Genomic DNA, 42041 nt, shown 5'->3' with positions numbered 1-42041 from the left:
GTTCGCGACAGCCCGGTTTGTCCCGCACTGCCGCAGCTCAGGCAAGCCGCGGCGAAGGTCGCAAGCGAACCCTTTTTGCCACATGCTGCACCCGGCTTGAATGTCCGCTTCAGCTTCTTCCCCATAATCGGTCGCCTCGCGGCCTTGGATTGTCGCGAACTCGTCTGCAAACCTACTGCGCTGCTCGGCAACACGCTGCGATGGCAGACTTACCTAGCTCGGCGCGCGCACTAGTTTTCGGTGCCATGCGAATCCTTCTATCTCTAATTCTGTGCCTCGCGACGGCCGGCCTCGGTCTCGCGACGTTTCTGGCAATCTGGCCCACGAACATGTGGTGGGTGCGGATGACCGATTTCCCGCGCTTGCAATACGCGATCGCCATTAGCATCGTGCTGCTCGTTCTGGCCCTCGCCGGACGGCTGCCAGATCGCTTGCGCGCGGCGCTCGCCGGGCTGCTCCTCGCGGCGTTGGCCTTCAATGCCGTCAAACTCGCTCCCTACCTGCCTGATGCGACTGGCGACACGGCGGCCTGCGCACCCGAGCGGCGGTTTTCGGTGATGGTCGCGAACGTGAAGCTCGAGAACCATCATGCCGCGGAGCTTCTGGAGATCGTCCGCGAGCACGATCCGGACCTCCTGCTCGCGCTGGAGACGACGGAATGGTGGGACCGGCACCTTGCCGAACTCTCGGGCGAGATGCCCTATTCCGCCGCCCGCATCACCGGCAGCTTTTTCGGCATGCATCTGCTGTCGCGCCTGCCGCTGAGTGGCACGGAGGTGATGGTTCCCGTCGGACAGGATACGCCAGCGATTCTGTCGACCGTCACCCTGCCCGCGGGCGACGAGGTGCGCTTCCTCGGCATCCATCCCCGTCCGCCGCACCCCGGCCAGTCCTCGGTTGGCCGCGATGCCGTGCTGATGTGGTCGGGGCTCGAGGCTTCGACGGCCGGGCCTCCGCTCGTGCTGGCCGGCGATCTCAACGCGGTGCCGTGGGAGCGGACGGTCGAGCGACTCGGGCGCATCGGCGGCCTCGTCGACCCGCGGCGGATCTTCGGGTTTCTGCCCACATATGATGCCCACTCCTGGTGGATGGCTTGGCCGCTCGATCAGGTCCTGCATACGACGGGCGTCACAGTGACGGGCCTCGAGGTCCTGCGCGGCTTCGGCTCTGACCATTACCCGGTCGAAGTGATGCTCTGCCACCAGCCGACCGACGTGTCGTCCCCCGAGCTACGTCCAGGCGACCTCGACCGCGCCCGCGCAATTATCGCCGCCACCACGCGCGTCACTCCACCCGCTCAATGACCCCCGGATACACTCGATGCCATCCACCCATCCCCATATCCCGCGCCTGTCTTTCATCTTCGACTTCGACCTGACCTTGGCCTCGGACAGCTGGAACGCAATCTGCGCCGAGCTCGGCCTCGAACGGCAGGAATGGGACCCCGGCCAACCGTCCAGCCAGGCTATCGAACGCCCTGGCTAAGACCCCGATCCGCCGGGGCATACGGTCAAGATGCAGTCCTAAAGGTTCCGGATCATGCGGACCATTATGCGGTTCGATGCTGGTTCAGGCTTTGTAACGTGTAATGGAACAACGGCGGAAACTCGCCGTTCTTTCGATGAAAGCAAATTGAAAGGACGAGACATGATCCGCATGACCGTATCCGCGATCGCCCTTACGCTCGCAGCAACCACCGCAACGGCTCAGAGCGACAGCTCCGACGAGAGCGTCGGCACCGAAATGGAAGCGGACCAGTCGGGCGCTGACATGCAGAACATGGATAGCGCGAACCTCATCCGCACACGCGATATCACCGACGGAAATGTCTACACCGTTGACGCGGATGGTGAAGCGCCCTCGATGACCTGGGACGAGGGAACGACCTTCGACGCCGTCAACGAAGAGTGGGAACTCATCGGCGAGATCGAGGACATCGTGCTGACGCGGAACGGTGAGGTCACCGGGATCGTCGCAGAAGTCGGCGGCTTCCTCGATGTTGGCGACAAGCATGTCATGATCAACGTCGACGAGATGAAGCTCGTCCCGGTTGATGACCAGACTTACGGCTACGTGACGCAGCTCACCGAAGAGCAACTCGAAGACCGCGAAGGCGTCGATGAAGGCTTTTGGAACTGAAGCCTCACGCATGAGCCAAGCTCAATGGGCCGGGACAACCGGCCCATTTTTTTTGAATAGCGCAAAGCGCTGGCTTATAAGACTTTGATGGATCGGGCCGTGGCTCTTCGCTGATTCACAATGTCTGCATCCGTTAGCGCCAGATCGACCTTGGGGTCACTATTGCCGAGGTGCATCGCCCCTACCCCGCATTAGGGCAGATCGCGGCGATCGTGCTCTCCCGGCCAGGGGCCACGATCGCCACACGCGACCGCACCCCCTTCACGGCCCTCGGCGCGGAGGTTCTTGATCCCTGGGCGCTCGGCGGGCCGCGGCGCCGGTAGACGTCCGCTCGGTCGGGGGGCACAGGCGGTCCTCCCCCAGCGTCCGCCCTCTTCCCGTTCGCAGGTGGCTACCTCTTGCGAGACCGACGCCTGTCACACGGGCAATGGCTGGATCATCGCCCGCGGGCGGCCCGCCTCTTCCCAGAGGAAGGCCAGCGTGACCGGCAGGCGGAAACGCCGGGGCCCGGCTGCGCCCGGGTTCAGCCAGAGGGTGCCGCCCGTCTCCTCGATGCCGGGCTTGTGGGAATGGCCGGAGATGACCACGTCCCATCCCTCCTCTGCCGGATCGGCCTTCAAGACTTTTCGGTCGTGGATCATGTGGATCCGCAGGCCGGCCGCCGTGAGGTTCAGCGTTTCGGGCAGCGCCTCGGCCCAGGCGCCGCGATCGACGTTGCCGCGGATCGCCGTCACCGGAGCGATCCGCGCCAGCACGTCCAGGTGATCGGGATTGCCGATGTCGCCCGCATGCAGGATGCGGTCGATGCCCTCGAGCGCCTCCAGAGCCTCGGGGCGCAGCAGGCCGTGGGTGTCGGAAATGACGCCGATGCGCTCCCCAGAAGAGGACTGGCGGAATGGCTCCATGGGGTGCTCCTTGAGATGTCGGATGTCTGCAACAGCGAAGGTGGGACGTCCCCGCCCCGCACCGATTCTCGATTGCCTTCGCCCACGGGAAGAACGGCCCGAGGGCGTTCTACTTGCGCGAGCGGTGCCGAACGGGTGTGGAAAGGATTAACCACATCTTAACATATGCTTGCCCGAAAATATCTCGAGCCGCAGGAATCATCTTCCGTTGGGGCAACAATCGTTTATTGAGATCTGGCTCGCTGCCGCATTTCCGACACAGAATTCGAGGGTTTCCCCTCAGGAAATGCGGCGGGTTCGCATTCTCGGACGCCGCGGTTCTCCGCGCTCGGGCTAGGGTCTTGGTCGGCATACGTTTCGAGTGACATTTGCATCATGATTGCGCCCGGGTACTGCCCGGGCGTTTTTCGTCGCGACCTGGTCACGCATCCGGCCGGGGTTTCATCCCTAGCGCCCCAGGATGCTGAACTGAGAGCCGAGCACGCCGTTTCCCAGTGGAACCACGCCAGCGCGTTACGCGGGGCTCGACTCTCAGCCACCTTAGCGAGTTCAACCTTGAGGTTAAGTCGTACAAGCTTTTCCAAAGTCGAATGAAGCCTTTACCGATCAAGTTAGGCGAGAGAAATCGGCATTCCGAAGACGCGCGATGAAGAAAGTTGACAGGCCGTCTTCAGAGTGCTGCGATAGATAGATTAATTATGCAAAAGGTTTTACCGATATGCCTTGGATCAAAGGGCTCTGGACGCTTGCCTTTTCTATCTACCTTCCGGCGGCAGTCTCGGCCGAATGGCGGGTCGGACATAGTGAAATTTTCATCGACGAGCCATCCGCTTTCGGGATCTCCGATCTCGGTATCGGCGCCCTCGCCGTCATGTGCGATGAGGGGGCGCCGTATCTGTGGACGCAGGGCTGGCCCGCCGCGGCCGGCCCCGACCGCGAAGAACGCGTGTCCATTACGGTCGACGGACGCCCCTACCTCTTGACCGGCACGCATTATCCGCCCGACGGCTTGTGGACCGGTCACCCGTCTGCGGAACTGCTCGCGGCACTGCGCGGAGGAACGGTGGCTGTCGTGGCGCCACCGGGGCAGCCCGCATGGCAATTTTCACTGAGCGGATCCGCGCGCGCGATGAGTAGTGCCCTGTCCGAGTGCAGCGGTGCAGCAAGCGCGGCCCCGCCAGCGCAAGCCGAAAACTCTGGATTGCCGGCCCCGGTCGTAGATGTGGTAACTCAGGCTTGCGGTGGCGGTTTCACCCTTGCCGAGGACGCTATCCTGAGCGGGCGGATCGACAACGATACCGAAGAAGACGTGGTTCTGGATTGGGCCGATGTCAGTTGCAACGATCGCAGCCGAGGCCGCGGCGCCGGTTTCTGCGGCGCCGCGCTCTGCACAATCGAGGTGTTCCTGACAGAGACGTCGAGCCGGAAACAGATCCTCGGACTGAACCCCGTGCTAATTGATCGTGCTTTTGGCCAAGTGGCCCTTCGTACCAGCACCCAAGGGGTAACATGCGGGGGTGCCGCGCAAGGGTGCGACATCCTATGGAACTGGACAGGCACTGCGCTCGAGGCCGCACGATGAGGCTGCTCGCATCGGCCGCACTTTCGGTTGGCGTGGCGTCGGCCAGCACCGTCTATGCTCAGGAGGCCGATGAGCTTGTCCTCTACGGCGCGATGGTCGAGGCGCCAGAGGGAACCCCATTGGCGTCAGCGACAATCATCGGAGGCACGATGGGTGTCCGAAGCTTCGTCGTGCCTGCGGACACCGTGTCCGAACCCGGCGTCTGCATCCGAATGTGGTCCGATGGTCCTTGCAACCCGGTCTCGGCACAGCACGAAGCCGAGGCGCTCGCTCCCCTCGCGATCGTCGACACTCAGATCTCCGAAAGTGCCGCTGCCGAATGGTACCGAAGTCTCCGGCTGACACAGGAGCCCCTGATCGGAATATACGAACCGGACACCGATGGCGGTGTGTCGATAATGACTCAAAATCCGATCGGTGGGTTCGAGCGGCCGGACGCATTGCTCGAACCTTCTGGCAATGCGTCCGGCATGGTCGTGTTGCGGGGTGATGCGGTCGGACCCATGAGCGCCGGAGCACCTGTCGCGCATGCAGAAAAAGGGCTTGTCGGCGTTCTCTCGCGAGCGTCGGATGGCATGGCGACAATGCACAATATCGCCGACATCGTGACCTTGGCACGGAATTCCGGTGTCAATGTGCCCGACAACATGACACCCTCCGAGCAAAACCCGGGCGGCCTGCCGCCTCGTGTCGAAAGCGAGACCGGGCGGATCTACTATTTCGGCGACTACAGCTACATCGGAAATCTGAGCGGCTTTTATGGCCCGAGTGGCGGTATGGGCTTCGACGAGACATTCGTGACAGATGTCACATTTTCGGTCTGGGAGATCGATACGTCCACTGGAGCGCGGGCGCGCATCGCGGCTGGCGCCAAAGCGCTGCCGCTCATCCCGGCAGGCATGTCGCTGGAGGCCCCTTTCAGCGATACTCCCGGCGATACACTTGCATCCTGCGTGGTTCACGCAACGCCCAGGTCCGGTGATCGGGACATCGTCGTTCTGCAGTTTTGGCGCAACGCACCGGAGCGCTACAACGACCAGATTCACGACAAATCCTACGATGAGGCGGCCCCGCCTCTCACCGGTTGGGCCGAGGGAGAGACGCCGTGCGACCACGCGCTGTCCGGCATAGATGACGGACGTCTGGCCGCGCTGGCCGGCCGCGCGCCCACGCCGTCTGTCGCGGCCGAGGACGACGAACCAGAGTCCGATACCGAGGAAGCGGACTGGCGCCCGCTCGAGAACTGGGAGCCGACTGGACGGGGCGCGCAGAGACTTGCCCTAGGTAGCCGCACATTGATCGCGGGATGCACCGAAAGCCGCGAGCTTGTGGTCGCCCTGACCCCTGCCGGCGGTATCGGACGCCTATCGCTTGACGGCTCCGATCTCGGCGCAAGCGCCATCGAAGGGGATCATCTCTATGTCTTCGTTCCAGCCGATGCCACCGGCGTTTTGACTGCGGAGATCGAAGACGAGATGCTGCAGGTCTCGCTTGCCCCAATTCAAGGTGATTGTCGCTGACGTTCAGGCTGAGGCCAAAGGTCGCCAAGACCACCGCTTGGAGAGATATCTGGGTCGGCGCCGATTTCGCCCGGTGATCGCTTAGGGGGCGGTTCTCGTCCGCCCCAGGATCCCGTCGACCTCCGCAAGCACCCGGTCGAACTCGGCCATCGCGCGCTCCATCGATGCCTGCCCCTCCGCGCGCAGGTTGCGGGTGCTCATCTGCTCCGCAGGCCCGGGCCCTGCCGCGTCGGCGCCCTCCCCTGCCCCTTCGGCCGATGACCGCACTGGTCCGGTCCGGCGCGCCGAGGCCGCACGCCGCCGCGCGGCAGGAGCGAGGATCGCCGCGAGACCCGGGGTCGCCCAGATCCGCGCGGCGCGCCGCCGCGTCATCTCCACGATGAGCCCCTCCTCGACGAGCTGGGCCAGGAGATTGAGCGCACCGCGCTGCGTGATCCCGATCCGGTCAGCCAGAACCCGCGAAGTCATGAACGGCTCGATGCCGAAGGCGTGGCCGGCCTCGCCGAGACGCGACCGGCCATGGCGCCCGGCCGACACCTCGCTGAGGCGCGCGCGCCACCGCCGGATCGTGATCACCCGGCCGAGCTCCTGGGACAGGATGCGGTCGAGCGCCTCGAGAAGCTCCCGCACCATGCCCGGATTGCCCGGTGACCAGGCGCGAAAGATCGGGCGGGTGAGCGCAAGCGAGGGCGGACAGATCCAGTCCGCGGCAAAGCGGCCACCCAGCCCGCGCAGAAGGTCGGTCCCGGTGTCGCGCAGCGCGGCGCCCGCGCCCTGCCCCCGTGCCGCGTGCTCTGCGGCCATGAAGACCATCCGCTCCGCGACAGGGCTGCGCCGGTCGGTGCGCCAGGCGTAGTCGGCCGCCGCCCGCACCGCTTCGAGGATCGGGGCGCGTCCGCGACAGACGGAGAAGATGTCCGCCAGTTCGGATCCGGGGATCGCATCGCTATCCCCTTCCCCCCGCATCGCCAGCCGATCGATCCGATCGAGAACGTCCGCAGGCGCCGAAGCGACGTCGCCCGGCGCCCGAATGAAGCGCAGGATGGCGAGCGCGTCCTCGACCGCCCGCGCCTCCACCCCGTTACCGATCCCGGTCCCGGGATTCTCCGACACCCGGATCAGGAGATCCGGCTCGGACAGGCGCACGTCCTCGAGACCCACGGAGGCGACGGCTTCGGCGACGCCGATCTCGCTGCGCCACTGCGCCGCGATCTCAGGATCGACGCCGAGTGCCGCTTCGATGCGGGCAGCCGCCACCTCCGTCCCGAGCGCGAGATCGAAGGCGGTCCGTGCATGACGAGCGGTGTGCTGATTTTCGCTAGTTGCCAATCGGATACCTCTCGTTACGGAAGGAAAACCACATATTCGTTCTATTGTCCTGGTAAATTACGCCGGCCCGCGAATTCCCCTCCCCTGCCCTGCCGGCGGACCCTACCGCGAAAGGCACATGCCCGGACATCTTCCCAACCACAAAGCGCTGTAGAACAAGGCTCGGCGCCCCGCGCCCGCGTGCGGTCAACGAGCGGGACCAGAGCGCCGGCAGCTTGCAGGTGTTTTCAAACGACCGATTGTAACCGTCTTCCGCAATTGAAACATGAGCGGTGGGCGCCGTCAGCCTAGGCCTGTGACCGCCTCGTTCCCCGCACGTTCGTGTTTGGGATCGCATTACGCAGTAGTTTGCGAAAATTTAATTTGACAGGAGGACTAGACGGTAGCACGCTTCGCCCGGTACCGGTAACAGGATCTCGAACTGGTATGAGCGGACAGCTCGCGCGCCTAAGCCTTCCGCGCAATAACGAAAAATCGATTCATGCATTCTGGCATACAGGCAGCGAATGCGACGATATCTTCGCTTGCGATGCGCGCAGCGATCACCATGCCCAAGGGAGTGTTCCCGCATCCGCCGCGAAGTGGTACCGGCCGGACATTCCCGCGGCAGCCGAGCCTTCTGTCGATGCCCACTGAACAGGACCGCCCGCAATCCCGGACCCGGAGCGTCACGGTCCGCTCTCGGCACTTTCTTTCGCCCCCCCCTGCCCCGACACCGGAGAACCGCGTGACTCAGATTGGCTATGCACGCGTGTCGACCGACGAGCAGTCCACCGCGTCCCAGGCCGAGGAGTTGCGCGCCGCGGGCTGCACGACTGTCCATGAGGAGCATGGCTCGGGCGGGTCACGTTCCCGCCCTGCCCTCAACCGCCTCGTCCGGGTTATCGCGCCTGGTGACACGCTGGTCGTCGTCCGCCTCGACCGGCTCGCCCGCTCGCTGTCCCACCTTCTCGAGGTGATCGAGCAGCTCGACGAGCGCGGCGCGTTCTTTCGATCGCTGCGGGATCCGGTCGACACCTCCAGTCCGCAGGGAAAGTTCACACTGCAGGTTCTCGGCGCCGCTGCGGAACTCGAGCGCTCGCTGATCCGAGATCGCACGCGCGCCGGGCTGGTCGCAGCGCGTCGCGAGGGGCGTGTCGGGGGCAATCCGGGCCTTCGGACCAAGGATCCCGAGGCGCTGCGCAAGCTCAGGGCTGCCCGCGGCGAAGCGTTTTTCGAGCGGCTCGAAGGAAGCGCCCAGGATTGGGTCCCGGAAGTGCGCCGCCTGCGCCCGCAGATGCCCTGGGAGGATGTCGCCCGTATCATCAACGCCCGCCTGCCGACCGATGCCAAGCGCTGGACGAGCGAGCGGCTGAAACGTGCGGCCAAGACCTACGTCGCGGAGCATCTCCTCGAGGCGGAGGTCCTGGACCGTGCCCCGCCCCGCCCGCCCGACGACCGGCTGATGGTGCTCGTTGCGGCGATCGCCGGTGGCCAGCCGGACATCACACTCGCCGGTATCGCAGAGCGACTGGAACAGATGCGGGAGCGCACCCCGCGCGGCCGCTCGCGCTGGAGTCCCTCCTCGGTGAAGATGCTGCTCGACCGTGCGCGCCAGAACGGCCTTCTCCTAGACGGCTGACCTGCTGAGCAAGAACCGCCCTGCCCTGCAACCGTTCGCCCGCGCGGCGCATTTTGACGTCGCGCGCCAACATGGCGATACCGCGAAAAATGAAACGGGTATGGAGGTTTAAGTGGCGATTTCAGGCGCTCGTGGATCTGGCAGACAACGCGGCCGGACATCACCGACGTTGTGAGGCGCCCTGCCCCTCGGTGCGTCCCACAGCTCGGTGACGCCTGCGCCACTCTGCCCAATAGCCGAACCATGTTCAAGACGTTCGTCGCCGCGCGGCACCGGCTGTGATCGAGGCGCCCCTTCGCTCGCGATGAGATAAGTGGACCTCGCGCGGCCCGGATTTATTACCCCTGTAATATCGCGAGCTGCACAGTTTATTACAGGGGTAATAATGCCCCGGCTGGCGGCAGAGAGAAGCTCGCCCGTGCGCACGGCCGAGGATATTACAGGGGTAATAATCTGCTGCGATCCGGGCGTCGCCGCTTTTCTCGAAACAGGTCGTCCCGCTACGGCGAAGGCCTCATGGTCTCGAGAAGCGCGGCGCGACGGCCGACTATTATATCGACGATGCAGGTCCGATCCGCGTTATTACAGGGGTAATAAATCCGTCGTGGCCGGGCGGCGAAGGCTGGACGCGTTCCCCAGTTCCTGTGGAGCCTGAAGCACCATCAATGCCCGAGACAGGCGCCGTTTATTACGCCTGTAATAACGATTCGGCAATTGGCGGAGTGCTGTTCCGATGGATCTGCTCCAGAGCAGCTGACCCCGGATCGGGCAGTTCGCGTGACTTGCGTCATCGACCACCGTCACTCCTCATCTGCTACAGCTTCCAAGCCAACCGCCAATGCGCCGCCTCGGGGCGCGTCGCCTGTGCGTTCGGTGGGCACCGCCGCTATCGACAGTGGACCGGTCTGAACGGCGCGGATCTCGGCTTCTGCCGGATCTCGATCCCGCAATGGCACCGAGCCTGAGATCATGATGGGGGCTATGGCTCCAGAAGTTACGCCGCCGCATACCCGCCTTTGGCCGCGGTGCCGAGAGGTTGCACTCGGCCGCCAGCGATAGGCTTTCCGGACCGGTATCCGCTTAGCATCGCCTCAAGATAGGCGCGTGGCCGATCGATCTTCTGTATTTTCTCGGCAAGATAGTCGATGGCCAGAAGCGCACCGTCCCAGCCCAGCAGGCCCACGGCACGGGCCGTGATGTCCTGTCCAAGTCCCAAGAATGAAGAAAATTCCTGAATGAGCTGACCGAGACCATGAACACTGGGAGGCATGTCCGGATAGAGCGAGGTGATCGTAGCGCATCTGGTCCATGCGAGTGCAACCGCTTGTTGGGGCAATTCGCCTGGAGCTGAGGTTCTATTTATATCTTTTGGTTCAGACTCTATGCGGCGGACAATTTGTCCGTCATCGCGGGCGGTTTTGTCCGGTGCGGCTGCACGCAAGGCGCCGGTTGCGCTCGGCCAAAGCGGTGCAGCCGAGACCTCGCGCGGCGCGCGGTCTCGGCTCTCGGGCGACAGGGCAGGGGGGCTCGGCTCGCAGGGTGCCTGGTCGCTTGGGGCGCCGCCATCATCGGCCGCGTCACGTTCGATCTCGGTCAGCTCGCGATCGAGATTCTGGAGGTCGTGCAACGTCGTCGAGACCCTCCGAAGCAGGGCGCGTGCAACGTCTCTCAGTCGCTCCGTCCGCGCACGCAGGTCGGCGTGTAGCACCTCAGTCGACCGGACGAGCGACTGGATCCGTGCGCTGATGTCGTTACGCACCGCACGGAAGCGCCGAGCAGCCTCGACCATCGCGTCGCGCGTCTCGACGAGCTCGGTGTACCGGCCGATCAGGGGCGAGAGGTCGATCCCGTAGGCGGCGACAATCTGTCCGTCTCCGTCGCGCTCCGGAAAGCGCCGGCCGTTGGCGCTCAGCTTGCGCCTGACAAGCCCGATGCTCTCGAGCCGTGCCTCACCGCGACGGAAGCGGCGAGGCTCCATACCGTTGGCCCGGTCGATGATGTCACCGACCCGCATGAAGCTGAAGGCGGGCCTGGCCGGGTCGAGCGGGCCATGGGGCAGCACGCTGAGATGCGCCCGCAGAACGGTGATCTCGCGATCTGTAATACCGAGCCGCTTCCTGAGCTCGATGACCAGGTGCAGGAGATCCCAGCGGTCGACCGTCTGTGGTCGGGACGCTGGCTGTTGGCAAACCTCTCGGGTTTGCCGGCGCGGGGCTCCCGCGGGCATGAATGTCGTCATGGCAATTTCAGACGGCAAAAATCGACCGTTCACCGAAACCGGTGTTGCATGCGATTCGGAGAAAGGCTAAACAGGCTGCGTGACTAGACTGGCCTCTCCGGAACTCCGTTTTCGGGGGGCCTTTTCTTTTGCCCCGTGTCTGCTCCTCTTCACTGCGCCCCGTTCCGGGACTTGAATGGACTATTACAGGGGTAATAATCCGGCTAGCCGACCCTCCGGCGTCCACCCAATGCTTGTTTTATTCAATTATATCAATGGGTTAAGATCTTATCTTAGGGCCGATCGTTATTGGCGTCGTATTCCGCGACAAGCTGCTCGAGCCGCTCCTCCAGGTAATCGAGCAGTTCGGGCGTGGCCGACTTTCCGAGCTTGATCACCAGTTCGCGCTGCTTTCGGACGGTTGCAGCGCTGCCCGATCCCAGCTTGCGCGGGGCAGGGGAGGGCGGTTTCTCAGCCGCCTTGCGCGCCGGCTTGTCCTGCAGCGCGCGCAGGAGCACCTCGAAGCGCCTGGTGCTCTCGGGCATCCCGCGCTCGTCGTGATCCCCGGACGCGTTCTGGCGGCTCCAGGCCGCCTCTGCGTCGCCGCCGAACCGGTCCATGTTCGATTCGATCATGGCCGGGACGTCGGAAGAAGGTATCTCGCTCTCCTTCAGCGCGCGCTGAAGGTTTTGCCATTTGCCCCGGCCGATGCCGGGCGCGTCCCCGATGGCTGCGATCGCCTCGGGTCCGATGCTGCGATAGATGTTGAGCATGAAGTTCACCAGCGTCTGGGAGACGCCGAGGGACTTGGCCACGAGCTCCTGGGTGTACCCTTCCTCGAATGAAAGGTGCGCCAGCTGGGCCCGGCCGATGAACGAGGTGTCGAGCCGCGCGGAGTTCTCCGACCCCAGCGCCAACAGCAGCTCATCGTCGCTGAGCTGGGTGACGAAGCCCCGGATCGTGCTCCATCCGAGCGCCTTGGCGGCTGCCAGGCGCCGCCGGCCCACGACGACCTCGTAAGGCTTGTCATCCGAGGTCACCCGGACCTTGATCGGGACCTCCTGACCGGAGGTGCGGAACGACTCGACGAGATCCTCGATCCCCTCATTGACATCGATCCGGTCCATGATCGCCGAGGGCCGGATCTGGTCGATCGGGATATCCTGGACGGACGATTTCTGCAGCTCCTGCAGGCTGTGGCCCATGGACCGCAGCGGTCGGGAGGCGGGCACGTCGTCTCGGCTGCGGTTGCCCGGAGGCGGACCTGCGGCGGGGTGCGCGTCTCCGGTGACGAGGCTGTCGAAGAGTTTCTTTCGGGCCATCATGCAGCTCCCTTATCCGGGACCGGTCTTTCCCAGGCTTGCTGGACGAGGACCTCGAGCTCGTTGGCCGCCGCATTCATGCTCTGCAGCGCCCGTTCGAGGGTCTTCTTGTTCACCGAGGTGGGCGGGATCTCGTAGATCGTTTCCTGCGTGCTGGACGCATCGAGGATCACGGTCGACTTCACCACCGGGTTTTCCATGACATTGTCGCCGAACATCATCCGGAGAAAATGCGCCATCTGGCTTTGCGCGCCGTCGTGATGCTCGTAGCGCGACAGCAGGTACTTCATGAACGCCCAGTCCGGATTGATCCCGGCCTGCTCGATGGTGCGCATGAGGTTGCCGGCCAGCATCAGGAACTGGGCCATGGAGGCGACGTCGTACATGGCCGGGATGATCGTGGTCACCACGCCTGTCGAGGCGGTCAGGGCGGTTAGCGTCAGAAATCCGATCTGCGGCGGGCAGTCGATGAAGACGATGTCGTAATAGTCGTCCACCGTCAGCAGCGCTTGCGTGAGCCGGCTGTAGAAGGGGGCCCCGCTGACCCGAGCGCCCCGCTGCAGCGCCAGTGCGGTTTCAGTCTCGTATTCCGAGAGCATGATGCCGGCAGGGGCAAGGTCGAGATTGGGGAAATACGTATCGCGGATGATGCTGCTGAGCGGGGCAGGGTTCTCGTAATCGAGCACGTCGTAGATCGTGCCGCCCTCGGCGAACGCGATCTCCGGCCGGTATCCGAACATGGTCGTAAGGGAGGCTTGGGGGTCCATATCGACCGCCAGAACCTTATACCCCTTTAGCGCGAAGCGCTGTGCCATATGAATACTTGTGGTTGACTTGCCGCTGCCTCCCTTAAAATTAGCGAGCGCAATGACCTGCATCTGATCCTGGGGGGAGCGCCGGCCGGGGCGGAAGATGTCGGTATTCCGGCCCTCGATCGCGAGATAGTCGCGGATCTTGTGGATCTCTTCGGCGCTGTAGAGACGCCGCCCGCGGCTGTCGGTCTCCGCGTCGGGGATCTTGCCTTCGGAATGAAGCTTGCGCAGGTTCGACGTCGACGTCCCGATGAGGTCGGACGCCTCCGCGGCCGTAAACTTCCGCAACACCTTGGTGTTGTCGGGGGCGAAGCTGTCGAACATATGGCGGTTGAGCTCTTGGCTCAATCGCTCCGCCTGGTTCTGAATATAGTCGGAGAGGGACTCCTCGCGCCCCAAATCTACGTTCTGCTCGGTCATGCCCCTCGATCCTGCTGCCTCGAGTGCGCGCAATTTGCCTGTTCAGGTCGTTTGGCGCGCACTAGGTCTTTGGCACGCAGGATCGCGCGAGACAATAAAAATGTGATCTTTGGCGTGAAATAGACGTCTCAAAGGCACGTTGCGTGAATTAAGCTTTCCAGTTAAGGTGCTGTAACACATGAATAAAATGTTATCCACAGAGTGCGCGGGCGAGGCTGGCACACGCGGCGCGTGAGAGATTGGCCGTAACATATTGCGCCTGTTGATGGATCGGCCCTTGGCCGCAATTGCCTGAAATTGGAATCGTGTCGGAATGGCATCACCGTCCGGTGATGCCGATTCTCGACCATTCTGGCGGTCGGAGCAGGGCTTAGCAGTTTCGGGCCATCCGGTAGCCTGATGCGATGGCGTCGGCCTCGGTCTCGAACGCCACGATGTTCCGGTCGGCCATCTGATCGTATCCGGGGCAGCTCTCGAGGTGATAGATGCTCGAGGTCCGGTTGCCGCGAATGGGCGCGTCCGCGGCGCCCGTCAGCTCCCGTGCCTTGTCGTCCGAGTATGCGCCGGCAGAAACATGCGGGGGCCGTTCGATCCAGTCCGAACCTGGATCGAGCAGCATCCAGACCGGCGCGTGATCGGTGACGTAGGTGCGGGCCGTCTCGTGAGTGAGCCCGAGTTCCGACGGGAAATCGAGGATCCCGGAGGCGGCGACGGGCAGGGGTGTTCCGGCCGGCACCCAGATATTGTCATAGAGGTTGGCAAAGCGTCCATCGACCGGCGACAGCGTCGTGGCTCCGTCGGTGACAAGGGGCGAAGCGATCTCGCCCAGACCCTGCCACGCGGCATTGTCGGGGGCGAGGTTGAAATCGCCGGCGATATAGACCGGCGTCTCCGGGAAGCTCTCGTCCAGCCAGCGGCGGTAGCTGGCAAGTGCGGCCGCCTCGACCTCACGCTCGTCCTGGCTGTCGCCCCAGATCAGGTGCGCCGAGGCCAGAACGAACCGGTACGCATCCGCTGTCTCGAACCGCATCGAGAAGGGCTCGCGGGAGAAGGCATCCCGGTCGTCGATAAAGACTACGGCGCCGTCGAGCCAGGTGACCTCGTCCGTCTGCCAAAGGAAGGCGTAGCGTTCCCGGTAGGAGCCGCGGCCGATCTCGTCGGAGGCCATGCTCTGCCAGTCCTCGCCGGTCAGGTGCTCGAGTTCGGTCTCGAGCGCCTGGAGCCCGTCCATCGACATGACCTCCTGGAGCGCAACCAGATCGAAGGCGGAGGCGATGCGCGCGACAGCGGTGATGTCCTTGTCGTTATCCCACCCGAGGTGCTTGACGTTCCAGCTTCCGACCAGCGTGTCGGAAAATGCCGGGGTTACGGCCACGAGGCATGCGGCGAGGGCGAGGGGGATGGCGCTGACTTTCATGACGTTCCTGTTTTCAATTTTCGCAACACGGCGACCGCGCCGGAGCGGATCCGATCCGCCCGGATCGTCTCCACGAGGGGGACGGACCTGACACCGATGTTCGAGGGTCCATTTCAGGCGGCGATGTCGATGACAAGTTCTCGCAGGCGATTTGTCTCGTCACGTAGGGACAGCGCAAGGTAGCCCCAGGCCTGGGCCAGTTCCGCGGCCGTGACCAGGCGGGCCGTATTGTCCGAGTTCATCTGGTCCATCACTGCGATGAGCTGCGTCTGGACATGCTCGAAAAGAAGTCCAGCCCGGACCGCCTCGACCGCAGCCGCCCGTGTCTGCACATTCGCGGAATCCGCGAGGACCGGCACGATGGATTCGAGAAAGAGCCGATTGCTTTCGGCGATGGGGCTCAGCATGGTGTAAAGGTCGCGGATCCCGTCGAAGAGCATCCCAGCCGGAGCCGTGTCGGCCTTGACCCGAAGAAGAAACCCGGCCGGTGAGAATTGGGCGGTCTGGTCAGAGATACAGGTTTTTTACTTCTGTCAGCGCACCAGCCTTGTTGCTCTAGGTATGCGAGAACTAAACTGGCAAGTGCGTAGTACAGCGCGTTGAGCAATCCGTGACATGATGGCCCGCCCCGTGTAGCCGATCGAGTTCAGTCGGGCTCGGACCTCAGGTTTTCGCCCTTCGCGATGATCTCCATGCGGTCCTCGGGGAAGGGCCGCATCAGGGCAGCGGCCTCGTCCGGGGTGCCCTGCAGCCAGGTCTCCCAGTCGCTCTCGTCCAGTATGACCGGCATGCGGTCGGGATGGATCGGTTTGACCAGGCGGTTCGGCGTACTTGTGAGCATCGAGTAGGTCGCCTCCGGCGGATCCTCCTTGCCGTAGCCGATCTTCTCGGGTCGCCAGATGCCGGCAAAGCAGAAAGGCTTGCGCCCGTCCACGCCGAACCAGTGATAGACCGCCGGGCCGCGCCCCTTGGCCTCGCAGAAGCTCGTCGCGGGGATCAGGCAGCGGCGCTCCTCGAAGCTCTTGCGCCAGAAGCCGGAGCTGCGGACCTTGTCGTCCCGCGCGTTGTTGATCGCTTTGGGCTGGATCGGCTTGCAGGTCTTCCTGGAGGTCTGCGGCATCGCGAAGCCCCATCCCATCAGCGTGAGCTCGCGCTCGCCATCCTCGGCAAGACGTAGAACCGGGCCGGGGTATTTGGGGAAGATCGCCGGCCAGCCGCTCGCGTTGCCGAGGCGGTCGCGCTCGGCCGGCAGCGAGAAGAGCTGGCGCATCAGGTCCTGGGTGGAGGTGTTGGCGTAGAGGTTGCACAAGCATCCCACCGTAGCCGAGCGATCCGTCGATGGAAGTGCCTTCGGTCGAGACCGGACGGCTCGAACAAAAACGGCCGCATCGAGCGGATGCGGCCGAGCGGGCGGGACGTCGAGCGGAAGGCTCAGCGGGCCTGGATGTTCTGCAGCTGATCCAAGGGGGCAGAGTCGACGAAGCGTTTCACGCGCTCCGGATCCGGCTCGGCCGACTTGGTTGTCTGACCGTAGGCGCGCAGCACGAAGTAGGCACCCGCGGCACAGGCCGCGACCCCTGAAATGGAGAGGATTGCATCGATGCTCATCGTCGATCTCCTCCGCTAGCACTGAGCTAGCACAAAAGATGGGGTCACAACAGCGCTTTTACCAGCGCCGCCTTGCGGGTGAGGCTGTTCTCTACGCCTGCGCTCCGGTTGCGCAAGGCCGACGACAGCACCGTCATGCCGCAGCCGGCCGCTACTAGATCCCAGCGGACCCGCATCGGATCCTGGTCCCCCTCCGCGGTCACCCGGGAATACTCGGGCGGATTGACGAGCGTGTTCTGGATCTCCCGCGCCTCCTCCACGGCCCAATCCGGATGCGAGGCGACGACGAGGTTGCGCTCGGCCTCGATCTGCCCGGCCTGGGTTCGCGTCGAAGACGGCTCGAAGCCGGCGTAGCGCGTGCCGTCCAGAAGTCGCTCGAGCGCGCGCAGGCGACGTGGCGCGTCCTCGCCGTCACGCTGGCCATGAATTTCCTGAAAGCAGATGATGTCGGCACGCAGCCGCTCGAGCATGGGGCGAAGAATGGCGGCCCGGACCTCGAAAGGAGGATCCTCATCAGGGTCCACCGGGCTGTCGTCGAGGTTCTCGATGTTGAATGTCGCGATACGCATGAATGTCTCCCTCAAATGTCGGGCAGAATATCACGATACAGTTTCTGGCGGCACACATATGAGGCCGCTCGCTGTTGGCGGGTTTTGTCGCGCCCTGCAATGGGCCAGCCTCGCATCCGACATCCTGCGCAAGGTGGGAAGCGGCCGATCCCGAAGCCCCTTGAATAGGCACCTCAAGCAGAGTATATGCACGATGCATATGCTGGGAGTTACCATGATCTCGAACGATGCATCAGACGCACGCGAGGCGCGGCTCTTTCGGAACAACAGAAGCCAGGCGGTCAGGATACCGGCCGATTTCGAGTTGCCTGGCGATCGGGTTCTGATCCGTCGCGACGGCCACCGACTGATCCTCGAACCGGTGCCGGTAGGCGACATTCTCGATTTTCTGGCGGCGATGGACCCGCTTCCGGAGGACGACGCCTTCCCGGACGTGGATCAGGATCTGCCCGCGCTCAAGAACATCGATCTCTGATGTCGGGATACCTGCTCGACACGAATATCGTCTCTGCGATGCTTCGCGATCCAAGAGGACCCGTAACGCGGCGCATCGCCGAAGTCGGCGCTGGCGAGATCGGTGTATCGATCATCACGGCTGCCGAATTGCGCTTTGGGTGTGCGAAGAAAGAATCGGCGCGTCTCACCGCGGCCGTCGATGCGGTCCTGGGACGGATCCCGGTCCTCGGACTGAACGAGCCCTGGGACACGGATTATGCGCGCATCCGCCTCGCTCTCGAGAGGGCGGGGACACCCATTGGCCCGAATGATCTTCTCCTTGCGGCGCACGCGCTTTGTCTCGATTCCACGATGGTCACGGGCAATGAACAGGAATTCGCCAGGGTTCCGGGACTCCGCGTCGAAAATTGGCTTCAAAACGAGCGATGAGGCCGAATGGGGATCAGCCGCTGCGCAAGATTATCCACGTCGATATGGATGCTTTCTTTGCGAGCGTCGAGCAGCGGGACAATCCCGAGCTGCGCGGCAGGCCGGTTGCGGTCGGCCGCGGCAAGGCACGGGGCGTCGTGGCGGCGGCGAGCTACGAGGCGCGGCGCTTCGGGGTGAAGTCCGCGATGCCGTCGTTGCGCGCGGCCCGCGCCTGTCCGGACCTGGTCTTCGTTGCGCCCCGCTTCGAGGTCTACCGGGCGGTCTCGGCCCAGATCCACGCGATCTTCTCGGACTACACGGACCTGATCGAGCCGCTGTCGCTCGACGAGGCCTATCTCGACGTTTCCGAGGCTTGCGCGCAGGGCGCAACGGCCACGGGGATTGCCGAGGAGATCCGCGCGCGGATCCTCGAGACCACCCGGCTGACCGGCTCGGCCGGCGTCAGCTACAACAAGTTCCTCGCCAAGCTCGCCTCCGATCAGCAAAAGCCGAATGGGCTGACCGTGATCCGGCCCGGGCGCGCCGAGGCCTTCGTGGCCTCCCTGCCGGTCGGGCGGTTTCACGGCGTCGGGCCGGTCACCGAGGCGCGCATGAAAAGTCTCGGGATCGAGACGGGGGCGGACCTGCAGGCGCTCGATATGGATGCGCTTCGCCGGCATTTCGGCTCCTCGGCCGAGCATTATCACCTGATCTCGCGCGGCATCGACGAACGGCCGGTGCGGGCTCACCGCGAGCGCAAGTCGGTCGGCGCCGAGACCACCTTCGAGACGGATCGTTTCGACCTGGCGCTGGCGCAGGGCGATCTTGGTCCGATCGCGGAGAAGGTCGCGCGCCGCGCCGAGGAAAAGGGGGTTGCCGGCTATACGGTGACGCTGAAGATCAAGTTCGCCGATTTCGAACAGATCACCCGCCAGCGCACGCTCCCCGAGCCGGTGCGCGCGGCCGCAGACCTGGCGCGGATCGCGGGGCACCTGCTCGAGGAGCAGCATCCGTTCCGTGGGCCGGTCCGGCTGCTCGGGATCAGCCTATCCGGTCTCGAGGCGGAGACCGATAGCGCTCCGGCGCAGCCGTCGCTCTTCGACGCCGCGCCGTAACGGGCGTCACCGAGGTCGGCACGTCAGTACATGGACGTGCGATAGGCCTCCTCCAATGCGTCGTCGAGGTGGGCGCGTTCGGCCGGATCGGCGGGCGCTTCGCCCTTGGCATCCAGCATCATGGTCATGAGCGAGGGCATCGCGGTGCGGTCCTGGCGCGCCTCTGGGTCCCAGAGGCGTGAGCGGCGCAAGGCCTTGGCGCAGTGCAAGAACGCCTCTTCCACGGTGAGGACGATGGCGCAGCGCGGCAAGCGGCCCTGCATGGCAAGGGCGGTCAGGACATCGGGATCCGTGGTGATCCGCGCGCGCCCGTTCACGCGAAGCGTCTCGTCATATCCCGGAATGAGGAAGAGCAGCGCGACCACCGGGTTCGCGATGATATTCGCCAGGCTGTCGAGCCGGTTGTTGCCCGGCCGGTCGGGGATCAGGAGCGTCCTGTCGTCGAGCACATGCACGAAGCCGGCAGGATCGCCCCGCGGGCTGACATCAGCCATCCGGTTTTCTGCCTGCGTTCCGATACAAATAAAGGGCGCACGGGAGATGAAGTCCCGCGCGTGGCGGTCCAGATGGCCCAGCACCTTGGCGGCGGCAAGGTCGTGCGTCGGCGGGAATAGCGCGCGCAGCTTTGTCTCGTCCACAATATCGTACTCGGGTCTGGGCTGCATCGTCGTTTCCTCTTCATCCGATGCGAGCACGATAGTGGATCACGCCGCGAAATCCTACGTCGGCCGAGGCCGGTCACGAGGCTTCCGGCCGTGACTGTCTGTCAAAGGCCGATGCAGCCTCTCGCGCTTTCGGCCAACTTGCCAAGTGCGGCGGTAGATCCGGTTAGGCTGAACTCGGATATGATCTTTTCATCGGTGGCATGCATCCAGATCGAAACTTTGGGTGCCCGCCGGATATGATCGATCAGGACCTCTTTCTGGCGCTGCGTCCAGACCTGACCGTCTGGATAAGCGGAGTCGCTGGAGCATCCCCACTGCTCGCAGGTCAACGGAACCAGGAGCATGCCGCGTTCGCCTTCGAAGACCATCGTGTAGGCTTCGACGCCGCTGGCCTGGCGGGAGATATCGGGCGTGATCTGCAATGCGATCTCACCGCTATTTCCACACCCGACATCGAGCGTGTGGCCCTGGCTGTTGCGCACGTACGCGCTGCCAAGGTCGTCGGAAGCCTCGGAGGGCCGAAATGCCCAATCGGCCGCAGCCGGACCGGCGAGAAGCGCAAAAGCGCACGTGGACAGGACGCGCAGCATGAATCCAATTCCTAAGGGGCCCGAAGGCGTTGAAAGGCGGTCATTCAAATTGGATTCAGAGTGCCACAGAAGGGGGAATCCACAAGTCCTTCCTCTCCCGATGGTAGGCAGAACTTTGGAATGCCAGGGGGCCACCACAAATCCCGGTGCGCGCCGGGGGCTCTCAACTCTCGAGACTGAGACCGATAGCGCTCCGGAGCAGCCGTCGCTCTTCGACGCCGCCCCGTAGCCGAGCGCAGCTTGGCGGTGAAGACCAACCTGCAGACACCAATCTCGCAGCGAAGCGCCTGCATTGCCTCCCGGTACCGCAAGTTGCGCCGTTGCGCCCCGACCGTATATCTTGATGGTTGTTCGTCTCCGCGGGAGGTCACGAGGGTGCGCGAGAATAAAACCAGCGGCATGACCCACGTAAGGCGGGCGTTCGTGTTCGGGCCGGCTGCGGTCTGGCTCGCCGGCTTCGCGCTCTCCTGCATCCTGGTCCTGGCCGGCTGCGGTCTCCATGCAGCCGGTCCCCAGGAATGCATCGTTTTTGGTCGCGATATCGGGGAGGACATCTACCCGCTATGGGCGGTCGGCTTTTTCCTGCCCGCCGTTCTCGTCTGGGCAGCGATCGGTTCGCTGGCCTGGGAACTCGCCAACTTCCTCCTCAGACAACTGAGGTAGCCCGAGGCGAAGGCGCAAGGCGTGCGCCCCTCTTTAGATCGCCGGCACCACCTCGGGCACGTCATCGAATTCGGCGACAGGCGCGCGTTGCGCCGCCCGGATCGCCGCTGTCGCCAGGGCGACCTCGTCCGCCCCGACGAGGACGCCGGTACGGGGGCCCCGGCCGCCGTCGACAATGGCCAGGCCGTCATCGAGCGTATCGATGTGTTCGCCCTGGACGGTGATGTGAACGCCGATGGTCACGCAGCGAATGGCCATGTCCAATCCTCCAATGGTCATCCCGACAATACTGCGAAAAAAAAACGAGGAAAAGAAAAGAGGCGCGGTAACAGATTAGGGCGAGGGGGTCTCGTCCGTATCCGCAAGCGCATTGCCCATTCAGTTCGGCTCGATATGGAGGCCGACCTCCGCGGCGAGCGCCTCGATCTCGGCGGCGTGTCCGGGCTAGGGGGACCTGTTCGCGAAGCCGGTCCGCGAGCAGCGTGAGCCCGCCCCGGTCAGCCTGAAGAAGGCTGAGATACAACGCGGATCTCAAGTCGCATTCGGCCTGTAGGTCGACGAAGACGGCCGCCGCACCGACCTCCGCGCCGACCAGGCGCAGCCGATCCGTGCATCGCTCGGCCCGCAGCAAGGCACCGCTTTCCCAGATGCCCGAGGTCGCAGGTTCCACGATGATGATCGCGCAGCTGCCGCGGTTCCGCAGCACCGTCGCGGGGATGCCCATCTCCTCGGAAGGGGCCGGTTTCATCGTCGAGATCTCCGCGCGGTCGCCGGTCTGTCGTGGTCTCGCGGGATGATACACAGGAGTGCGAAAAATCGCTAGGACCTTGCGGGAGGCGCGTTTACGTCGGCAGAGGGCAACACCTTCCGTGGCCCCGCATCCGGCAGGTTTACGGACGCGAAGTCCTCCGAATACATTCCGGATAACACACGGAAAGGCGAAACCGGAATGAGCTTTGCATCCGCTTACAACATGGCGCGGGCCCGCGCTCTCTCGGAGAGCATCGGTGAGTGGAAGGTGTTGTGTGCGAACCTGGAAGCCACCAATGCGAACCTTGCGGCTGAAGTCGAGGAGAAGAAGTACAAGATCGACGTCTGGAGGGCGCACTACGCCGGCATAGAGGCGGAGCGGGACTATCTCCTGCGTCTAATAGATGAGAAGTGCGGCGGCGCTGACAAGAACCCGGCGCGGGCGCTCGCCGATGAGGAGTATCGAATACCGAACGGCCCGCGGAAGGGTGAGAAGCTTCAGAAGCGCGACGTCGTGTACCTCAAGCGCATCGCCGATCTGGGAAAGTCGAAGATGCCCCAGTTCAAGAACTGGTGGAAGCTCGTCTGCGACTGGAAAATTTTTGACTGAACGGGGTAACGGGGATGAGCTTCTCATCGGCATACAACATGGCAAAGGCGCGCAGCCTCGAGGAGAGCATCGGTGAGTGGAAGGTGCTGTGCGCGAACCTTGAGACCACTGTTGAGAACCAGAAGGTCACGATCCAAGGGCTGCACGATCAGGTCGACGCCTGGAACATGCATTACCTCGGCCTTGAAGCGGAGCGGGATTATCTCCTCGCACTTCTGGACGCGTCCAGCGGCGGCGCGGACAATAACCCGGCGCGTACGCTGACGAACGAGGAGTTCCGCGTGCCGAACGGGCCCCGTAAAGGCGAACGCCTCCAGAAGCGGGATGTCGTCTACCTGAAGAAGGTGGCCGAGCTCGCCAAGACCCGCTTCAAGCAATGGTCGAACTGGTGGGCACTCATCCGGGACTCGCGCATTTTCGACTGATCGGCGGGGCGTTCACTCCGCAGCGACCGCCGTGTCACGCTCTCAACTGAGATTGCCGTGGCACCGCGCCTCGGCGAGGGTGCGTCGCAGCAGCACCATGGTGAATTCGCGGACGCCCAGCCGATCGAGCCTTCGATGCCCGCGGGGCAGCCCCTGGCGGCGCAAGGCCGTCATCGTCCGGCGCCCGAACTCGCCCATCGGAAGGACCTGGAACTCCCCGCGGCAGGCGTTGCGGCAGAGGTAGTCCGCCCGCGGCACCGCGTAGAGCGGGCGTGCCCCGAGGTTCGAGACGTTGATCGCGACCCACGCCCCGTCCGGCAGTTTTGCATCGAGCCAGGCATGGAAGACCGGGTGCGGCATGTCGGCGTGGTCGAAACGGCCGGTCACGAGCCGGAAGGGCAGGGCAGTTTCCATCTGCAGCAGGCCCAGCATGATGTCGGTGCTTGCGAAGTAGCAATCCCCGCTCTCGGTCGTCCAACGCGGACCGCGGCCTGTCTGGAGAACGTGGCCGATCTCCTGAAGAAGGCGCGTGCCGGCCGCGCCCGCGCCGTTGAGCGCGATGATCGTCCCCTTGCCGCAGGACCTGAGCGCCCGGGCGTAGTCCCGGTCGAAGGCATGAAAGGGCGCGAGATCGATCATCGCCGTCATGCCGTGCTGAACTCGAAAAACGCCTCGTAGCTCTCGTTGTAGCCCGGAGCGTCGTAGCGCACCTGCCAGCCGGCGGCGCGGTAAATGCTCTCCACGTCGAGATAGTGCTTGGCGAAGATCTCCTGGCGGGAGATCTTCGAGCCCGCCGCCTCGACGCCTTCCTGGATCCGCGCGATTACCTCGTTCTGGGTGAACCGGGACCGCCCGTTGCGGGCCCGTTCGGCCAGCAGCCCGTTGAAAGCGGCGAGGACAACGTCCGGAACGGCGCCTGCGCCGGTTGCGACCTCGTCCGGCGTGATGGGAGCGATTGCCATGGTGAGGTCTCCTTCAGGCGAGGCCGGGGGCGTCGTCGGGACGCTCTTCCCGCGTATAGTCGGACATCTCGACGCCGATCTCGCCGCGCGGCGGGATGGTGACGACTACCGGGTATTCCTTGCCGGCATCGTGCTCGAACGCGAAGACGCGCAGGTCCCCGTTCATCAGTTCGACGGCGACCTTCCTCTCATCCTCGGTCACGATCAGGACCCGATCGGAGGCGACGGTGATCGTCAGGCCGATGTCCGTCGGCGCCACCTCGTCCGGCCCGGCGAACTGGCAGTCCGCGAGTGTGGTGCGGACCACTTCCGGTAGGGCCGGACGCATGCGCGCCATCCACACCGCGGCCCGCTCGACCGCCAGAAGCACATCCTGATCCTCCTCGGTGATGGTCGCGGCCGTGAGCCGGCGGAGCCCGTAGCCGTCGACGAGACCGACGACACCGTCGTGATCGATGGAGACCACGACGGATCCCTCGTAGGCATGGCCGTTCGCGAGAACGTCCAGCACCTCCGCACGGGGCGCACCATCGACGCCCTCGGCCGGCAGCCCGCCGGGAAGCGGCATGACGTGAAGGCCCTTGTGGTTCAGGCTGAAGACCTTCTGGCCCGTGCCGGTGGCGGGGAGGATATCGCGCGTGGCGATCCACAGCTGACCGGACGAGAAGGCGAGGTAGGCGCCGATGGCCTTTTTCATGTTGGGTTCCGTTTCAGAGGTCGGGGGTGTCGGGGAGGGGGATCGGTACGCCGTTTCGATCTTCGAAGCCCGGACGGTCCTCGGGCACCAGAACCTCGCGGCCCGCGGCATCCTCGATCATCCGCCAGCCGGGAACGTCCTGCAGGAAATGCGTGATGGAACTGGTCTCACCGACGGAGAGGCCCTCGGGCCGGCCGGTTTCGAGCCAGCGCAGCAGCTCCTTCCAGTCGGCCTGCGGATCGCCGCTCGACCAGCGCTTGAGCTCGCGCGTGGCATGGCCCACCACGACGCCGCGGTAGCTGCCTCGCTCGCCCTCGTCGTAGTCGATGCTGATATAGGCGCGGGTCGGGGTCACGTCGTGATCTCCGTGATGATGAGATTTGTCGAAATTCCATTTTCACACATGACTTGCCTTCGTCCCTCTACCAGCCGGGCCCGTCAACGGCCGGGAACAGGTCCACGTCCTCGCGGAGCACGTTCTGGATGATGGGGCGCTCGTGCCAGTGCGAGCCGCTCTCGAGGATGGTTTGCAGAAAGCCGCTGCGCACGAATTTGAACCGCGCCAGCACCTGGTCGGAATCCTCGATCTTAATGTAGATGCCCTCGGCGAGATCGGCGTCCGGCTTGCCCGCGCCGGCTTCGGCAAGCGCCGCCTCGGGGTCGACCCCGGCCCGCTCGGCCTGCGTCACGAGGCTGTCGCGCCAGGTCTCGCTGCGATAGAGCGAGGGTCCGACCATCGCGGCCATCTGCCTGCGGTCGCGCGGCCACTCGGTGCTGATCACCGGAACGGATACCACCGGCAGCCCCTCGAGCAGCGCGTGACGCCGCGGCGTCGAGAGCCAGATCTGGTCCTTCATGTCCCAGATGTCGAACTCGTGCAGAAAATGCGGGAGCCGGTCATAGAACTGGGTATGCCGGGCGAAGGTCCACTCGTGGTACGGCCGGTAGCGATCCTCGAAGCGCTCGAGCAGCGCCGCCTCGTGGTGGCACGCCCATTGTTTGAAGAGGTTGAACTGACCCTCACGGGCCCCGCCTCGCAACACGTGCCCGCGCGATTGCAGGTTCAGTTCGAGGTCCCGGTTGACGAACAGACCGGTATTGGCCCCATCGAGCTTCTCCTCGCTGACGAAGGTGGCGTCCGGATACATCTCCCGCAGCTTCGCGATCGACATCTGCCCGTCGGCGTTGTCTCCAGGCTGCAGCTTCGAGCCCTCGATATGAGGGGTCCGCGGGTACTTGATGATCCGGTCCTCGGTCATGTGCCGAGCGTCTCCGGACGGGGCCGCGGCAGGATCGCGATCGCCAGACACATGCTGATGGCCATGATCAGGTAGCTGATCGTGCCGCCAACGAACGTCATGGGAATGAGCGTCGGCAGCACACAAAGAGCCACCGACTGGAGAATGAGGGCGCCGTACAATGCGTCCCGCGACCCGAAGGTCCAGACAGGGGCGCCATCGCGCCCCGCGGCGGCGATCATCCGGGCCGTGATCGGGGCGTGGATCTGGAGCAACCGGACCGGGCCGGTGAAGGAGCCCGATTTCAAGTGCATCACGAACCGGGTGCCGTCGGGCACTTCGACGAGGCAAAGGCCGGGCTCGGTGACGTCGACGCGCTCGCCCTCCGCCAGCGACAGCGCCTCACGCATGTCCATGCCAGCCAACGGGCCGATCGGCGCAGGGCTGTCCTCGGACACGATGGCGGAGGTGAACTGGCCTGTGGCGGGAGGCTTGCGGTCGAACATGGAAGGTTCTCTATTGATGAAAGGTTTTCGCAAATATCCCTTCGAGATCCACAGGTGTCAAGAAAAACAAATTCGCAAACTTCACGGTCCCGGATGCGGGTCGGGCGCGGCGGCAGGAGCAGCCGCGAAGATCTCGTTCATCTCCTTCTGGGACATCTTGCGCGTAAGCTCTCCGCCCGGCATCCGCACGTCGTGGAAGGTCACCGGATAGCGGGTGAACGGGGTCCCGAGCGGCGAGCAGGACCAGACGACCGACGTGCGGGCCTCGAAGCGCGAGTCGTCGTCGAAGCTGACCCGGAGCCGGCCCTCCATCCCGGCCGGGTTCACGCTGCGGCCGATGATGTCGATTGTCTCGAAATTGCCTTTGGCGTCGACGATGCTGGCAAGCTTGGAGAGATTGCGATCGATGAAGTCCGAGCAGAGCGCATCGGCCTGGCTCCGGCCGCGATCCCGCAGGATGTCGCGAAAATCGGGACGCGGCTCATGGATCATCAGCTTCAGGTCGCGGTCGTAGCGGTCTTGGGTCAGGGCCTCGAGGGGCACGCGGAGGTCGGGGCGCGATTGTCCGCGCCCTTTGCGCCGCGAGTATTCGTACGGGCTGAAGTTCCTGAGCTGCCTCTGCCCCTCGGGCGGATTGCGGTTCTCCTCGACCGCGGCGAGAAACTGTTCGAGGACGCGCTCCTCGCGCGCCGAGATCATCTCGGCAAGGTGATCCCGCGCGGCCCGGGTGATCTCCTGCAGCGCCGCATTCACCTCGGCCATTGCGGTGCCGGACGCGGCCGGGGCGCTATAGATCTCGGAAGGCCGGGCTTCGGGCGTCCTGACCTGGCGCTTCACCGCGATCGTCTTGCAATGCGCCATGAGCTCCATGAGCGGCGCGATCTCCTCGAGAAAGCCGCGAATGACCCGTCCCGCTTCGGTCTCCCCCAGCTTCGCCGCCCGGGCGGTGAAGCTTCGCATCAGGTGCGGTGCCGGCGAGCCGGTGAACGCGTCCATCGCCTCGCGTTCGCGCGCGCTGCCCGGATAATCCCGGTTCCACAGGTAGGGACGCTGCGCCTCCCGGTCCCAGGCCTCCTCGATGGCACGGCTGAAGGGCAGCTTGGCATCGTTCAGGCGCGCATTGGCGATCTCACCGGCAGCACGCGCCGCCTCGAGCTCGGCCACGATGGCGGTGAACTGGGCCGCGCGCCTCTCGGTGAGGTGGCGCAGGACGCGGGGGTAGTCTTCGGCCGGCATGGCTGTCTCCTCGGGTTGCGGTCATTGTCCGAGGACAGGCCGAAAACCGGAAGACATTTCCCGAGACCGATCAGGGGCCTCCAGGGCTTTCGGCAGCGTCGTCGCGATCTGGTCGGGGGTCCATGACCCGGTCAAGCGCGCGGTCGATCCGGTAACGGATATCCTCAGGCCAGTCCGCCGGCGGCAGACGCCGGATGATTGTTGTCGCGCACCAGATGTCTTCACAATAGGTGCGCCTGCCGTCGAGGTCGTAAGCCGGGCCGACGCCGGTAAGGCTGTCGGTCTCGGTGTCGAAGCCGGTATCGGGCGCGAGGTGGTAGCCCTTCTCCGCGACCATGCCGTGCTCGCGAACGACAAGGATGAGGTCCCAGCCCTCCGGGCCCGCCGGGATCTTGCTCCCGAGATGCCGCTGCGCGCCCGCATCGTCGGCCCGGAGATAGAGCCGGCCGTGATCGGACCGGGTGATGCGTTCAAGGCCGTTCAGCCAGTCGAAAGCAGCAAGACCTTCGAGATGGCTGCGTGCGATCTTCCCGAGCCCGAGCGATGTGCTTGGCAGAGCCAGCTCATCGACCCTGCCGTTGCGCTCGCACCGCAGCCCCCGCGCGAGAGGATGCGCGTCGAGAGACGTCCGGATCCGGGACTCGTCCCTCATCTCGCCGAGCGACACCTCGAGGAGACATTCCACATCCGACTGGTAGCAGCCGGTCTCGCGCGACGGCGGATCGACGTCCCGCTGGACCACGTCCACAATCGCGCCCTCCGACGCGTAGACGACCATGAGCTGCCATTGACCGTCCTGCTTGCGAAGTTGAATCTCCACGGCGGTGTCGCTGGTCTGCCAGGCAGGATCATTCCACTGATACGCGTCCCCCCGGTCGTTGAGGCGCAGGGTCGGAATGTGCTTGTCGGTCATCGCCGATCTCCTCTTTCAACCATGGGCCCGGTCATGCCGGAACCGCCATGGGCTGCCGGCGACCTGCACGATGCGCCTCGACAAGCCCGCGGATCTCCTCGCCGGTCAGCGTGTCGCGCGCGAGGAGCGCCTCGGCAATCGCGGTAAAGGCGCTCCGCTCGCGCGACAACAGCTCCAGTGCCCGCGTCATGGCCGCAGCCGAGAGATCGCGGATTTCCTGCCGCACCGCGGACGGAAAATCTGCGTCGGGGCGGGCTTCGACCTTCAGAAAGCCGTAGCTGCCCATGCCCCATTCGGTGACCATGGCCTGCGCGATCTCGGTCAGAGCTTTGATGTCGGACGCGGCCCCATTCGTGATCATGTCCTCGCCGAACGCGGCGATTTCGCCAGCGCGCCCTGCCGCCAGGACGGTCATGCGATCGAGCAGCTGCGCGCGTGTGGACATGTGCCGGTCATCCACCGCCACCTGAAGGACATGCCCCAGCGAGCCGCCGCGGGGCAGGATGGTGGCGTGCTCGACCGGGTCGGTATGGGGCAGAACGCTTGCCGCGATGGCGTGACCGGCTTCATGCCAGGCGGTGACCTGGCGCTCGTGCTCGCCGAGCACAACAGCGCCCCCGGTCTCGCCGAACATCATCTTTTCGCGGGCCCGCGCGAAGTGCAGAGGGCCGACGCGCCCGACCTTGTCGCGCCCGGCAAGAATGCCCGCCTCGTTGCAGAGGGTTGCGAGCTCGGCACCGGACATGCCCGGCGTGCTGGCGGCGAGCTTGGCGAAATCGACATCGGGGCTCACCGGCAGTTTCGAGGCGTGGAGCTCGAGGATCTCCTGGCGCGCCTTGCGGTTCGGCATGCCGATGGTCAGGCGGCGATCGATGCGGCCCGGACGGATGATCGCCTTGTCGATCTTGTCCGGGCGGTTGGTGGCGCCGACGATGAAAATGCCGTCGCTGTGCGCGAGCCCGTCCATGCGAGTGAGCAGCGCGTTGATGAGATTGGCGCGCTCGTTGTCGGCGCCGATCGTGGCTCCGCCACGGGCACCGAGCGCGTCGATCTCGTCGATGAAGAGGATGCAGGGCGCGTGCCGCCGCGCCTTGTCGAATGCCCGATCGACCCGCTTCGGGCCGACGCCCACGAACATCTCGTTCAGGCGAGCGGCATTGAGCGTCAGGAAGCTCACCCCCGCCTCCTTGGCCATCGCACGGGCAAGCAGCGTCTTGCCTGTGCCCGGGGGGCCTTGCAACAGGACGCCTTTCGGCGGGCGCGCTCCGATCTCGCCGATTTTCCCGCCGGACTTGATCAGGCCGACGACTTCGCGGATCTGCTCGCGGGCCACGTCGAGGCCTGCCACGTCATCGAGCGTCTGCGTCAGTTCTTTGACCTTCACCAGATCGGCCGTTCCGTTCGACTTCCCGGAGATCCCTGACATTCTCAGTCCGAGCGAGACGACAAGATACGTGAACATCAGCAGGAGGACGACGTCCACCAGGGTAGAGGAGGACATGCCCTGCGGTAATTGGCCGAAAGAGACCTCGGCGGCGATCGCGGCGCTGTCCGCCCAGATCAGCTCGGAGGCGTTGTAGTTCAGCGTCGCACGGCTGTACAGATGTTCTGTGGAATCAGTTTTCGCATGTTCGAAGACGACCATGTCCGGATACACCATCGCCCGATCCGACGGGGCGGACTCGCGCATGAGCTCCTGCATCCGGGAGAAGGCGATCTCCTCTCCGGAGGTTCGCGCCTCGATGGCCCATTGCGTCAGGGCAGGCTCGGGCGCGTCGCGAAGCCTGTCCATGGCGAACGCCAGGGCGCCTGTGACGACCACGCCGCCGACCAGCAGCCGAGCGGGTTTCTTCCAATCTTTCATTGTGTGTCTCCGGAAGGGTGCAGGCCGTAGCGACCGCGCGGGGATATCAGAGCAGGCGCGGCTGGCGCGGCGCCTCGCGAGGGGGAAGCGGATTGCCGAGCGCAAGATCGCGGAGGATATGCCCGTGGCAGGACGCTGGCGCGCACCAGCAGATCAGGTCGAGCCCGCGGAGATCGCGGCGCGCGCGGGCAACGACATCGGGATTGTCGTGAAGCCAGCCGATATAGGCGGCGATCACCTCGTCGCGGGAGCCGTGCTTGCCGATCGAGAACGGGTTCCCCCAAGGGCCGGGCCGACCGATATAGACGGCCCCCGGCCGGGATTTGCCCACGACGCGCGCGTTCAGCACCTCGGGGCGACGCGGCGCGGCGATCATGATCGCGGGCTCCGGTCGTACTCGAAGAGCTTCTCGAAGACCGGGTCCGGACGGATGCCGGCCCGCAGCCGTGCGGTGAAATCCTCTTCATCGAGGTCCCCTCCGGCGGCGGCGACGATGAGATCCCGGACCTCGTCGGCACCAAGTTCGAGCGCCAGCCCCCTGTGGGCAAGCCCGGTCGAGAGCACGGCGTAGGCTGCGCGCTTGTTGCCGTCCACGAAGACATGCGCGCGGATGAGACTGTGGGCGAGAAGACAGATCTGGGCGATGTCATCCAGATCGCCGTAGAACCGCGCCGTTTCCGCCCGGCCCCACGCCCCCGCCAGCCCGTCGACGTCACGCAGGCCGGTCGCCCCGCCTTCGCGTTCCACGGTCCGGTCGTGCAGCGCAACGATCACATCGGGGGTCGGATAGAAGAGGGTCGACATCGGCGGGCCTTCCTGAGAGTTCGGACGCGGGAGTGCGACGCGCCGACCGGACCCGAAACGGGGTCCGAAGGACGCGGCGCGGGCCTCGCCGCCTGGATTGCCCGACCCTACCAAGCGCGCCCGGCGGGCTCAATAAAGATTTTCGCAAATCGCTACCTGAGCCGTGCCCGTGTCAGGATGGACCGGCCGGACTCTCATCCGCCAGGTCACGCAGGACCTCCTGCGCGGTCTGCAATCCGGCGAGCTTGCGGTCATCGATGTCGATGCGGTCGAGACCCGCCTGCGGCGCTTGCGTGTCGATGATCCGGTAGGGCTCGAAATTGGTGTTTTGCCGATGGCCGCCCCGAACGTATCCGCTCATGTTGGCGGTGAAGGCGATCGGGCCCTGGCGGCCCTCGACGATCCCGCGACGCGCCCAGTGGGTGTGGCCGCTGACCCAGGTGTCGATCCGGTGGCCGAGAATGTCGGCGCGCATGTCGGAGACGTAGGCCGGCGCGTAGTCGCCCTTGCCCGATTCCGAGGCGAGGACCTCCGGGATCGGCAGATGGTGGGTCATCACCAGGGTCCGGCCATCGAACGGTTTCGACAGCGCCTCGAGAAGCCATGCGCGGTCGCGCCGGTGATAGCCGAGCGTGTCCGCGGCGCATTGATGGCCGTCTCGCTCCGGACCGGCTTGCACGTGGCGGTAGTCGTTCATGACGAACTCGGCGCTCATCATCATGTCGTCGCGCCGTCCCAGAATCTCGAAGTCCGTCCAGAGCGTACAGCCGAGAATGCGGGTGTCGCCGATCACCATCTCGTCGCGGTCGAGAACATGGATGTCGTGGCCGGCGGCCCGCGCCTCCGCGAGATCCTCGGCGACCCGGGCCCTCGCTTCGGACTCGCTCGACCCGTAAGGCTCGTGGTTGCCGAAAATGGAGACGACCGGCACCGACCAGGCCTCATGGATCTCGATGAGGCTTCGAACGTGGTTCACCGCGCGGTCGAGATCGCCTGCGATCAGGATCGCATCCACCGATCCGGCCGGGGTCTCGTCCGTCGGCAGCGGAAAGGGAACCGGACGCTCCGGTGTGCCGAATTCGCGATGAAGGTCGGACCATTGTAAAAAGCGCGCCATGACGTCGTCCCCGGTAAGATCACATCCGGCACATCGTAGTCCGGACACCCGAAAACGACCTGCGAAAAACCGATGCTATGGGCTTTCGGCGAGGAGTGCAATGATCGACCAGATCTTCAGGAAGGACCGGCCATGACCACGACGCCCGAATTCAGGCTGACGCTCGAGAGGCGGGCGTCGCCGCACATGCTGGAGACGAAGCCGCGGTTCGCGGTGCTCGTGAACGGCGTGAAGGTGGACGAGCTGTACTACAACATGACCGGCTATCGGGGAACGCTTCAGGATGTTCGCGGCTACCGCCTGGACATCGGCGAGGCATCCGTTGCCGCCTATCGCCGCGCGGTGGCGGCGCTCAATCGCGAGGCGCGCGAGATCCTGGCCGGCGTGGCGCGCGATGCCGCCCCGGTACGGGAGGTTCTGGACACGGACGATCGCGACAAGGTCCGGATCTGCTTCGAGGGCGAGGGCGCCGAAGGGCGCACCATCAATCGCCGCGACTGGGAATACGCGTGCATCTTCTTCGGGCCGGGCCCGGTTCCGGCGCGTTTTCTGCAATGGGACGGAATGGCCGAGATCCGGCAGAACGACGCGCAGAAGCTCCAACTCGGGCCGGGCGACAAGGTGCTCGCTGCGATCGACACCGAGGATCCGTCCTTCGTGATGCTTGCGATCGGTCCCGCGCCGGCCGGCATGTCCGGCCGTCCGATGTCCGCTCTGCCCCAGGACGCGGTGGCGGAGAGCACGCGCGAGGTGGCCTGGGTCACGCGGATGGCCTGGCGCACGCTCGCGGCGCGGGCGGGGCGTGATCTTGTCGATGCCTCGGAGCTGCCGCTGATCGACGGACGCACGCTCGCACCCGGCCTGCGCCCCGCGCCCCAGCCGGCCGCCAGGCACGCGTGGATCCACGACATGCTTCGTCAGGCGGTCCAGGAGGAAGAGGCGACCCCCGGGTTCTGACCGGGCCGGGCGGTCACGGCTCGATCGGATCGGCGACCCAATGGTAGAGTGTTCTGCCGGGCTCCGGGAGCGCGTCATCGGGCCACGACTCGACCGCCTCGATGGTCGTCGCGCCCCTTCCGTATTCGGACACGACGCGGAAGAGGGGCGCCACGAGGCTCGCATCGCGAAGCGGCAAACGATTTTCCGCCAGCTCTTGGAGCATGTCAGGAGACGGTGAGGAGACCATGAAGGTCTGAGACCGCATGTCTCCGCCGCCAAGGCGCACGAGGCGGATCTCGCCCAGGACCATCGCTGTGAATACGATCGGATGATCGTAGTAGTAGAGCTCGTCGATGACCTCGAGATCCGGAATCGTCTGTCGCATGTCGTGCTCCGCATTGAATTGCGAAAAATAATACCATAGGGTGCCGGAAACGCTACGAGAAAAGGAACGCGAGATGACCAGCTTCGTCTGTCATGTGCTTGCCGAAGCCCAGGCCATCGAGAACGGACGGACTGCGTTCGATATCATCGAGCACACGATGAGCGAACTCGGCGAGTTGTCCGAGGAGATCGTCATCGCAGGTGGCCGCTCGTACAAGGCGCCCGGTCCGGACGGGGTGGCCGGCGAGGCGCTCGACGTTGCACTCTGCCTGGTCGACCTGCTGCGGATGACCGCACGCGAGGATATCTCGGGGCTGGCGACGGCCTACGTGGCCACTGCGCTCGATGAAGAGGGCGGCGACATCCGCACCGAACTGCGCGCGCTTCTCATCGCTCTCGGCACCGCCGCGCGCGACATCGAGGGTCACGGCATGTCGACGGGCCTGCTCCTGCAGGCGCTGGTTCGGGCGATCCGTATCGTCCGTCTCGCCGAGCCGGGCATGACCGATGCGCGCCTCACCGCGATGGCGGCGCCGAAACTCGAGAAATGGGCCGGCACCGCCGCGGCGCTTGCGGACGGCGGACGATAAGCAGGACCTCGTTATCGGCGGAGAGGCGGGGCCGCTTTACGACTGTCTGGAGAGACCGCTGTTCGAGGAGCCGGTCCGGCGGGGCTACGGCCCCGAAACGTCGCGCGTCGCGATCCGGAAGAGAGTCCGAGCCATGCGCCTGGCGCGCGTCGCCATGTCGCGAGGCGCAGGAACACCTCCCGGCGGAAGACGTTGTGCGGCGCATGGGACATGACGTCGTGCATGATCCCGACATCGCACATCCACCTTATCGAAAGAGATCGACCATGGGCCAACAAGCCTTTTTCCCGCGTGCCGCTGCCAACGGCGTCGCCCAACTTCCGCCGCAAGGCGCCCGCGTGTACCCCGGCGCAAACTCGGCGAACCTCTATCCGAAATGACGCGCGATACGCGCGGATCGAGAATGCCCGGCGGCCTGGGGCGCCGGGCATATGCTTTTGCGCCAGCAATCGCAGTTCCCTCCCTGACACGATGGGAGAGACATGAAGGCACAGCAGCGTGACGCTCGTCGCCTCTTCCGCAATGTCGTGGACTCGCCGGCCGATGCCGGAACGGCTATATTGGAGTGACAGACAGATCGATCGCGAAAGGCGGGCGATGAGCGGATTCCAGGTTCAACAGAACCGGCTACGTAAAATCAGCGGCGTCTCGCATGCCGATAGCGGCAAGCACGACTGCAACAGGCTGCGGGCCATCGTGAAAGTCCAGGTCCGGGGATACGTTCCGGAGCACGTCAGCGTGCGCCAGCGGATCGACGACGAAATGTTCACCGCGGAGTTCGATCCTGCCGTCCTGGACGAACTCGAGACCGATGACGCCGTGATCTCGGTGGCGGTCTCGGAAAGATTGGGCATCATCGATTAGGTTTTGAAGTCTAGGCGCTCGGTACGAGCTCCGATTGGTGCTGCGGCGAGAGAAAATCCACCTCGAGGCCAAGACCCAGCCCCTCGACGAAGGCCCTGAGGTTCTCGGGATCCACCCGCTCGGGATGACCGGTCCAGGCCTCGGGCGGAGCGCCATCCCCGCACCAGACCCGCACCGCGCCGGCGCGGGCAGCATGGGCGAGAGCCCGCTCCCGGGTCAGCGACAGGTACGGGGGCAGCGTGGCATCCCGGGCGTCGAACGTGACGACAAGGGCGCCGTCATGGGTGATCAGCCTGTCGATCGCCTCGTCCTCGAGGTCGCCGTCGTAATCGGGATCGCTGGGCGGCGAACCCGCCATCAGGCCAAGGCGGTCGATCACCAGCAGCCCCGCCTCGGCTCGCATCTCGTCTTCCCGTGCATGCCGGTCGAGCGCCTCGATCTCCGCCCGCTCCGCGAAAACATGTTCGATGGCGGACCATACGAAATACGGAATACCGGAATGCGGCTCGCGGTAATAGGACACGTAGGGATCGCTCGCCATCTGCAACCGCGGGCCGTAGCCGAGTTCGCGCTCGACCCGGGTCATGTCGGCGCGATCGACCAGGCGGAGGAACGTCTGCCGAGTGATCGGCTCGGCCCTCTCGTCGAGCCAGTCCTTGGCCGCGTGCAGCGCCTCCGGCCAGCCGACGCAGGTCGAGAAGAAGCCGCGGCGGCTCATGGCGCCGGATCCTCTATCGTCCGGAACGGCGGCGGGGCGCCGTATTCGTCGCGGATCTCGAAGAGCGCGATCCGGCCGGGCAGGATCCCGCCCCGCGGGCAACTCAGCGAGAGCGGATCGTACTCCTCGTCCCACCAGATGCCGACGAGACCCGGCTCGGCCGGGGCAAGCTTCAGCATGGCATAGAGAATGATCGCGCCGCCGGGCCCATCGAGATCGTCGGACCGGCGTTCGAGAGCCGCCATCGCCCGTTCGGTCAGGCGCCAACCGGGGGTCCAGTCCACGAGATCGCCGGTTTCCGACGGCACCTCGTCATCGGGGTCGGCATCGTCCGCATCGATCTCGGCAAGAGCCGCGTCACGGCTGGGCAAGGAGAAATATCTCCAGCTGTCCGCCTCGCCGTCGAAGTGCCAGGCGCGCCAGATCCGCGCCGGTTCGGCGTAACCCTCAGCCTCGGCCCAGGACATGATCGCGGCCATGTCCGCGTCCGGCAGGTTTCCGGCATCGAGCCAGAGGGCGCCGGGGCAGGACAGCTCCCATGTCGGGCCGGAGACCCGGGCGATGCAGCTCCAGTCCTCGGGATTGACCGATACCGACAGGCACGGCCCCTCGAGCGAGGCGCGCTCGGTGCGGCTGGCGGGATCGAGAGATCCCACGTGACTGACGCGGTCGATACGGCGGAACATGCGGGCGGATCCTCGAGGCGGGTACGGAGACCCTCATGGATATTCGCGAAAACGAGAAACGTATTCGCTCCGGCGCCGAGAATGCGCCGGAGCGTCCTTCACGCCGCAGGAGGTGCCGCGCGCGTCGTCAGCGCGCGATGCGGAAACTCGTCGTCGGTTTCTTGGCGGTGCCTGTTTTGCGCAGCTCGAGGATCCCTGTCGCCGCCATGCGCTTCGCGCGGAACCGCAGGGCCTGATTGTGCGCCCGGGCGGAGTTGCCGGCGAGATTGTCCACGAGGCCGGCAAGCTGCGCGATGTCCATCCATTCGTCGGGAAACTGTTCGAAGACGTGGCGGATGCGCCCTGACAGCTCGTCCAATTCGAGGGGGACCGATCGCACCCCGCGCGGCTCGTCGACCCGCGCCTGTTCTTGTGTCGACCGGGCCCGATCAGCGAGCGATGCCTGCGTGGGCGGCACTGCGCCATCGACCATCCAGCCTTTGCCATCGAGAACGAGCGTCTTGCCGACCATGTCGGCGGTGACCGCGATGGTCTGCAGCTCTCCGCTCAGGATCCGCAGGGCGATGCCAAGCAGATCGCCGGGGATCGAGCCCAGGGTCGGCCCGCGAGATGGCGCCGGGTCAGGCGTCGCGGCCGGCGCGATGTCCGTGAGCGCAGGGGCGGTCTGCCGGAGGTTGGCGGCGTCGGTTTGAACGGCAAGGTCCATAATGTTCTCTTCTGATTGAGGCGTGTTGGGCTTAGGAATTTCGCATTCGGGTTGTGCATCTTGGTCCTCCCGGTCCGTCTCGGGTTCCCGGGGCAATTCGGGCGACGGGGCGGGGACGGACAGGCGGGATTTCCGTTCCCCCGGGGACCAGCGCTTCTTGCGCTTGCGCCTGGGGCTAAGATCGAACTCCCCCTCCCGAACCTCTTCCAGGAAGCTCTTGGGCGCGGGCGGCTCGGCGGGCGCGTCCATTGCCTGCCGCAGGGCGCGCCGGCATTGGGCGCGCACCTTGAGCGCCGACCGCGCGCTGCTTGGCGTTCCCGAGGCGATCACCGGCGACGCCGCGCCCGGGTGGGTGAGCCGGATGTGGTTCTTGCCGGTGCGATCGGCATTCCAGCCCTCGTCGAGAAGGCCGGACAGCGTATCCCGATAATCTTTGTTGGTCACCGCTTTCAGAATGGATCGGTCGTGCTGCATCATCACCTCCTGTTCTGCGATGCAGTAATTAAGTTTGTCGCAAACTGCGCAAGGTCCGCAGTTTCCTTTCACACCTCGGCGCTTGAACCTCGAGAGTACGGTAACGGCAGCGGGCACATGCCTGCCGCGTTGCTCCGCGGGCGCGATCGGGGTAGGCTACCATTATCGCATTGTTGTATTGAATTGTTGAGGTCGCCTTTTTCTCGTCCATTGGAGGATATCTATATGCGTCTGCTATCTACGCTGTTCATTTGCGCGACCGCGGCGCTCTTCGTTCCACAGACGGCTCAGGCCTATGCGCCAGACGTCTTCGTGGTGTGCGGTCTTGATCCTGACGGGGATAATTTCCTGGCGATGAGGGCGGGTCCCGGCTCGGATTACAGGATGCTGGAAAGACTGGGCCCCGGTACGGTTGTCATGGACTGGGAGCGGCGGGGGTCGTGGTTCAGGGTCTCAGTCGGTGACGTCAACGGCCGCGAGGGCTGGGTCTATTCCGCATACCTGTGCATGATCGAGGATCACTGATCGTCTCGACCAACGCCAGCCGACCATTTGGACAAGCCGGATCTGCCCTCGCGGCCGGTGTGCCGCATCTCCGGGTCCAATAGAAAAACCTGCCGCGCACCGCGCGACAGGTTCAACGGTCTGTGCATTTGTCCTGAGATCAGATCAGCCGCGGGTTGTCGCCCTTGGCCTTCTCTTCCTGCTTCTTGCGCCACGCTTTGTAGGTTTCCCAGTGCTCGAGCAGCAGCGTGAGCGTCTCGCCGCGGCTCAGCCCGCCCCGGCGCCCCTTGGCGGTATTGCGCAGCTTGAGGATCGGGTTCTCCACGTCGAGGTTCGCCCCGTACTCGATGCCATCGAGGAATTCCTCTCCCCAGCCGGCGTGCTCACGGGTGACGCGGTAGATGAAGTAGGTCATGACGCCCGCGGAGCCGATCTCGGTCATGCCCTTGCGGCGAGCGCGGCCGAAACCGGCGGCGAGGTCGGGATGCTCGTCCAGGGTCTGCAGCAGTTCGGTGGACGAGGGGGTGTTGCCGTTGCCGGTCAAAGGATAGCCGTTGTCTTCCTTCCACTGCAGCTTCGCGGCCGCCGCGAGGACGCGGTCGTCGACCCGGGACCCCATCCGGCGCACGGTGCGCTTGGCATGGGTGTCGAAGGTCGCGAAGGCGGCCTCGGGGATCCCGGTGGCGATCGGAACCTCGATCGGCGCGTCGGCGGCGATAATCGCGTGCAGACGGTGCTGACCGTTCAGCAGGCGCGGGGTGTCGTTGTCCTGCGGGTGCTCGGGATCGTCCGTGAAGCAGATCGGCTGGGCGTTCAGCATCCAGTTGCCGGCGAGGATGTCGCGCCTGATCACTTCGATGTGGTTCTTCTGGATCTTCCGGTTCCCACTGTTGAACCCGAGCCACTTGCGCGCGAGCTCGGGCGTGACGTTTACCATCCGGACCTGCTCGCGTCCCTCGTCGGTCTGTGCGCCCTGACGCACCTCCTCGTCGGTCTGGCCGCCGAATTCGTCCGTGCTCGAGCTGGTATCGAAACGGCCGTCGCGCAGCCCGGGATACCCCTCGACCAGAGGCAGACCGAGATTGGCGGGTGCGTGCTCGCGCAGAGCCTGCCTCGATATCGGCTCACCGGTCTTTTCGTTGATCGGCGTATTGCCCAGATCGGGCTTCCAGACGTAGTGCTGCGTGACCTTCTTGCCTTTGACAAAGTCGTTGAACACAAGAACCGCCAGCGCCAGCGCGCTGTCGACGTGCAGCGGAACGCCACTCGATTCCAGCACCGCGACCTGCATGCAGAACGCGCCCGGCGGGCTGTCGAGCCCCGACGTCCGGTCCGGACCGATCTCGCGCAAGAAGCTTACGAGCTCTTTCTTGCGGCCGGCGCGAAGCGCCATGAACGCGAGCACCGGTCGCGCGGTGGAATGCAGCCGGCTGCCCTTCGTATCCTCCGCAAGCTCGGAGGCCTCGATGATCTCGGGGTTCGCCGCGAGCACGCGGTCGTAGCGCGACCACGAGATCGGCAGGTTTTCCCGGCCGAGGCTGCCGTTCTCGATGCGGATCAGCTTGGACATGGTCCGGACGACCTTGCCGGCGTTGCGCACGCCGCGGCTCTCGAGCACGCCCTGGTAGGACCGACGCCGGTGTTGGTCGATCGTGTGGAGGGTGTCGGCGCGGACGTTGCGAGCAACGATCGTCTGGAACGGGGTTTCCGCGACGATACAGGCGTTCAGCCGCTGGATGCCGTCGATCACGCGGCCTTTCTCGTCGAGGATGATCGGCTGGCCGTTCAGGATCCAGGCGCCGTTCGACATCGCCTGCGCATAGGTTGCGATCGCTTTTTTATCTTCGACCGGGTTGACCGCCGTTTCAAGCAGTTCGGAGGCCTTCTGCGGCGTTATCTCCTCGACGTCGAAACTCAGACGCGCGGCCTCGACGGAGGGCGCGATCGCATCCTCACGACGGTCCGATTGAGCGATTTCGTCAGCACTGCTCATAACGTCTTCCTTTCGAAAATGTTGTTTGTGGCAACGAGGTTACTGTAGATCATTGCTTCCATGATTTGAATGTACGCATTCGTACGCAGCCCTCGCGAAGGGGTCATACTGCTCAGAGCGCAAGTACGAAAGATTGCTTCAAAGGCCACACCATGATTTTCTCTTACTGTCTATAAGTTTTTCGCTTTTTGAGGTGAGTATTCTGCAACTGAGAGAGCTACACGCTGTAAAAGCAGCGAGATAACGCACTAGCTGGAACGGCTCAGCACGCGATCGGGTGGGGATGGCGCCAATCCGGATACGGTGCGGGCAAAGCCGGGCGGTGATATGGATCGATGCGTGGTCCGTCGCCGATCAGCGGCACGGGGCGCAGCATACTCTGAAATGTTTCACAAATCTCCACAGGAATACCGGTTCCAGCGCGCCTCGCGCGTATCTCGCGGTTACGATCGAGAAGTCGCAAAGCCTAAAACTGAGCCGATGGGATGGAATCCATAGGTTGATTCAATCTATGCACTTGGAAAAGGCGTCGTTCCGTTCGGAAATCCGGAACCGGCGCGCAATAAGATTACATTTCAATTTCTAGTCGCCAGACATGGGCGAGGCCTACGCCTTGAATACTGATACCGTCCTTCGTTACGTCGGAATACGTTCGATGATGGTGCCCGTGAACAACCAGTTGGGCGCCCATATCGGCGGCCAAGCGATTGATAAATTCGAATCCGTACTGATGGGGCAGGGGAGCTTCATGCGTGACAAGCAAGTCAGTTGTTTGACTTCTGAGTTCTTCCACTGTCCACGGCATAAGCGTCGTACGGTGCGCCTTCGGGATGCCTCCCTTCCACCTCTCTTGCCGGGGGGTGGCTGCGATGAGCTCTGCTTCCGTGGAAACGCGTGGCTTTCCCTCGCCGTACCAGATCCGCCCGCGCACTACGCCGCCCAAGCCCGCAGTTCTGATTCCATCGATCTCAAGAACGCGGCCGTCGATCCTGAACTCGTCGTAGTCCTCGACGAGCCGCCAGAGCTCATCCGTGCCGGCATCATGATTACCGACAATAAACGCGAGCTGCGCCCCTATGTTGAGAACCGCATCGAATGCTTCCCGCGCCCGTTCTGCGCCGCCGGGATCGAGCTTGGCTTCGGCCAGGTCACCCAGAACGATTACCGCCATCGGCCGCCCATCGAGAGCTTCATAGAGCGGGTCCCAACGCCCATGCGGGTCGCCATAGAAAAGAATATCTCTAGATGCCATGCGTATGATGTAGAGCGGCCGAGTTCTTAATGCGAGGCGCGAAAAGCGTGGCCGGTCTTCGCGGCCTGGTTGGCGACGCGGAAGACGGTGTGCTTGTCGGAATAGAATGTGACCGGCCGGCCGTGCTTGAGCAGGTATTCCTCAAGCGCGTCAAAATAGCTGAACGTGCTCTCGGAGGGCACGAAGCGCAGCTGCACAGCGTGCCGTTCGCATCGTCGATGAACACCAGGGCGTGCAGGCCGGCGCGCGCTCCTCGAACCAGCGATGGTCGGAGCCATCAATCTGGACGAGTTCGCCGAAGCATTCCCGCCGTAGCCGCGGCTGATGGAAGCTCCGCCGCTGCTTGCGGGACAGTCAGAGCCCGTCCTCAACCATCCACTTCCGCAACGTCTCGAGTGAGACCGTCAAACCTTGCTGCGCGGCCAGCATCTCGGCCGCCAGCGTCGGGCC

The 42041-nt window shown here is 64.6% G+C and carries 50 protein-coding genes and 1 pseudogene; 19 read left to right on the top strand and 32 right to left on the bottom strand.

Annotated elements, in window-relative coordinates; genetic code table 11:
- The 4 genes from OCH239_RS23365 to OCH239_RS16205 form a co-directional block, all read left to right on the top strand.
- A partial coding sequence (locus OCH239_RS23365; protein WP_211242002.1) for a hypothetical protein occupies nucleotides 1-234 on the top strand: 234 nt, incomplete at its 5' end.
- A gap of 110 nt (nucleotides 235-344) precedes the next feature.
- Nucleotides 345-1304, top strand: coding sequence for an endonuclease/exonuclease/phosphatase family protein (locus OCH239_RS16210; protein WP_211242001.1), 960 nt, complete (start codon nucleotides 345-347; stop codon nucleotides 1302-1304).
- Between the two features lie 16 nt (nucleotides 1305-1320).
- Nucleotides 1321-1485 (top strand): hypothetical protein, encoded by a 165-nt coding sequence (locus tag OCH239_RS22775; protein WP_157577906.1) that lies wholly within the window; start codon nucleotides 1321-1323, stop codon nucleotides 1483-1485.
- 162 nt (nucleotides 1486-1647) lie between these two features.
- Nucleotides 1648-2139: a PRC-barrel domain-containing protein gene (locus OCH239_RS16205; RefSeq protein WP_037264896.1), complete on the top strand. Its 492-nt coding sequence runs from the start codon at nucleotides 1648-1650 to the stop codon at nucleotides 2137-2139.
- Nucleotides 2140-2555: 416 nt separating this feature from the next.
- Here OCH239_RS16205 and OCH239_RS16200 read toward each other — a convergent pair whose 3' ends face one another.
- Entirely contained in the window at nucleotides 2556-3044 is a 489-nt protein-coding gene (locus OCH239_RS16200; protein ID WP_037264895.1) for a metallophosphoesterase family protein, read from the bottom strand.
- Nucleotides 3045-3762: 718 nt separating this feature from the next.
- Here OCH239_RS16200 and OCH239_RS16195 point away from each other — a divergent pair.
- On the top strand, nucleotides 3763-4626 hold the full coding sequence (locus tag OCH239_RS16195) for a hypothetical protein (RefSeq protein WP_037264894.1): 864 nt from the start codon (nucleotides 3763-3765) through the stop codon (nucleotides 4624-4626).
- A complete protein-coding gene (locus OCH239_RS16190) occupies nucleotides 4587-6146 on the top strand; it encodes a hypothetical protein (RefSeq protein ID WP_157577905.1) in 1560 nt (519 codons plus the stop codon). The genes OCH239_RS16195 and OCH239_RS16190 overlap by 40 nt, the downstream gene beginning before the upstream one ends.
- Nucleotides 6147-6227: 81 nt before the next feature.
- Here the strand turns inward: OCH239_RS16190 and OCH239_RS16185 are convergent, their stop codons facing one another.
- Entirely contained in the window at nucleotides 6228-7475 is a 1248-nt protein-coding gene (locus OCH239_RS16185) for a hypothetical protein (protein ID WP_037264890.1), read from the bottom strand.
- Between the two features lie 426 nt (nucleotides 7476-7901).
- Here OCH239_RS16185 and OCH239_RS22770 point away from each other — a divergent pair, with 426 nt between their 5' ends.
- Together OCH239_RS22770 and OCH239_RS16180 are read left to right on the top strand one after the other, a co-directional pair.
- The gene (locus OCH239_RS22770; protein ID WP_157577904.1) at nucleotides 7902-8111 is read left to right on the top strand and encodes a hypothetical protein; all 210 of its coding nucleotides are present in this window, start codon (nucleotides 7902-7904) and stop codon (nucleotides 8109-8111) included.
- 91 nt (nucleotides 8112-8202) lie between these two features.
- Nucleotides 8203-9096: a recombinase family protein gene (locus OCH239_RS16180; protein ID WP_037264888.1), complete on the top strand. Its 894-nt coding sequence runs from the start codon at nucleotides 8203-8205 to the stop codon at nucleotides 9094-9096.
- 994 nt (nucleotides 9097-10090) lie between these two features.
- On the opposite strand, the gene OCH239_RS21755 is transcribed toward OCH239_RS16180, so the two are convergent.
- The 8 genes from OCH239_RS21755 to OCH239_RS16145 all read right to left on the bottom strand — a co-directional run bounded on the left by OCH239_RS21755 (nucleotide 10091) and on the right by OCH239_RS16145 (nucleotide 17462).
- Nucleotides 10091-11335, bottom strand: a complete 1245-nt coding sequence (locus tag OCH239_RS21755; protein WP_051489535.1) for a helix-turn-helix domain-containing protein — start codon at nucleotides 11333-11335, stop codon at nucleotides 10091-10093.
- Between the two features lie 272 nt (nucleotides 11336-11607).
- Complete coding sequence (locus tag OCH239_RS16170; RefSeq protein WP_037264887.1) at nucleotides 11608-12636, bottom strand: ParB/RepB/Spo0J family partition protein; 1029 nt, start codon at nucleotides 12634-12636, stop codon at nucleotides 11608-11610.
- Complete coding sequence (repA, locus tag OCH239_RS16165; protein WP_037264885.1) at nucleotides 12636-13868, bottom strand: plasmid partitioning protein RepA; 1233 nt, start codon at nucleotides 13866-13868, stop codon at nucleotides 12636-12638. Before repA ends, OCH239_RS16170 begins: the two co-directional genes overlap by 1 nt.
- Before the next feature lie 370 nt (nucleotides 13869-14238).
- Nucleotides 14239-15285, bottom strand: coding sequence for an endonuclease/exonuclease/phosphatase family protein (locus OCH239_RS16160; protein WP_037264883.1), 1047 nt, complete (start codon nucleotides 15283-15285; stop codon nucleotides 14239-14241).
- Nucleotides 15286-15398: 113 nt separating this feature from the next.
- The gene (locus tag OCH239_RS16155) at nucleotides 15399-15692 is read right to left on the bottom strand and encodes a hypothetical protein (protein ID WP_157577903.1); all 294 of its coding nucleotides are present in this window, start codon (nucleotides 15690-15692) and stop codon (nucleotides 15399-15401) included.
- A 239-nt stretch (nucleotides 15693-15931) separates the two neighbouring features.
- Nucleotides 15932-16594 carry an SOS response-associated peptidase gene (locus OCH239_RS16150; protein ID WP_037264879.1) on the bottom strand — a complete coding sequence of 221 codons (663 nt, stop codon included), beginning with the start codon at nucleotides 16592-16594 and terminating at the stop codon, nucleotides 15932-15934.
- 122 nt (nucleotides 16595-16716) lie between these two features.
- Entirely contained in the window at nucleotides 16717-16893 is a 177-nt protein-coding gene (locus OCH239_RS22765; RefSeq protein ID WP_157577902.1) for a hypothetical protein, read from the bottom strand.
- Nucleotides 16894-16937: 44 nt separating this feature from the next.
- On the bottom strand, nucleotides 16938-17462 hold the full coding sequence (locus OCH239_RS16145; protein WP_051489534.1) for a hypothetical protein: 525 nt from the start codon (nucleotides 17460-17462) through the stop codon (nucleotides 16938-16940).
- Between the two features lie 214 nt (nucleotides 17463-17676).
- On the opposite strand from OCH239_RS16145, the gene OCH239_RS16140 reads away from it, so the two are divergent.
- Genes OCH239_RS16140 through dinB form a run of 3 tightly spaced genes read left to right on the top strand, consistent with a single transcriptional unit; the run spans nucleotide 17677 to nucleotide 19441 of the window.
- Nucleotides 17677-17937: an antitoxin gene (locus OCH239_RS16140; RefSeq protein ID WP_037264877.1), complete on the top strand. Its 261-nt coding sequence runs from the start codon at nucleotides 17677-17679 to the stop codon at nucleotides 17935-17937.
- Nucleotides 17937-18347: a type II toxin-antitoxin system VapC family toxin gene (locus OCH239_RS16135; protein WP_037264875.1), complete on the top strand. Its 411-nt coding sequence runs from the start codon at nucleotides 17937-17939 to the stop codon at nucleotides 18345-18347. The genes OCH239_RS16140 and OCH239_RS16135 overlap by 1 nt, the downstream gene beginning before the upstream one ends.
- Nucleotides 18344-19441: a DNA polymerase IV gene (dinB, locus tag OCH239_RS16130; RefSeq protein WP_037264873.1), complete on the top strand. Its 1098-nt coding sequence runs from the start codon at nucleotides 18344-18346 to the stop codon at nucleotides 19439-19441. Before OCH239_RS16135 ends, dinB begins: the two co-directional genes overlap by 4 nt.
- 23 nt (nucleotides 19442-19464) lie before the next feature.
- Here dinB and OCH239_RS16125 read toward each other — a convergent pair whose 3' ends face one another.
- Together OCH239_RS16125 and OCH239_RS16120 are read right to left on the bottom strand one after the other, a co-directional pair.
- Nucleotides 19465-20106, bottom strand: coding sequence for a pyridoxamine 5'-phosphate oxidase family protein (locus OCH239_RS16125; RefSeq protein WP_037264871.1), 642 nt, complete (start codon nucleotides 20104-20106; stop codon nucleotides 19465-19467).
- Nucleotides 20107-20207: 101 nt separating this feature from the next.
- A complete protein-coding gene (locus OCH239_RS16120; RefSeq protein WP_037264869.1) occupies nucleotides 20208-20696 on the bottom strand; it encodes a hypothetical protein in 489 nt (162 codons plus the stop codon).
- A gap of 375 nt (nucleotides 20697-21071) precedes the next feature.
- On the opposite strand from OCH239_RS16120, the gene OCH239_RS16115 reads away from it, so the two are divergent.
- Nucleotides 21072-21359 (top strand): hypothetical protein, encoded by a 288-nt coding sequence (locus tag OCH239_RS16115; protein ID WP_157577901.1) that lies wholly within the window; start codon nucleotides 21072-21074, stop codon nucleotides 21357-21359.
- A 33-nt stretch (nucleotides 21360-21392) separates the two neighbouring features.
- Here OCH239_RS16115 and OCH239_RS16110 read toward each other — a convergent pair whose 3' ends face one another.
- The gene (locus tag OCH239_RS16110) at nucleotides 21393-21617 is read right to left on the bottom strand and encodes a hypothetical protein (RefSeq protein WP_037264866.1); all 225 of its coding nucleotides are present in this window, start codon (nucleotides 21615-21617) and stop codon (nucleotides 21393-21395) included.
- 389 nt (nucleotides 21618-22006) lie between these two features.
- Here OCH239_RS16110 and OCH239_RS23130 point away from each other — a divergent pair, with 389 nt between their 5' ends.
- The 3 genes from OCH239_RS23130 to OCH239_RS16100 all read left to right on the top strand — a co-directional run bounded on the left by OCH239_RS23130 (nucleotide 22007) and on the right by OCH239_RS16100 (nucleotide 23144).
- Nucleotides 22007-22156 (top strand): hypothetical protein, encoded by a 150-nt coding sequence (locus OCH239_RS23130; protein ID WP_162150006.1) that lies wholly within the window; start codon nucleotides 22007-22009, stop codon nucleotides 22154-22156.
- Between the two features lie 152 nt (nucleotides 22157-22308).
- Nucleotides 22309-22719, top strand: coding sequence for a hypothetical protein (locus OCH239_RS16105; RefSeq protein ID WP_037264865.1), 411 nt, complete (start codon nucleotides 22309-22311; stop codon nucleotides 22717-22719).
- A 38-nt stretch (nucleotides 22720-22757) separates the two neighbouring features.
- Nucleotides 22758-23144: a hypothetical protein gene (locus OCH239_RS16100; protein ID WP_157577900.1), complete on the top strand. Its 387-nt coding sequence runs from the start codon at nucleotides 22758-22760 to the stop codon at nucleotides 23142-23144.
- A gap of 42 nt (nucleotides 23145-23186) precedes the next feature.
- Here OCH239_RS16100 and OCH239_RS16095 read toward each other — a convergent pair whose 3' ends face one another.
- The 12 genes from OCH239_RS16095 to OCH239_RS16040 all read right to left on the bottom strand — a co-directional run bounded on the left by OCH239_RS16095 (nucleotide 23187) and on the right by OCH239_RS16040 (nucleotide 32481).
- Nucleotides 23187-23792, bottom strand: coding sequence for a hypothetical protein (locus OCH239_RS16095; RefSeq protein ID WP_037264862.1), 606 nt, complete (start codon nucleotides 23790-23792; stop codon nucleotides 23187-23189).
- Nucleotides 23789-24106, bottom strand: a complete 318-nt coding sequence (locus OCH239_RS16090; protein WP_037264860.1) for a hypothetical protein — start codon at nucleotides 24104-24106, stop codon at nucleotides 23789-23791. Before OCH239_RS16090 ends, OCH239_RS16095 begins: the two co-directional genes overlap by 4 nt.
- Before the next feature lie 13 nt (nucleotides 24107-24119).
- Nucleotides 24120-24803 carry a hypothetical protein gene (locus tag OCH239_RS16085; RefSeq protein ID WP_037264859.1) on the bottom strand — a complete coding sequence of 228 codons (684 nt, stop codon included), beginning with the start codon at nucleotides 24801-24803 and terminating at the stop codon, nucleotides 24120-24122.
- 13 nt (nucleotides 24804-24816) lie between these two features.
- Nucleotides 24817-25158: a hypothetical protein gene (locus OCH239_RS16080; RefSeq protein ID WP_037264857.1), complete on the bottom strand. Its 342-nt coding sequence runs from the start codon at nucleotides 25156-25158 to the stop codon at nucleotides 24817-24819.
- A 67-nt stretch (nucleotides 25159-25225) separates the two neighbouring features.
- Nucleotides 25226-26062 carry an RNA ligase family protein gene (locus tag OCH239_RS16075; protein ID WP_037264855.1) on the bottom strand — a complete coding sequence of 279 codons (837 nt, stop codon included), beginning with the start codon at nucleotides 26060-26062 and terminating at the stop codon, nucleotides 25226-25228.
- On the bottom strand, nucleotides 26059-26547 hold the full coding sequence (locus OCH239_RS16070; protein WP_037264853.1) for a hypothetical protein: 489 nt from the start codon (nucleotides 26545-26547) through the stop codon (nucleotides 26059-26061). Before OCH239_RS16070 ends, OCH239_RS16075 begins: the two co-directional genes overlap by 4 nt.
- Before the next feature lie 81 nt (nucleotides 26548-26628).
- Complete coding sequence (locus OCH239_RS16065; RefSeq protein WP_037264851.1) at nucleotides 26629-27783, bottom strand: hypothetical protein; 1155 nt, start codon at nucleotides 27781-27783, stop codon at nucleotides 26629-26631.
- Between the two features lie 70 nt (nucleotides 27784-27853).
- On the bottom strand, nucleotides 27854-28696 hold the full coding sequence (locus OCH239_RS16060; protein WP_037264849.1) for a hypothetical protein: 843 nt from the start codon (nucleotides 28694-28696) through the stop codon (nucleotides 27854-27856).
- A gap of 31 nt (nucleotides 28697-28727) precedes the next feature.
- Nucleotides 28728-30560 (bottom strand): AAA family ATPase, encoded by a 1833-nt coding sequence (locus OCH239_RS16055; RefSeq protein ID WP_051489533.1) that lies wholly within the window; start codon nucleotides 30558-30560, stop codon nucleotides 28728-28730.
- A gap of 46 nt (nucleotides 30561-30606) precedes the next feature.
- The gene (locus OCH239_RS16050; RefSeq protein ID WP_037264846.1) at nucleotides 30607-30936 is read right to left on the bottom strand and encodes a DUF4326 domain-containing protein; all 330 of its coding nucleotides are present in this window, start codon (nucleotides 30934-30936) and stop codon (nucleotides 30607-30609) included.
- Nucleotides 30933-31364, bottom strand: coding sequence for a type II toxin-antitoxin system death-on-curing family toxin (locus OCH239_RS16045; protein ID WP_051489532.1), 432 nt, complete (start codon nucleotides 31362-31364; stop codon nucleotides 30933-30935). Before OCH239_RS16045 ends, OCH239_RS16050 begins: the two co-directional genes overlap by 4 nt.
- A 172-nt stretch (nucleotides 31365-31536) precedes the next feature.
- On the bottom strand, nucleotides 31537-32481 hold the full coding sequence (locus OCH239_RS16040; protein ID WP_037264844.1) for a metallophosphoesterase: 945 nt from the start codon (nucleotides 32479-32481) through the stop codon (nucleotides 31537-31539).
- A 132-nt stretch (nucleotides 32482-32613) separates the two neighbouring features.
- Here OCH239_RS16040 and OCH239_RS16035 point away from each other — a divergent pair, with 132 nt between their 5' ends.
- Nucleotides 32614-33438 (top strand): hypothetical protein, encoded by an 825-nt coding sequence (locus tag OCH239_RS16035; RefSeq protein ID WP_037264841.1) that lies wholly within the window; start codon nucleotides 32614-32616, stop codon nucleotides 33436-33438.
- A 13-nt stretch (nucleotides 33439-33451) separates the two neighbouring features.
- On the opposite strand, the gene OCH239_RS16030 is transcribed toward OCH239_RS16035, so the two are convergent.
- The gene (locus OCH239_RS16030; protein WP_037264837.1) at nucleotides 33452-33805 is read right to left on the bottom strand and encodes a hypothetical protein; all 354 of its coding nucleotides are present in this window, start codon (nucleotides 33803-33805) and stop codon (nucleotides 33452-33454) included.
- Nucleotides 33806-33878: 73 nt separating this feature from the next.
- Between OCH239_RS16030 and OCH239_RS21750 the strand changes: the two genes are divergently transcribed.
- On the top strand, nucleotides 33879-34394 hold the full coding sequence (locus tag OCH239_RS21750; protein ID WP_051489531.1) for a hypothetical protein: 516 nt from the start codon (nucleotides 33879-33881) through the stop codon (nucleotides 34392-34394).
- A 597-nt stretch (nucleotides 34395-34991) separates the two neighbouring features.
- Nucleotides 34992-35258: a hypothetical protein gene (locus tag OCH239_RS16020; RefSeq protein WP_037264834.1), complete on the top strand. Its 267-nt coding sequence runs from the start codon at nucleotides 34992-34994 to the stop codon at nucleotides 35256-35258.
- A 10-nt stretch (nucleotides 35259-35268) separates the two neighbouring features.
- Here OCH239_RS16020 and OCH239_RS16015 read toward each other — a convergent pair whose 3' ends face one another.
- The 3 genes from OCH239_RS16015 to OCH239_RS16005 form a co-directional block, all read right to left on the bottom strand.
- Nucleotides 35269-35976 (bottom strand): hypothetical protein, encoded by a 708-nt coding sequence (locus OCH239_RS16015; protein ID WP_037264831.1) that lies wholly within the window; start codon nucleotides 35974-35976, stop codon nucleotides 35269-35271.
- Nucleotides 35973-36662 carry a hypothetical protein gene (locus OCH239_RS16010; protein WP_037264828.1) on the bottom strand — a complete coding sequence of 230 codons (690 nt, stop codon included), beginning with the start codon at nucleotides 36660-36662 and terminating at the stop codon, nucleotides 35973-35975. Before OCH239_RS16010 ends, OCH239_RS16015 begins: the two co-directional genes overlap by 4 nt.
- A 127-nt stretch (nucleotides 36663-36789) precedes the next feature.
- Nucleotides 36790-37845, bottom strand: a complete 1056-nt coding sequence (locus OCH239_RS16005) for a hypothetical protein (RefSeq protein WP_037264826.1) — start codon at nucleotides 37843-37845, stop codon at nucleotides 36790-36792.
- A 222-nt stretch (nucleotides 37846-38067) separates the two neighbouring features.
- Between OCH239_RS16005 and OCH239_RS23125 the strand changes: the two genes are divergently transcribed.
- A complete protein-coding gene (locus tag OCH239_RS23125; RefSeq protein ID WP_051489530.1) occupies nucleotides 38068-38367 on the top strand; it encodes an SH3 domain-containing protein in 300 nt (99 codons plus the stop codon).
- Nucleotides 38368-38506: 139 nt separating this feature from the next.
- On the opposite strand, the gene OCH239_RS15995 is transcribed toward OCH239_RS23125, so the two are convergent.
- The 3 genes and pseudogenes from OCH239_RS15995 to OCH239_RS22175 form a co-directional block, all read right to left on the bottom strand.
- Nucleotides 38507-40339, bottom strand: coding sequence for a hypothetical protein (locus tag OCH239_RS15995; RefSeq protein WP_037264822.1), 1833 nt, complete (start codon nucleotides 40337-40339; stop codon nucleotides 38507-38509).
- Between the two features lie 568 nt (nucleotides 40340-40907).
- Nucleotides 40908-41591: a metallophosphoesterase family protein gene (locus OCH239_RS15990; protein ID WP_037264818.1), complete on the bottom strand. Its 684-nt coding sequence runs from the start codon at nucleotides 41589-41591 to the stop codon at nucleotides 40908-40910.
- Nucleotides 41592-41641: 50 nt separating this feature from the next.
- Nucleotides 41642-42041: pseudogene (locus OCH239_RS22175) on the bottom strand (transposase family protein); the annotation flags it as partial.

Source organism: Roseivivax halodurans JCM 10272 (assembly GCF_000521785.1).
GTDB classification, from domain to species: domain Bacteria; phylum Pseudomonadota; class Alphaproteobacteria; order Rhodobacterales; family Rhodobacteraceae; genus Roseivivax; species Roseivivax halodurans.
This window is presented reverse-complemented; position numbering and strand designations above follow the sequence as displayed.

Excerpts from the sequence above, each read along its gene's own strand:
- OCH239_RS16210 (WP_211242001.1), top strand. The coding sequence starts at position 345 with ATGACCGATTTCCCGCGCTTGCAATACGCGATCGCCATTAGCATCGTG.
- OCH239_RS22775 (WP_157577906.1), top strand. The coding sequence starts at position 1,321 with ATGCCATCCACCCATCCCCATATCCCGCGCCTGTCTTTCATCTTCGAC.
- OCH239_RS16205 (WP_037264896.1), top strand. The coding sequence starts at position 1,648 with ATGATCCGCATGACCGTATCCGCGATCGCCCTTACGCTCGCAGCAACC.
- OCH239_RS16200 (WP_037264895.1), bottom strand. The coding sequence starts at position 3,044 with ATGGAGCCATTCCGCCAGTCCTCTTCTGGGGAGCGCATCGGCGTCATT.
- OCH239_RS16195 (WP_037264894.1), top strand. The coding sequence starts at position 3,763 with ATGCCTTGGATCAAAGGGCTCTGGACGCTTGCCTTTTCTATCTACCTT.
- OCH239_RS16190 (WP_157577905.1), top strand. The coding sequence starts at position 4,587 with ATGGAACTGGACAGGCACTGCGCTCGAGGCCGCACGATGAGGCTGCTC.
- OCH239_RS22770 (WP_157577904.1), top strand. The coding sequence starts at position 7,902 with ATGAGCGGACAGCTCGCGCGCCTAAGCCTTCCGCGCAATAACGAAAAA.
- OCH239_RS21755 (WP_051489535.1), bottom strand. The coding sequence starts at position 11,335 with ATGACGACATTCATGCCCGCGGGAGCCCCGCGCCGGCAAACCCGAGAG.
- OCH239_RS16170 (WP_037264887.1), bottom strand. The coding sequence starts at position 12,636 with ATGGCCCGAAAGAAACTCTTCGACAGCCTCGTCACCGGAGACGCGCAC.
- repA (WP_037264885.1), bottom strand. The coding sequence starts at position 13,868 with ATGACCGAGCAGAACGTAGATTTGGGGCGCGAGGAGTCCCTCTCCGAC.
- OCH239_RS16160 (WP_037264883.1), bottom strand. The coding sequence starts at position 15,285 with ATGAAAGTCAGCGCCATCCCCCTCGCCCTCGCCGCATGCCTCGTGGCC.
- OCH239_RS16155 (WP_157577903.1), bottom strand. The coding sequence starts at position 15,692 with ATGCTGAGCCCCATCGCCGAAAGCAATCGGCTCTTTCTCGAATCCATC.
- OCH239_RS22765 (WP_157577902.1), bottom strand. The coding sequence starts at position 16,893 with ATGAGCATCGATGCAATCCTCTCCATTTCAGGGGTCGCGGCCTGTGCC.
- OCH239_RS16145 (WP_051489534.1), bottom strand. The coding sequence starts at position 17,462 with ATGCGTATCGCGACATTCAACATCGAGAACCTCGACGACAGCCCGGTG.
- OCH239_RS16140 (WP_037264877.1), top strand. The coding sequence starts at position 17,677 with ATGATCTCGAACGATGCATCAGACGCACGCGAGGCGCGGCTCTTTCGG.
- OCH239_RS16135 (WP_037264875.1), top strand. The coding sequence starts at position 17,937 with ATGTCGGGATACCTGCTCGACACGAATATCGTCTCTGCGATGCTTCGC.
- dinB (WP_037264873.1), top strand. The coding sequence starts at position 18,344 with ATGAGGCCGAATGGGGATCAGCCGCTGCGCAAGATTATCCACGTCGAT.
- OCH239_RS16125 (WP_037264871.1), bottom strand. The coding sequence starts at position 20,106 with ATGCAGCCCAGACCCGAGTACGATATTGTGGACGAGACAAAGCTGCGC.
- OCH239_RS16120 (WP_037264869.1), bottom strand. The coding sequence starts at position 20,696 with ATGCTGCGCGTCCTGTCCACGTGCGCTTTTGCGCTTCTCGCCGGTCCG.
- OCH239_RS16110 (WP_037264866.1), bottom strand. The coding sequence starts at position 21,617 with ATGGCCATTCGCTGCGTGACCATCGGCGTTCACATCACCGTCCAGGGC.
- OCH239_RS23130 (WP_162150006.1), top strand. The coding sequence starts at position 22,007 with ATGCCCGAGGTCGCAGGTTCCACGATGATGATCGCGCAGCTGCCGCGG.
- OCH239_RS16105 (WP_037264865.1), top strand. The coding sequence starts at position 22,309 with ATGAGCTTTGCATCCGCTTACAACATGGCGCGGGCCCGCGCTCTCTCG.
- OCH239_RS16100 (WP_157577900.1), top strand. The coding sequence starts at position 22,758 with ATGGCAAAGGCGCGCAGCCTCGAGGAGAGCATCGGTGAGTGGAAGGTG.
- OCH239_RS16095 (WP_037264862.1), bottom strand. The coding sequence starts at position 23,792 with ATGACGGCGATGATCGATCTCGCGCCCTTTCATGCCTTCGACCGGGAC.
- OCH239_RS16090 (WP_037264860.1), bottom strand. The coding sequence starts at position 24,106 with ATGGCAATCGCTCCCATCACGCCGGACGAGGTCGCAACCGGCGCAGGC.
- OCH239_RS16085 (WP_037264859.1), bottom strand. The coding sequence starts at position 24,803 with ATGAAAAAGGCCATCGGCGCCTACCTCGCCTTCTCGTCCGGTCAGCTG.
- OCH239_RS16075 (WP_037264855.1), bottom strand. The coding sequence starts at position 26,062 with ATGACCGAGGACCGGATCATCAAGTACCCGCGGACCCCTCATATCGAG.
- OCH239_RS16070 (WP_037264853.1), bottom strand. The coding sequence starts at position 26,547 with ATGTTCGACCGCAAGCCTCCCGCCACAGGCCAGTTCACCTCCGCCATC.
- OCH239_RS16065 (WP_037264851.1), bottom strand. The coding sequence starts at position 27,783 with ATGCCGGCCGAAGACTACCCCCGCGTCCTGCGCCACCTCACCGAGAGG.
- OCH239_RS16060 (WP_037264849.1), bottom strand. The coding sequence starts at position 28,696 with ATGACCGACAAGCACATTCCGACCCTGCGCCTCAACGACCGGGGGGAC.
- OCH239_RS16055 (WP_051489533.1), bottom strand. The coding sequence starts at position 30,560 with ATGAAAGATTGGAAGAAACCCGCTCGGCTGCTGGTCGGCGGCGTGGTC.
- OCH239_RS16050 (WP_037264846.1), bottom strand. The coding sequence starts at position 30,936 with ATGATCGCCGCGCCGCGTCGCCCCGAGGTGCTGAACGCGCGCGTCGTG.
- OCH239_RS16045 (WP_051489532.1), bottom strand. The coding sequence starts at position 31,364 with ATGTCGACCCTCTTCTATCCGACCCCCGATGTGATCGTTGCGCTGCAC.
- OCH239_RS16040 (WP_037264844.1), bottom strand. The coding sequence starts at position 32,481 with ATGGCGCGCTTTTTACAATGGTCCGACCTTCATCGCGAATTCGGCACA.
- OCH239_RS16035 (WP_037264841.1), top strand. The coding sequence starts at position 32,614 with ATGACCACGACGCCCGAATTCAGGCTGACGCTCGAGAGGCGGGCGTCG.
- OCH239_RS16030 (WP_037264837.1), bottom strand. The coding sequence starts at position 33,805 with ATGCGACAGACGATTCCGGATCTCGAGGTCATCGACGAGCTCTACTAC.
- OCH239_RS21750 (WP_051489531.1), top strand. The coding sequence starts at position 33,879 with ATGACCAGCTTCGTCTGTCATGTGCTTGCCGAAGCCCAGGCCATCGAG.
- OCH239_RS16020 (WP_037264834.1), top strand. The coding sequence starts at position 34,992 with ATGAGCGGATTCCAGGTTCAACAGAACCGGCTACGTAAAATCAGCGGC.
- OCH239_RS16015 (WP_037264831.1), bottom strand. The coding sequence starts at position 35,976 with ATGAGCCGCCGCGGCTTCTTCTCGACCTGCGTCGGCTGGCCGGAGGCG.
- OCH239_RS16010 (WP_037264828.1), bottom strand. The coding sequence starts at position 36,662 with ATGTTCCGCCGTATCGACCGCGTCAGTCACGTGGGATCTCTCGATCCC.
- OCH239_RS16005 (WP_037264826.1), bottom strand. The coding sequence starts at position 37,845 with ATGATGCAGCACGACCGATCCATTCTGAAAGCGGTGACCAACAAAGAT.
- OCH239_RS23125 (WP_051489530.1), top strand. The coding sequence starts at position 38,068 with ATGCGTCTGCTATCTACGCTGTTCATTTGCGCGACCGCGGCGCTCTTC.
- OCH239_RS15995 (WP_037264822.1), bottom strand. The coding sequence starts at position 40,339 with ATGAGCAGTGCTGACGAAATCGCTCAATCGGACCGTCGTGAGGATGCG.
- OCH239_RS15990 (WP_037264818.1), bottom strand. The coding sequence starts at position 41,591 with ATGGCATCTAGAGATATTCTTTTCTATGGCGACCCGCATGGGCGTTGG.